65 protein-coding genes, 1 tRNA gene and 4 pseudogenes are annotated in these 55,120 nt (G+C 41.8%); 28 read left to right on the top strand and 42 right to left on the bottom strand.

Going from position 1 to position 55,120, the window contains the following annotated elements; all coding sequences use genetic code 11:
- Positions 1–12 precede the first annotated feature (12 nt).
- Positions 13–998, bottom strand: a pseudogene (locus JCM11217_RS11880) (family 1 glycosylhydrolase).
- A 427-nt stretch (positions 999–1,425) separates the two neighbouring features.
- On the opposite strand from JCM11217_RS11880, the gene JCM11217_RS11875 reads away from it, so the two are divergent.
- The 5 genes from JCM11217_RS11875 to JCM11217_RS17070 all read left to right on the top strand — a co-directional run bounded on the left by JCM11217_RS11875 (position 1,426) and on the right by JCM11217_RS17070 (position 4,033).
- Entirely contained in the window at positions 1,426–2,202 is a 777-nt protein-coding gene (locus JCM11217_RS11875) for a glycosyltransferase family A protein (RefSeq protein ID WP_054843032.1), read from the top strand.
- Between the two features lie 65 nt (positions 2,203–2,267).
- Complete coding sequence (locus tag JCM11217_RS11870) at positions 2,268–2,789, top strand: hypothetical protein (RefSeq protein WP_054843031.1); 522 nt, start codon at positions 2,268–2,270, stop codon at positions 2,787–2,789.
- 532 nt (positions 2,790–3,321) lie between these two features.
- The gene (locus tag JCM11217_RS11865; protein ID WP_243679391.1) at positions 3,322–3,645 is read left to right on the top strand and encodes a 4Fe-4S binding protein; all 324 of its coding nucleotides are present in this window, start codon (positions 3,322–3,324) and stop codon (positions 3,643–3,645) included.
- Entirely contained in the window at positions 3,620–3,760 is a 141-nt protein-coding gene (locus tag JCM11217_RS17075; protein WP_243679390.1) for a hypothetical protein, read from the top strand. The genes JCM11217_RS11865 and JCM11217_RS17075 overlap by 26 nt, the downstream gene beginning before the upstream one ends.
- Before the next feature lie 27 nt (positions 3,761–3,787).
- A complete protein-coding gene (locus JCM11217_RS17070) occupies positions 3,788–4,033 on the top strand; it encodes a hypothetical protein (protein WP_243679389.1) in 246 nt (81 codons plus the stop codon).
- Positions 4,034–4,271: 238 nt separating this feature from the next.
- Here JCM11217_RS17070 and JCM11217_RS17065 read toward each other — a convergent pair whose 3' ends face one another.
- The 9 genes and pseudogenes from JCM11217_RS17065 to JCM11217_RS11825 all read right to left on the bottom strand — a co-directional run bounded on the left by JCM11217_RS17065 (position 4,272) and on the right by JCM11217_RS11825 (position 12,914).
- Positions 4,272–4,640, bottom strand: coding sequence for a hypothetical protein (locus JCM11217_RS17065; RefSeq protein WP_243679393.1), 369 nt, complete (start codon positions 4,638–4,640; stop codon positions 4,272–4,274).
- Positions 4,641–5,848, bottom strand: a pseudogene (locus JCM11217_RS11855) (AMP-binding protein); the annotation flags it as partial.
- A 6-nt stretch (positions 5,849–5,854) separates the two neighbouring features.
- Positions 5,855–6,957, bottom strand: a pseudogene (locus JCM11217_RS11850) (acyl-CoA dehydrogenase family protein).
- 188 nt (positions 6,958–7,145) lie between these two features.
- Positions 7,146–7,511, bottom strand: coding sequence for a hypothetical protein (locus tag JCM11217_RS17060; protein ID WP_243679388.1), 366 nt, complete (start codon positions 7,509–7,511; stop codon positions 7,146–7,148).
- 76 nt (positions 7,512–7,587) lie between these two features.
- Positions 7,588–8,184 (bottom strand): TetR/AcrR family transcriptional regulator, encoded by a 597-nt coding sequence (locus JCM11217_RS11845; RefSeq protein ID WP_054843030.1) that lies wholly within the window; start codon positions 8,182–8,184, stop codon positions 7,588–7,590.
- 45 nt (positions 8,185–8,229) lie between these two features.
- Positions 8,230–9,219 carry a 3-oxoacyl-ACP synthase gene (locus JCM11217_RS11840; RefSeq protein WP_054843029.1) on the bottom strand — a complete coding sequence of 330 codons (990 nt, stop codon included), beginning with the start codon at positions 9,217–9,219 and terminating at the stop codon, positions 8,230–8,232.
- Positions 9,220–9,383: 164 nt separating this feature from the next.
- Entirely contained in the window at positions 9,384–10,670 is a 1,287-nt protein-coding gene (locus tag JCM11217_RS11835) for a class I adenylate-forming enzyme family protein (protein WP_054843028.1), read from the bottom strand.
- A gap of 105 nt (positions 10,671–10,775) precedes the next feature.
- Entirely contained in the window at positions 10,776–11,414 is a 639-nt protein-coding gene (locus JCM11217_RS11830) for an alpha/beta hydrolase (RefSeq protein WP_054843027.1), read from the bottom strand.
- A 120-nt stretch (positions 11,415–11,534) separates the two neighbouring features.
- Positions 11,535–12,914 carry an MFS transporter gene (locus JCM11217_RS11825; RefSeq protein WP_243679387.1) on the bottom strand — a complete coding sequence of 460 codons (1,380 nt, stop codon included), beginning with the start codon at positions 12,912–12,914 and terminating at the stop codon, positions 11,535–11,537.
- A gap of 253 nt (positions 12,915–13,167) precedes the next feature.
- On the opposite strand from JCM11217_RS11825, the gene JCM11217_RS11820 reads away from it, so the two are divergent.
- The 3 genes from JCM11217_RS11820 to JCM11217_RS11810 all read left to right on the top strand — a co-directional run bounded on the left by JCM11217_RS11820 (position 13,168) and on the right by JCM11217_RS11810 (position 16,158).
- Positions 13,168–13,350: a hypothetical protein gene (locus tag JCM11217_RS11820; protein WP_054843025.1), complete on the top strand. Its 183-nt coding sequence runs from the start codon at positions 13,168–13,170 to the stop codon at positions 13,348–13,350.
- A gap of 82 nt (positions 13,351–13,432) precedes the next feature.
- Positions 13,433–15,778, top strand: a complete 2,346-nt coding sequence (locus JCM11217_RS11815) for a penicillin acylase family protein (protein ID WP_054843024.1) — start codon at positions 13,433–13,435, stop codon at positions 15,776–15,778.
- Between the two features lie 5 nt (positions 15,779–15,783).
- Positions 15,784–16,158, top strand: a complete 375-nt coding sequence (locus JCM11217_RS11810) for a hypothetical protein (protein ID WP_243679386.1) — start codon at positions 15,784–15,786, stop codon at positions 16,156–16,158.
- Positions 16,159–16,200: 42 nt separating this feature from the next.
- On the opposite strand, the gene JCM11217_RS11805 is transcribed toward JCM11217_RS11810, so the two are convergent.
- From JCM11217_RS11805 to JCM11217_RS17045, 6 genes are all read right to left on the bottom strand, one after another.
- The gene (locus JCM11217_RS11805; protein ID WP_054843022.1) at positions 16,201–16,599 is read right to left on the bottom strand and encodes a PIN domain-containing protein; all 399 of its coding nucleotides are present in this window, start codon (positions 16,597–16,599) and stop codon (positions 16,201–16,203) included.
- Positions 16,577–16,813 carry an AbrB/MazE/SpoVT family DNA-binding domain-containing protein gene (locus JCM11217_RS11800; protein WP_054843021.1) on the bottom strand — a complete coding sequence of 79 codons (237 nt, stop codon included), beginning with the start codon at positions 16,811–16,813 and terminating at the stop codon, positions 16,577–16,579. Before JCM11217_RS11800 ends, JCM11217_RS11805 begins: the two co-directional genes overlap by 23 nt.
- 50 nt (positions 16,814–16,863) lie before the next feature.
- Positions 16,864–17,007, bottom strand: a complete 144-nt coding sequence (locus tag JCM11217_RS17055) for a hypothetical protein (RefSeq protein WP_243679385.1) — start codon at positions 17,005–17,007, stop codon at positions 16,864–16,866.
- Between the two features lie 16 nt (positions 17,008–17,023).
- Positions 17,024–17,647, bottom strand: coding sequence for an enoyl-CoA hydratase-related protein (locus JCM11217_RS11795; protein WP_243679384.1), 624 nt, complete (start codon positions 17,645–17,647; stop codon positions 17,024–17,026).
- Positions 17,648–17,652: 5 nt separating this feature from the next.
- On the bottom strand, positions 17,653–18,120 hold the full coding sequence (locus JCM11217_RS17050) for an FAD-linked oxidase C-terminal domain-containing protein (protein WP_243679383.1): 468 nt from the start codon (positions 18,118–18,120) through the stop codon (positions 17,653–17,655).
- An 86-nt stretch (positions 18,121–18,206) separates the two neighbouring features.
- Positions 18,207–19,037, bottom strand: a complete 831-nt coding sequence (locus JCM11217_RS17045; protein WP_243679382.1) for an FAD-binding oxidoreductase — start codon at positions 19,035–19,037, stop codon at positions 18,207–18,209.
- A 100-nt stretch (positions 19,038–19,137) separates the two neighbouring features.
- Here JCM11217_RS17045 and JCM11217_RS11785 point away from each other — a divergent pair, with 100 nt between their 5' ends.
- Together JCM11217_RS11785 and JCM11217_RS11780 are read left to right on the top strand one after the other, a co-directional pair.
- Positions 19,138–20,229 (top strand): alpha/beta hydrolase, encoded by a 1,092-nt coding sequence (locus JCM11217_RS11785; RefSeq protein WP_054843020.1) that lies wholly within the window; start codon positions 19,138–19,140, stop codon positions 20,227–20,229.
- Entirely contained in the window at positions 20,230–20,646 is a 417-nt protein-coding gene (locus tag JCM11217_RS11780) for an aspartyl protease family protein (protein WP_243679381.1), read from the top strand.
- A gap of 280 nt (positions 20,647–20,926) precedes the next feature.
- On the opposite strand, the gene JCM11217_RS17040 is transcribed toward JCM11217_RS11780, so the two are convergent.
- The 7 genes from JCM11217_RS17040 to JCM11217_RS17015 form a co-directional block, all read right to left on the bottom strand.
- On the bottom strand, positions 20,927–21,175 hold the full coding sequence (locus JCM11217_RS17040) for a hypothetical protein (protein WP_243679380.1): 249 nt from the start codon (positions 21,173–21,175) through the stop codon (positions 20,927–20,929).
- Positions 21,172–21,654 carry a hypothetical protein gene (locus tag JCM11217_RS17035; protein ID WP_243679379.1) on the bottom strand — a complete coding sequence of 161 codons (483 nt, stop codon included), beginning with the start codon at positions 21,652–21,654 and terminating at the stop codon, positions 21,172–21,174. Before JCM11217_RS17035 ends, JCM11217_RS17040 begins: the two co-directional genes overlap by 4 nt.
- Positions 21,651–23,174 carry a thermopsin gene (locus JCM11217_RS17030; protein WP_243679378.1) on the bottom strand — a complete coding sequence of 508 codons (1,524 nt, stop codon included), beginning with the start codon at positions 23,172–23,174 and terminating at the stop codon, positions 21,651–21,653. The genes JCM11217_RS17035 and JCM11217_RS17030 overlap by 4 nt, the downstream gene beginning before the upstream one ends.
- A 27-nt stretch (positions 23,175–23,201) precedes the next feature.
- Positions 23,202–24,335, bottom strand: a complete 1,134-nt coding sequence (locus JCM11217_RS11770; protein WP_054843019.1) for an MFS transporter — start codon at positions 24,333–24,335, stop codon at positions 23,202–23,204.
- A 45-nt stretch (positions 24,336–24,380) separates the two neighbouring features.
- Entirely contained in the window at positions 24,381–24,761 is a 381-nt protein-coding gene (locus JCM11217_RS17025; RefSeq protein WP_243679377.1) for a hypothetical protein, read from the bottom strand.
- Between the two features lie 25 nt (positions 24,762–24,786).
- Positions 24,787–25,185 (bottom strand): ATP-binding protein, encoded by a 399-nt coding sequence (locus JCM11217_RS17020; RefSeq protein ID WP_243679376.1) that lies wholly within the window; start codon positions 25,183–25,185, stop codon positions 24,787–24,789.
- Between the two features lie 71 nt (positions 25,186–25,256).
- Positions 25,257–25,481 (bottom strand): hypothetical protein, encoded by a 225-nt coding sequence (locus JCM11217_RS17015; protein WP_243679375.1) that lies wholly within the window; start codon positions 25,479–25,481, stop codon positions 25,257–25,259.
- Between the two features lie 101 nt (positions 25,482–25,582).
- On the opposite strand from JCM11217_RS17015, the gene JCM11217_RS11760 reads away from it, so the two are divergent.
- The 3 genes from JCM11217_RS11760 (at position 25,583) to JCM11217_RS11750 (ending at position 29,968) form a co-directional block, all read left to right on the top strand.
- On the top strand, positions 25,583–26,815 hold the full coding sequence (locus JCM11217_RS11760; RefSeq protein WP_243679374.1) for an amino acid permease: 1,233 nt from the start codon (positions 25,583–25,585) through the stop codon (positions 26,813–26,815).
- 255 nt (positions 26,816–27,070) lie between these two features.
- A complete protein-coding gene (locus tag JCM11217_RS11755; RefSeq protein ID WP_054843018.1) occupies positions 27,071–28,975 on the top strand; it encodes a hypothetical protein in 1,905 nt (634 codons plus the stop codon).
- Between the two features lie 6 nt (positions 28,976–28,981).
- On the top strand, positions 28,982–29,968 hold the full coding sequence (locus JCM11217_RS11750; protein WP_243679373.1) for an ABC transporter transmembrane domain-containing protein: 987 nt from the start codon (positions 28,982–28,984) through the stop codon (positions 29,966–29,968).
- 104 nt (positions 29,969–30,072) lie between these two features.
- Here JCM11217_RS11750 and JCM11217_RS11745 read toward each other — a convergent pair whose 3' ends face one another.
- From JCM11217_RS11745 to JCM11217_RS11715, 6 genes are all read right to left on the bottom strand, one after another.
- Positions 30,073–30,777, bottom strand: a complete 705-nt coding sequence (locus JCM11217_RS11745) for a hypothetical protein (RefSeq protein WP_054843017.1) — start codon at positions 30,775–30,777, stop codon at positions 30,073–30,075.
- A 208-nt stretch (positions 30,778–30,985) separates the two neighbouring features.
- Positions 30,986–31,273, bottom strand: a complete 288-nt coding sequence (locus tag JCM11217_RS17010; RefSeq protein ID WP_243679372.1) for a hypothetical protein — start codon at positions 31,271–31,273, stop codon at positions 30,986–30,988.
- The gene (locus JCM11217_RS11735) at positions 31,210–31,965 is read right to left on the bottom strand and encodes a dipeptide/oligopeptide/nickel ABC transporter ATP-binding protein (protein ID WP_243679371.1); all 756 of its coding nucleotides are present in this window, start codon (positions 31,963–31,965) and stop codon (positions 31,210–31,212) included. The genes JCM11217_RS17010 and JCM11217_RS11735 overlap by 64 nt, the downstream gene beginning before the upstream one ends.
- On the bottom strand, positions 31,962–33,614 hold the full coding sequence (locus JCM11217_RS17005; RefSeq protein WP_243679370.1) for a dipeptide/oligopeptide/nickel ABC transporter permease/ATP-binding protein: 1,653 nt from the start codon (positions 33,612–33,614) through the stop codon (positions 31,962–31,964). Before JCM11217_RS17005 ends, JCM11217_RS11735 begins: the two co-directional genes overlap by 4 nt.
- Entirely contained in the window at positions 33,515–33,829 is a 315-nt protein-coding gene (locus tag JCM11217_RS11720) for a hypothetical protein (protein WP_054843014.1), read from the bottom strand. Before JCM11217_RS11720 ends, JCM11217_RS17005 begins: the two co-directional genes overlap by 100 nt.
- Before the next feature lie 6 nt (positions 33,830–33,835).
- Complete coding sequence (locus JCM11217_RS11715) at positions 33,836–34,849, bottom strand: ABC transporter permease (protein ID WP_054843013.1); 1,014 nt, start codon at positions 34,847–34,849, stop codon at positions 33,836–33,838.
- Positions 34,850–34,987: 138 nt separating this feature from the next.
- Here JCM11217_RS11715 and JCM11217_RS11710 point away from each other — a divergent pair, with 138 nt between their 5' ends.
- Entirely contained in the window at positions 34,988–36,883 is a 1,896-nt protein-coding gene (locus JCM11217_RS11710; protein WP_054843012.1) for an ABC transporter substrate-binding protein, read from the top strand.
- A 48-nt stretch (positions 36,884–36,931) separates the two neighbouring features.
- Here JCM11217_RS11710 and JCM11217_RS17000 read toward each other — a convergent pair whose 3' ends face one another.
- From JCM11217_RS17000 to JCM11217_RS16985, 4 genes are read right to left on the bottom strand one after another with little or no spacing between them, the layout of a single operon-like run.
- Positions 36,932–37,114, bottom strand: coding sequence for a hypothetical protein (locus JCM11217_RS17000; protein ID WP_243679369.1), 183 nt, complete (start codon positions 37,112–37,114; stop codon positions 36,932–36,934).
- Entirely contained in the window at positions 37,090–37,626 is a 537-nt protein-coding gene (locus tag JCM11217_RS16995) for a cytosine permease (RefSeq protein ID WP_243679368.1), read from the bottom strand. The genes JCM11217_RS17000 and JCM11217_RS16995 overlap by 25 nt, the downstream gene beginning before the upstream one ends.
- Entirely contained in the window at positions 37,566–37,916 is a 351-nt protein-coding gene (locus JCM11217_RS16990; protein ID WP_243679367.1) for a hypothetical protein, read from the bottom strand. Before JCM11217_RS16990 ends, JCM11217_RS16995 begins: the two co-directional genes overlap by 61 nt.
- A gap of 53 nt (positions 37,917–37,969) precedes the next feature.
- Positions 37,970–38,173 carry a cytosine permease gene (locus tag JCM11217_RS16985; RefSeq protein WP_243679366.1) on the bottom strand — a complete coding sequence of 68 codons (204 nt, stop codon included), beginning with the start codon at positions 38,171–38,173 and terminating at the stop codon, positions 37,970–37,972.
- 15 nt (positions 38,174–38,188) lie between these two features.
- On the opposite strand from JCM11217_RS16985, the gene JCM11217_RS16980 reads away from it, so the two are divergent.
- From JCM11217_RS16980 to JCM11217_RS11680, 7 genes and pseudogenes are all read left to right on the top strand, one after another.
- Entirely contained in the window at positions 38,189–38,335 is a 147-nt protein-coding gene (locus tag JCM11217_RS16980; RefSeq protein ID WP_243679365.1) for a hypothetical protein, read from the top strand.
- A 44-nt stretch (positions 38,336–38,379) separates the two neighbouring features.
- Positions 38,380–39,003 (top strand): FkbM family methyltransferase, encoded by a 624-nt coding sequence (locus JCM11217_RS11700; RefSeq protein WP_054843011.1) that lies wholly within the window; start codon positions 38,380–38,382, stop codon positions 39,001–39,003.
- Between the two features lie 28 nt (positions 39,004–39,031).
- Entirely contained in the window at positions 39,032–40,054 is a 1,023-nt protein-coding gene (locus JCM11217_RS11695) for an MBL fold metallo-hydrolase (protein ID WP_054843010.1), read from the top strand.
- 25 nt (positions 40,055–40,079) lie between these two features.
- A complete protein-coding gene (locus JCM11217_RS11690) occupies positions 40,080–41,120 on the top strand; it encodes a serine hydrolase (protein WP_243679364.1) in 1,041 nt (346 codons plus the stop codon).
- Positions 41,121–41,229: 109 nt separating this feature from the next.
- Positions 41,230–41,388 (top strand): hypothetical protein, encoded by a 159-nt coding sequence (locus JCM11217_RS16975; protein WP_243679392.1) that lies wholly within the window; start codon positions 41,230–41,232, stop codon positions 41,386–41,388.
- 300 nt (positions 41,389–41,688) lie between these two features.
- Positions 41,689–42,039, top strand: a complete 351-nt coding sequence (locus JCM11217_RS11685; protein WP_243679363.1) for a cupin domain-containing protein — start codon at positions 41,689–41,691, stop codon at positions 42,037–42,039.
- Positions 42,040–42,163: 124 nt separating this feature from the next.
- A pseudogene (locus JCM11217_RS11680) lies at positions 42,164–43,379 on the top strand (pyridoxal phosphate-dependent aminotransferase).
- 7 nt (positions 43,380–43,386) lie between these two features.
- Here JCM11217_RS11680 and JCM11217_RS11675 read toward each other — a convergent pair.
- Positions 43,387–43,872 (bottom strand): hypothetical protein, encoded by a 486-nt coding sequence (locus tag JCM11217_RS11675; RefSeq protein WP_054843009.1) that lies wholly within the window; start codon positions 43,870–43,872, stop codon positions 43,387–43,389.
- Between the two features lie 439 nt (positions 43,873–44,311).
- Here JCM11217_RS11675 and JCM11217_RS11670 point away from each other — a divergent pair, with 439 nt between their 5' ends.
- On the top strand, positions 44,312–45,040 hold the full coding sequence (locus JCM11217_RS11670; RefSeq protein ID WP_243679362.1) for a hypothetical protein: 729 nt from the start codon (positions 44,312–44,314) through the stop codon (positions 45,038–45,040).
- A gap of 337 nt (positions 45,041–45,377) precedes the next feature.
- Here JCM11217_RS11670 and JCM11217_RS11660 read toward each other — a convergent pair whose 3' ends face one another.
- The 4 genes from JCM11217_RS11660 to JCM11217_RS16965 all read right to left on the bottom strand — a co-directional run bounded on the left by JCM11217_RS11660 (position 45,378) and on the right by JCM11217_RS16965 (position 48,071).
- Positions 45,378–46,178 (bottom strand): hypothetical protein, encoded by an 801-nt coding sequence (locus JCM11217_RS11660; RefSeq protein ID WP_243679361.1) that lies wholly within the window; start codon positions 46,176–46,178, stop codon positions 45,378–45,380.
- Positions 46,179–46,237: 59 nt separating this feature from the next.
- The gene (locus tag JCM11217_RS11655; protein ID WP_054843007.1) at positions 46,238–46,921 is read right to left on the bottom strand and encodes a hypothetical protein; all 684 of its coding nucleotides are present in this window, start codon (positions 46,919–46,921) and stop codon (positions 46,238–46,240) included.
- 74 nt (positions 46,922–46,995) lie between these two features.
- A complete protein-coding gene (locus JCM11217_RS16970) occupies positions 46,996–47,607 on the bottom strand; it encodes a phospholipase D-like domain-containing protein (RefSeq protein ID WP_243679360.1) in 612 nt (203 codons plus the stop codon).
- Complete coding sequence (locus tag JCM11217_RS16965) at positions 47,604–48,071, bottom strand: phospholipase D-like domain-containing protein (protein WP_243679359.1); 468 nt, start codon at positions 48,069–48,071, stop codon at positions 47,604–47,606. Before JCM11217_RS16965 ends, JCM11217_RS16970 begins: the two co-directional genes overlap by 4 nt.
- A 111-nt stretch (positions 48,072–48,182) precedes the next feature.
- On the opposite strand from JCM11217_RS16965, the gene JCM11217_RS11645 reads away from it, so the two are divergent.
- The 3 genes from JCM11217_RS11645 to JCM11217_RS11635 all read left to right on the top strand — a co-directional run bounded on the left by JCM11217_RS11645 (position 48,183) and on the right by JCM11217_RS11635 (position 50,973).
- Positions 48,183–48,256, top strand: a tRNA-Lys gene (locus tag JCM11217_RS11645).
- Positions 48,257–48,621: 365 nt separating this feature from the next.
- Positions 48,622–49,074, top strand: coding sequence for a lysine transporter LysE (locus tag JCM11217_RS11640; RefSeq protein ID WP_243679358.1), 453 nt, complete (start codon positions 48,622–48,624; stop codon positions 49,072–49,074).
- A 36-nt stretch (positions 49,075–49,110) separates the two neighbouring features.
- Entirely contained in the window at positions 49,111–50,973 is a 1,863-nt protein-coding gene (locus JCM11217_RS11635) for a type II secretion system F family protein (protein WP_054843006.1), read from the top strand.
- 2 nt (positions 50,974–50,975) lie between these two features.
- Here the strand turns inward: JCM11217_RS11635 and JCM11217_RS11630 are convergent, their stop codons facing one another.
- From JCM11217_RS11630 to JCM11217_RS11615, 4 genes are all read right to left on the bottom strand, one after another.
- A complete protein-coding gene (locus tag JCM11217_RS11630; protein ID WP_054843005.1) occupies positions 50,976–51,782 on the bottom strand; it encodes an AAA family ATPase in 807 nt (268 codons plus the stop codon).
- Between the two features lie 97 nt (positions 51,783–51,879).
- The gene (locus JCM11217_RS11625) at positions 51,880–52,113 is read right to left on the bottom strand and encodes a hypothetical protein (protein ID WP_243679357.1); all 234 of its coding nucleotides are present in this window, start codon (positions 52,111–52,113) and stop codon (positions 51,880–51,882) included.
- Between the two features lie 64 nt (positions 52,114–52,177).
- Positions 52,178–52,777 (bottom strand): ribonuclease HII, encoded by a 600-nt coding sequence (rnhB, locus tag JCM11217_RS11620; RefSeq protein ID WP_054843003.1) that lies wholly within the window; start codon positions 52,775–52,777, stop codon positions 52,178–52,180.
- A 33-nt stretch (positions 52,778–52,810) separates the two neighbouring features.
- Positions 52,811–53,728 (bottom strand): hypothetical protein, encoded by a 918-nt coding sequence (locus tag JCM11217_RS11615; RefSeq protein WP_243679356.1) that lies wholly within the window; start codon positions 53,726–53,728, stop codon positions 52,811–52,813.
- A gap of 19 nt (positions 53,729–53,747) precedes the next feature.
- Between JCM11217_RS11615 and JCM11217_RS11610 the strand changes: the two genes are divergently transcribed.
- From JCM11217_RS11610 to JCM11217_RS11600, 3 genes are read left to right on the top strand one after another with little or no spacing between them, the layout of a single operon-like run.
- Entirely contained in the window at positions 53,748–53,945 is a 198-nt protein-coding gene (locus tag JCM11217_RS11610; RefSeq protein ID WP_054843001.1) for a hypothetical protein, read from the top strand.
- Positions 53,946–53,998: 53 nt separating this feature from the next.
- Positions 53,999–54,331 carry a hypothetical protein gene (locus JCM11217_RS11605; RefSeq protein ID WP_054843000.1) on the top strand — a complete coding sequence of 111 codons (333 nt, stop codon included), beginning with the start codon at positions 53,999–54,001 and terminating at the stop codon, positions 54,329–54,331.
- Between the two features lie 44 nt (positions 54,332–54,375).
- Complete coding sequence (locus tag JCM11217_RS11600; protein ID WP_054842999.1) at positions 54,376–54,996, top strand: transglutaminase-like domain-containing protein; 621 nt, start codon at positions 54,376–54,378, stop codon at positions 54,994–54,996.
- Positions 54,997–55,120 lie beyond the last annotated feature (124 nt).

Here is a 55,120-nt window from a genome sequence, read left to right as displayed (position 1 = left end):
CCCCCCCTAACATCAACCCCCCCCATCACTCAAGGCCCTATGCACCTGGTATATATGGCTAACTAGGTAATACGGCCTTAGATAATCAGCCGAGTCGGCAATTCCGTTCTCAGTAACGTATATGGGCAGGTGATACCTCCTCCAGTACTTTACTAATACATCGTATAAGCCCTCCGGGTAAAACTCCCAACCAAAGTCGCTGCATGGCCTATTATCAGGGCTTACGGAGTTCCTCTTGCAAGCATGCCCATAACCTGGTACGACCGCGTATGAGTTATCACCAACTAGCCTAACCACGAGCCTTGAGTAGTAATTCACCCCCCAATCCAATCAAGCCTATTCCTAAGGTCTTCCCTAACCTCACCATGCAAGTTCCCATGGATTATCGCGTCGAAGAAAGACCACCTTGCATCTTGTTCAGCTAACTCCACCGCCTTAACGTCTCTCTCCGTCAATGGCGTGTAGGCATTATTCGCATAGATAATCCCCCCCACAGGCTTCTTACTAACCATCTTAATTGCATCATAGGCCTTCGCATGGGCCTGAATTAAATTAATCAGCGCCTTTCTCGCTAAGTCAGGGTTTAAATAACTTGGCGGGAAGCCAGACTTAACATTGACGTAACCATTCCAAGCAACCACATTTGGCTCATTCATTGTCGAGTACATATCAACTAAGTCATCAAACTTCCAAGCCACGTACGCCGCGAATCTGGCGAAGTTAATTACCGTCTTAATATCGAGCCAACCAATGGGTCCAGAAAGATCACCCCTCCTAACCCTTATTGGGTCATGAACCCACAGCGGTAACGGCCAGTGATAGAGGTTCAGTATGAAGAATATGTTCCTATTCTTCAAATCATTAAAGATCGCTCTATAATGCTCAACGGCAGCCTTATTAGCCGCCTCATCAAGTCTCCTTAGGTCGCGCTCATCAACATCAACCTTAATTACCCTATCGCTAACAACCTCAACATTACCACTGGGCGGCTCCGGCATTGGTTTTGGGAATACCCTGGACCACTCAACATTAATCCTGGCAATATCGAGCCCCCCCATCCTAACGGCATTATCATGAAAAACCCTGTATAGACTCCAATAACCAGGTCCATTCTCTGGCAGGTCACCACTAACGAGGCCGGACGCTATGTTATCCCTATCATGAACCCAAACCCACCAATCGCTGTTTTGATCCTCATCACCTGGGACACCCATTTCATGTTGAAAACCGGCTTGAGACCAGCCAAACCTGAAGTTCTTAGGGAATGATAACGTCACGTATTTAACTTAATTTTAGATTATTTTTAGGAGTTGCTATATTGCTATACAGTAATGTCTTGATAATTTTCAGGTTTTAACCATGAGTGGGTTGGCCTACGGGAAAAACGCAGTAATTATTAAAATGATTAACAGGTAAGTTCTTCGTGTGGAGATAACGGCCTTAATTATCAGTACCACTAGGTCTAGGGTTCAATTACTTAAGCACGCTATTTCTTCAGTGATAAACCAAACAAGGAAACCTGATGAATTAATAGTTATTATGTCATACGATGACAGGGAGATTAAGGACTTAGTTAGTCCACACGGTTTTGTAATCCACAACGTAAGCACCAGAATAGGCCCAATGTGGGCTAGGGGCATTGAGGAGTCGAGCGGTGACGTTATTGCGTTCCTTGACGATGATGATGAGTGGTTCCAGAATAAGCTTAGTCATGTAGATGAGACGTTCAGTAAAATTGCTGGGCTTGGTCTTTACCATAACCTATTTCAATTCATTGATACTAACGGGAACGAGCTAGATTACCACGAATTACCTGCCTATTATCGCTCAATGATCCTTAAAAGAAGCGTCATTATTAGGGACAATGCCGACTTATACATGCGTTCCAGTGTTAATGATTGGCTAAATGCTAATTACTGGCCATTATTTTACAACACATCAAGCTTGTCAGCGATTAAGGACGCATTAGCCCGTAGGCTTGAACTCATTGAAAGCACTAACCTATACTCAGATGCCCTATTCTTCATATTGGTACTAACTCAATGCTATGCCGTGCTTCATGAACCAATTATCCTAACCAGGTACAGAATTCATGGAGAGCAAACATCAAGGAAAGTCCTAAATGGCGAACTTATGGACATGGCCGCTAAAGACCACGAACTATTTAATAGAGTAATCAAGGAATACAATACCTGTAGGTAATCTACGGATGCCGACTTAGCACATAACGTAATGCTTATATACATTAGTACCATCGTGTCATAATCGTGATCAACAGGAATGAATTCGCTAAATACGTAATTATAACAATACTAATGGCGATAATCATAGTATCGATAACGTCACTAGCATCACAAGACACAGTACAGGTAAATGTGACAATCCAGGGCATAGGTCCTTTACGCAATGCCTCAATTACGTACATGGAGTTTGTCCAGTCATATACGACCCAGATGCTCCATGCCTACGGCACAACTACCACAAATAATGAGGGTATTGCCGTAATCCCACAACCACCACCTCCATTACCAGGTAAGGAAGATATAATTACCATAACAATTAACGCAACAATAAATGGAGAAGCCATCTTCAAAACATACAATTTTTACTTAACAAACGAGAACTTCACAAACCAAATAAACATAACAATACCAATGCCTAAAACAAATAACTCGACAGGCAATACCAATTATGGCAATCAAAGCACACTCTTGATAACCGTAATTATAGTAATAATTGTTGTGTTGGTGGCAATAATAATTATATTAATGAGAAGATCAAGGCGATAAATGACATATAACTATAAGATTCAAATTAAAATTATCGATTTTCTTCATTTAAATCTCTCTGTCCAGGCACTACTTATGAAGATACCACCTCACTCCTCCTTGTCATAGACCTTGGCACTATTGGGTATGGCAGTACTCAATCCCAGGCCTGTGGGTATAACGTCATTAATTCATAAAACCTCAGGTGACACATCAGTCAATACCTTAAGCCCACATCCCTTAGATACTTCACGGCTCAGTCTTTTCCTGCCCGTGCATTATCGTTGTTACCCTAGATCCATACTTACGCTCAATTAATGCTAGAGTCTCGATTTCACGTGTTATAACGGCCTTATTGATACCATGGCAATATCATCACTATGAAGAGGAGCGTCTAAAGGAGATAACTAGGTATGTCGGTGTATGCATCGAGTATCGCCATAAAAATGCTATTGATGATTATTAAAAATGTTACTAGGCATTCCATGGCAATATTGATATAATATTTTAATTTAATTCTAATAATTCTAATTAGTAATCTACGGGATACCAAATGGGTAAGTATTCATTGATGATGGGTAGTAAGGCCTTGGTCCGTGGTGCCATTTATGCAGGCGTTAGATTTTATGCGGGCACGAGGCGTAAACCTGTTGTGAGAATTGACGTGGATAAGTACCTATGCAAGGGCTGTTACATCTGTGTTGATAAATGCCCAACAAAGGTCTTTGAGGTATCCAATGTCGTTGGTGATTACGGGGCATTCCTACCCGTGGCTAAGTACGTGGAGAGGTGCATTGACTGCGGAATCTGCGAGCTCTACTGCCCTGACTATGCAATAACGATTATCAGAGGTGATGAGAGCGAGGCTCGAGGTTAGGTTTGCCGGCTTTGGTGGTCAGGGCGTGATTACGGCCGGCAGGTTATTAGCGTTAACCGTGATAGAGGCCGACCCAGACTTATACGTGGTCTACAGCCCATCATACGGCTTATAAACCCGTGGTGGCGATGCGTTGTCAGACGTGATAATAAGTGATGAGGAGATCGACTACCCAAAGGCTAGGAGGTTAGACCTAGCGTTCCTACTCACACAACCAGCATATGATAAGTACTGTGGTTATGTTAAGGATGATGGGCTCATAGTCATTGACAATCACGTTAATAAGGGCGACAAAACACAATGTAGTGGTAAGAGACGCCGTGAATTAGGCATAATAACAACCGCGAGACAAATTAGCGGTAACGTCTCTGCATTAACGAAATCCTAGGCGCATCAATAAAATACTTAAGCAACACCGAGCTACTAAAGGACAAATTATCATTAGAACATGCAAAGCAGGTAATTACTAAGTACTTCAGAGAAGCACTAATAGGTAGAAGGGCCGGAGCGAGGATATAATTAACAAAAATATTAAGGCAATCAAAAATATTAAGGCAATAGAGTTTGGGTATAAAATTATATAATAGTTAATGATACATTAAAAATAAATGATTTAAGATTTATACTTAGCCAAGTATATTTCTTTTTAGTTCCTTCTTATCAATTTTGCCTGTACTCGTTAGCGGAATTTCCTTAACGAAAATCACGTCATCAGGTATCCACCACTTGGGTATCCTGCCAGCATTAACCTCTTTATTTAATGCATCATATATTTGCTCCTTCGTTAAGCTATAGCCCTCCTTGGGCTTTACAACGGCTATAGGTCTCTCACCCCCCCACTTCTCATGTGGCCTTCCAATCACAGCCACTAAGTCAACGCCAGGTATGTTTGAAATAATAGCTTCAAGAATACTCGTTGGTATCCACTCTCCTCCACTTTTAATTACGTCCTTAAGTCTGTCGAGTATTCTTAATCCGCCATCATTGAGTATCATTCCAACATCGCCAGTTCTGAACCAATTACCTACGTAACTTTCCCTTGTCTTTTCAGGGTCTTTATAGTATTCATACGGTAGCCATGGAGCCCTTATCCAAACCTCACCAACTTGGCCTGGGCTACGTCCTTATTTGTAGCTGGGTCAACAATCCTTACCTCAACAAAGGGTACGGGGTGTGTTGTTAACCTTATGTAGTCAAGGAATTCATCTATTGAATTATAGTTCTTGGGAGCTATTGAGATTGATGTAGCGAGCATGTCAGTTCCTCCGTATATGGATGAGAAGTTAATACCGAGTTCATGCATTTTCTTAGCGAGACCGCTAGTTATTGGCATACCACCAACCAATGCCTTTAATCCGCGTAATACATTAACCTTATTCATCTTTTCAGCCGTGTCAATAAGCATGTACATCATAGTCGGTACGGCATTTACCCAAGTAACTCCTTCAGTCTCAATAAGTGTTAATGCCTTATCAGGTATGAACCTGCCCATTAATACGTACTTATCGCATAGGTATGGCGCATGAATGAAGCTGCCCCCCCATGAGTGAATATGATAAAATGGTATAAATGGCATTATCACATCACCCTGATGTAGGCTAGCCGGCGTATTGTACATGCTAAGTTGGTATGCTATAGCCAATGCGCCATGTACGAACTTCTCATGAGTATACCTAACAGCCTTTGGAAGACCTGTCGTGCCCGATGTAAATAGTATTGAGTAGAAGTCCCTTCCGGTGATCTCAATCTCAGGTTCTTTGGTGGCTTTAGTATTAACTAAATCGTTATAGCAATACTTTGCATCACACTCAGAGCTTAGCCCTACGGTCTTATCTTTACTCACCAATGTGCTCAATGCCTTAAAATCATTAGAATAGAATAGCCACTCTACACCGGCCACCTTGATCGTATACGCTATTTGGTCAGGTGGCAACCTTACATTCACCGGATAAATGATGGCGCCGATCATGGCTGCTGCGTAATGAAGCTCAAACATCGGTAATGTATTCCAATCAGCAATACCAATAACCGTGCCTTTGCCTATACCTAGCGATAATAATGAAGTAGCTAACGAAATAATGCGCCTATACACTTCACCATAACTAACCCTATTACTTTCCCAAACTATTTCGGTCTCAGGGCATAGTGTCGCGGCCCTCCTTATGACATTATGTACCGTAAAACCAATGCCAGGCTCGCTCATTCATCATCACCCCTCCTCAATATTTACTATCTTTCTACCTAAATCATGTGAGCCAACCTTATAACCACCTTGCAAATACTTCTCAAGATATAACTCAGCCACTAGTGCATACCTATCTATCCCCAACTTCTCCGCAATATGCGTTAATGTTATCACTGCGATCGCGTGTCCTAACGACGATAGTATATCCTTAGCTCTAAACTCGACCTCTAATGGGCTTAGTGACGAAGCCATCTGCAATGTATTCCTTATAGCATTCATTGCTGATTCAGCAATATTATGGTATGTCTTGATTTCAGCCACGGTGTTTTCAAGGTCATTAAGCATTGTGACATGCGCATTCTTCTTAGTCATTGCCTCAAGCATGTCTAGCGCCTGTATATTGCTCGTACCCTCCCAAATGGGCGTTATTAAGGCCTCTCTATGCCACCTCTCAATTGGATATTCGCTCAGGAACCCAATGCCGCCGTGCAGCTCCATGGCAAGTCTAGTTACGTATGCTGCAGCGTCCGCTGTGACATTTTTAGCAATATGAGTTAGTAATCTGGCATAATGATAGTGTTCGGTGTACGGTGCTTATCATGCCATGTTTTATCAAACTCATTTATAGCCTTAAAGACGAGCGCTGTCGCGCCTTCTATCGTGATTTCCATATCCATTAAATCCCTAATAACTAATGGATGTTCAATGAGTAACTTACCAAATGCCCTTCTTTTATTTGCATATTCATAGGCCTCAAGGTAGGCCTTTCTGGCAATACCAACGGCGCCAATGGCATTAGCGAGTCTTGATACCATTAAATCCTCCATTATGTAGTAAATGCCATTATTTAAATCGCCAACCAGGTAAGCCTCACTTCCGTGAAACTCGACTTCACCAGTGGGTACTGAATTTGTACCACTCTTATCCTTTAACCTCCTAACTATGAAATTAAGGTCTCCCTTTGAATTTAAACGAGGAACGGCAAATAACGCCAATCCCTTAGCCCCGGCTTTACCACCCTCCGGTCTCGCTGACGTCAATGCGATGTCGGCCAACCCAACCCCCCCACTGGCGAAGTACTTATCGCCATAAAGTCTCCACCTATCCCCCCCATCCCTCTTCGCCATTGTAGTATTAGCACCGAGGTCACTACCACCCTGCACCTCTGTGAACCACGTGGCACCAAAATTAATTGGTCTCTCATCACCGATGAGCCTTGGTACATAACCCCTCAACTCATCATTACCATACTTATAAAGTGCGTATGCTGTTTGAATGGTTATTGTGATTATACAGTAAAGACCTGGATCTGATACTAAGTAGCCCATCGCATAGTGCTCATGCCATTTACCACCATGGTACGGAGGCTTATTAATCCCAAAATCGAGCACCAATCTCTCGATAGCCCATCTCTCGGCAGGTTTAACCAAACCCTATCAACCCTATTACCATTCACATCCCACATAATATGCCTAGGCCTTGAAACCTTATCCACGTAATCTGTAATCTCGAGCAACTCACGACCCGCAAAAGCCCCCCCTAACTCACTAAATGATGGAATCTTACCAATGAAATACTGAAGAATTCTCTGTAACGGCTTATCAACGTCGTAAACATTCATACCATAGACATTCGATAGAAAACCATACACATCAACATTACTTTCGATATCCTTTGACATATATTATTGCTTATTTCAATACTTTATAAATATTCAGACAATATATTTTATATAGATGATAGATAAGTTAAAGCAACTAGCAGTTGCATTTAGGACTTAGTATTCTTTCAAGTATCCTATTTACTTCATTAATTACATACTTAGGTATTCTATCATTTACCCATAAAATATATCGTTTAGCTATAAAATCAGCAATACCCATCAGAACAAAAGAGAGTACCTCTGGATCGTATCTTACTATCTCGCCCTTATTCATGGCATCTAATAATCTCATAGAATATCTTTCAGAAAGTTTCATGTAATGCCACTTATAAATTTCAATATTATTCGATTCAGCCTCTATTAATATTTTATAAAGATACTGATTATTATACATCCAATCAAAAAACGCTTCAAACCCTCTCTTCTCTATTGATACCCTATCAGAAAGTCCTGAGGTACTTAACGTTAAGTAATGTCTCATATCCTTATTTATTCGTTTAATGAGCTCTACCAATAACTCATCCTTATTATTAAAGTAGAAGTAGAAAAGCCCATGTGATACGCCAGCCCTCGATGTTATTTCATCAATTGACGCATCGTTAAATCCTTTCTCAGCTATTACAGCTATGGCAGCATTTAATATTTTATTTAATGACTCCTCACCTCTCTTTGTTTTCGGAGAATACTTCATGTTTTATTTATTAATAAAATAATGCAATTTAAATTTTATAAGAAATTATTTAATGCGTTGAAGTACCGTGGCGCCCCATGTCCAACCAGTTCCCGCTGCAACCAAAACTATGATGCTACCCTTCCTGACTTTACCGCTTTGTTCTGCTAACCATAATGATAAGAATGGATCCACAGCTTGCATATGCCCGTAATTCTCAAGGTAAATCGATTTATCAGAAGACACGCCTAACTCTCTTAGTATTCTATCATGAAATGATCTCTTCATATGAAGTATTGCAAAATAATCAACATCATTTATAGTAAGGCCACTTCTTTCCAGGGCATTTTTTATAACATATAAGAAATTCCTTAATGAAATCTCCTCAAAGCTCTTGTTAAATTCCTCACTCCTATTAACCTGAAGTAAATATCCCTGATTATAATCATTAATGAATCTCTCACCAAGCCTTTGATACACAACATTAGAGAATCTTCCATCAGTTATTATTGAACTTTCAAGAATTTCGTATTTTCCATCAACATTACTTAACAAAACCGCAGCAGCCCCCCCATCTGAGAAATCATACATGAATGTTGAAGCTTTATCCTTATAATTAACTATCATGCTCTGCTTTGTTGCACTAACTAGTAATATGTAAGAGTCTTCATCCTTTATGGCTAATCTTGGTTTCAATAAGTCAAGTGCGACAATACTGCTAACGCATTGCATTGATACGTCAACGCCATAGGCATTACTTAAACCTAAATGACCTATTACATCAGGCGCCACATCCCATACGTACTTATCCTTAAAGTCAGAACCTGCATATACAACCAAATCAATCTTTAAGTTACCATATTTGCTCATTAATTTTTTAGCAACGAGTTTTGCCATATCGGAAACAGACAATGTTCTCTCAATGGGCTTCCTATTAATACCCAGTTTATCTCTCACAACCCAATCAGGCAAACCTGTCTCCAATGCCAATTGTTTATAATCAACGTATGTACTTGGTATATATAATTCATAATCTACAATATAAGCCTTCCTCATAGATAATCACGAAGTATCAAGTATATCTCTAAAGCCATCCCTTAAGTATCTCTCACGTAACTCCCTTTTTGAAATCTTACCAATCTGTGTCTTTGGGATCTCTCTAACAAATATTATACGCTTTGGTACTTTGTATGATGCCAGGACTTTCTTAAGATCTTTCTTTACATCATCCTCAGTAACTTTAAAACCAGGCTTTTTAACCGCAATTGCAACAACAGCCTCACCCCCCAATGTTCATCTGGAACTCCAAACACGGCCGCATCATCTATATACGGTAGTTGCTTTAGCGCCACCTCAACCTCTGTTGAATATACATTCTCACCTCCGGTCTTAATCATGTCTTTCTTTCTATCGAGGAATGAGAAGTCGCCTTCATTATCGACGGTGAATAAGTCGCCAGTCATTAGATAACCATCGCTCGTGAATGGATTTTCACCGGGTCTATTCCAATAACCCTTGAATACGTGGGGGGGTCCCTTTATTAATAGTTCTCCATCACTTGACAGTTTCATCTCAATAAAGAGAAGGGGGGGTTTTCCCACTGACATTAATTTATCCTTATAGCGTTCCGGCGATATGTAAAAGTTATTGGGACCCGCCTCCGTCAACCCATAGCCCTGAAATAGCCTATAGCCCTTATCAATAAAGCGTTTAGCTACATTTGGCAGTAATGGTCCACCACCACTTATAAATAGCACATGAGAAAGGTCAACCCTATCAAAGAGAGGCGACTTACTTATGGAATCAAGCATTGTTGGCACACCCATGTATACTGTGCACTTTTCCCTGGCTAAGGTCTCTATTGTCCAATCGGCATCGAATTTATCGGTCTCAGGTAAAACGACACGTCCACCAACTAATAGTAGGGGCATCATTAATACATTCCACCCACCGGTATGATAAAGAGGTAGTGAAACGAGAGTACAATCATTTTTTGTTAATCCCCCCCATGACAGTACTGTTATTATGGCGTTCCATAATATGGATCCTTCATGGATCATCGCGCCCTTAGGAGGTCCCGTGGTTCCACCCGTGTATAATATCATAGCGATTTCATCAAGGTTCATTCTATACTCATACCCATACTCATCGTACGCCTCCTTAAGCACTTCATCCATTCTTACGCCCTCATTGAAGTAATCATCTATTACGAGCGATGGATTAACATCATTAATTACAAATTTTAGGAAGTCTCGCCCAAGCCTTGGATTTACGGGCACTAATACCGCGCCTATTTTCCTTAACGCAAAAAATAATGCCACATGGTATAATGGCGATTTTACGAGAGTGACCACCCTATCACTAGGTTTAACACCTAGCCTATGCAGCGCAAAGGCAACCTTATTCGATAAGGACTCAAGCTGGGAGTATGTGTAGGATTTATCTCCTACCTTAATGGCTATCGAATCCTCAATTCTAGCCCTATGCTTAAGTAGGCTCTCAAGCATTTTAGATCACCATGGGCTCCTTTGATGGTTTAAATGTGCCGTTAATAACCTCATTTATGAAGTTAAGAACTAACCTATTATAGTCGTCGGCACGCTCGATGATCGCTAAATGTCCTGCCCCCCCCTTAGTATAACGAGTTTGCTATTAGGTATTAATTGATTCATTATGCGGGAATTCTCGGGATTAACCACGTAATCCTCATCTCCAGTCACTATCAATGTTGGAACAGTTATTGCCGATAACTTATCCTTAAAGTCAAATGTTAATACTGCAGCTAATTGATTATTATATGCCTTCGGATCCTCCTCAAACCTCATTCTCATATCCACAATATGTTCAATCTCATCCCTATGCCTCTCAAAGAAGCTTCTAGAAAATGCCACCTTCATCCTCTCAATAAGCATCTGCCTTCTATCAAGGTTAGGATTAGGAGGTTGCAATAATACTTCAAGGGCCTCCTTACTTGGCGGTAATGATTTAACGCCAAAATTTGTCTCACCAAGAATTAGACCTCTAACTCTACCTGGGTTTTTATATGTGAAGTACATAGCTATCATACCACCCATTGAGACACCCCATATAAACGCCTTGTCTATTGATAAATAATTCATGAGATCCTCAAGATCATTTGAAAAATCATCCATGGTATATGGTTTATCAGGTCTTGAGGATAATCCAACTCCTCTATTATCATATATTATTAACTTCACATAGTTAGCAAGTGTTCTTTGTTTAACCCACATCCAATTAGCGTAGCCTAAACCCTCGATTAATATTAATGGTTCCCCCCCTCTCCATCAACTTCGTAGTATATTGACGTTCCATCTCTTGTAATTACATAACCACTCCTCATATTACTCTCCTCAGTCAGAAACTTGCTCAAGCCTTAATTTAGTTGTTCTCGGACCGGTGAGTACTATCGATGTTGCGATGATCTCAAATATACCAAGTAATACGAAGGTCCACACACCAGTGCTAAGCGGTTTTAATGGATTAAAGACGAGGTAAATTATGAAGGGAACAACGGCACCACCAAGGTGACCGACCCCCCCATCGGCTAAGGCAAATCCGCTTGCTCTAGCCCTTGTTGGGAATAATTCAGCGGTATATGTATAGGCAGGTACGGCAAATGCTGTTGCGAAGGCGCCTAGGAATGCGCCTATTGTTAGTACTATTGGTGAACGTATAGCAACCGCAACAGCATATAGGAACACCGCAAGCGTGGCTATACTAAAGGCTGATGCAACAAGGTATTTCCTCTCCCACTTATCGGCTATAGGCGCCATGGATAAGGCACCAACTATATAACCAATGCTGCCTAGCGCTATGTACCAAGTAGCTGTCGTGAACGTAAAACCTGCAGCCACAAAGATGTATGGTGCGAATCCAATTACTCCGTACGCAAGCATATAATCAAAGAACCAGAATAGAATAGCCATTATGAGCCTAGGCCCATACTTTCTATTGAATAATTCGGCAGTTGGAAACTTCGTTAATACCTTTTCAGGAAGTGGCGGTGGAACTGGCGGTAATGGCTTAATCCTTCTCTCAACAAAATCTTCGAGCATCTTAACGACTCTCTCTGCCTCATCGATCTTACCCTTTATTGTAAGCCACCTGGGGCTTTCCGGCATTAAGTATCTTAATGGGACTATTGCCGCGGCAACAAGTGCGCCAAGCCCAAATAGCCACCTCCAGCCTATTGGTGATATTGGTATTAATGCAAATGCTATAAATGGTGTTACTGCGAAGCCCAGGGCACCTGCTAGGTATGTGAATTGAACCATCTTGCCTCTAATGTGAGCAGGCGTTATCTCTGATATGTATGTATTTATTATGGCTATTTCGGCTCCAATGCCCATACCCGTTATCAACCTACTTGCGATCAAAACTATGGCATTAGTTGATAAGGCACTACCAAGTGAACCAACAGCAATTAATATGGCATTGGTTATTAATCCCCCCCACCTACGCCCCCAATAATCGCTTATTGTTGCCACGAAATAAGCACCAATTATATAACCAAATAGAGAAACAGAGACTGCTTCGCTTATTTCTAGTCTAGTCATTTTTAATTGTTGAACCATAGGCGAAACTATAGCGAATGATAATGTGAGTATATCATAGAACGCAAAGAAATAACCAAGCCCAATAATAACCATCCAAGAAACTGGGTAAGGCCTTATGGGGAGTCTATCTATTCTAGCTCGAAGCTCGCCAAGCTTAAGTTCTTTATCTGACACTTGACCCACCTGTCAGGTTTATTATAGCAAATAATTTAAATTATTTTTTAATAAATTATAAATAAAATATTCGAAGAAAATGAATATTAACTTATCTTTTTATTCAATTACTATTGAATATTTTGAATATATTTTATTGTTTCGATTGTAAATAAATATTTATTTTTAAATATTTTCTTTTTACCCTATAACTAGATTTACATATTTTATAAGGTTTCTATTTTTATAAGTTTGCCTTGTTTATTAGGGTTGTATGGCTGTTTCGATTTATATAAAGTTTGGTTTGGCTTTGGTTGGTTTGGTTTTGCTTATCGTGCTTTTGAGTGTTCCTATTAGTATTATGGCGCCGCTTGGGCAAGTTCTTAATCCGGGCACTGGTGTTTGGAGTAGTGTTCCTCCCCCCCATCTAGTGTTGGTTGTCATAGCGGTGTTATAACGCTTAACGGTAGTTCCGCGGCTGTTGTTGTATGCATTACTCCCGATGGCTTCATTAGGATTGCTCCAATGAGACTTGGGCTGTGTTTTATGAGGAGGGTTACCTAACGGCTGAGTATAGGCTTGCTCAAATGTACTTCATGGCTATGATGAGTATGGGTAATCTATCATCAATAATAGGTCCCTCGGCATTACCTAGTGACGAGTTCTTCAGAACCCTATTAACGCCGCAGGTTACTGAGGAAATAGTGAATTCGTTAAATAGGTCAAGCTTTATCTACGAAGCGCTATATTACTATACACTTGGTGTGAATGCCTACGTTGATTCACTGACTCCACGTAGAATGCCAATAATATTTAAGGTGCTTGGTTTTAGGCCGCCACCATGGACCATGGAGGACACCTTTGCCATACAACAATTGCTTACATGGTCATTAAGTGGTACGGCAGATCCACTAGCCTTCACAGTGGCACTCCTCAAGATGCCGCCGCAGGTTATTTACGCGTTCTATCCCGCGTACCCGTCGTCAATTCAGTACCCCGTATACCCCGAGGAATGGAACCCAGGTATTTATAATACCACGGGTAACATGAAATACCTAAATCTATACTCATTAAATCCACTGCCTCCCGGTGTTACGAAGCAGGAGTTCCTTAATGCAATTGATGAGGCGATAAGGTTTTACCTAGAGGGTGATACTGCGTTCAGGGACTCATTAGTCAGTAAGCTCCTACCTGGCATAAACCCATTTGAGCATTTGGTGGTAGGCTTAACAGATGAAGGTAGTAATAATTGGGTGGCTGTATCGCCAAATGGGCAGGCATTTCTGGCGAATGACCCGCACTTAACAACCACGGTACCATCAATATGGATCGGGTTCCAACTAGTTGGGCCTGGCATGAATGTCGTTGGTGTCGACTTTCCTGGAGTGCCCGGTGTAATACTCGGCCATAACCCATACATCGCCTGGGGGGGTGCCACGGATGCGGAGCCTCAGGTGGTTTATTACTACGTGGAGGTCACAAGCCCAAGCCACCCAGGTGAGTATTACTATGATGGTTCCTGGTTACCCTTTGAGGTTATTCATGAGGAGATTTATGTTAAGGGTGTTGGTTATGTGCCATATAATGTCTACCTTGCGCGCAATGGTGTGGTAATCGCAAATTACAGTAATGTAATTATAGTTATGAATTGGACCGGTATGTACCCAACAGATGAGGTTGCAACATTCCTATACTTCGACATTGCGAGGAACCTATCGGACTTCCTCAATGCCCTATCTTACTTCAAGGTCGGTATCCAGAACTTTGCGTATGCCGATAGGTACGGCAATATCGGAATATTTGCTTGGGGGTTATACCCAATAGTCATGGGTGGTGACCCAAGGGCTGTCATGCTCGGTAATGGGTCATACGACTGGGTCGGTTTCATACCAACCCAATACCAGCCCTACGTATTAAACCCGCCTTCGCACTTCGCATTATCGGCGAATGAAATACTCGTATCACCCAATTACCCGTACTACGTGGGTTGGGTATTCGAAAGCGGCTTTAGGGCTGACGAGATTTACACATTACTATCGCAGTTCGAGGACGAGGGCAACATAACCTACGCATCCATGGAGGCGATACAACTCAATGTACATGATTACTCCACCAACCTATTCCTACCACCACTACTCAATGCGTTATCCACGCACCTAAGCCAACTAACGCCAATCGAGGTTGAGGCATACGAGCTATTGAGGAATTGGAATGGCGACTTCACAACCAACTCTGCCGCAGCAACGATATACTACTTCTGGCTTTGGAATTACCTAAACGACACATTCATGCCCTGGTTCCAGTACTACAACATAACGCCAGCCGACGGCTTAGGCCAGTTCTCACTATTCCTAGGCCCAGACGCGGCATTCCACGGGCCATTAGTGCTGGACCTAGCCAACTGGACCAATAATTACCCAAACATTCAATGGTTTGATGACCCATTAACGGGCCAAGAGAGGAACGCCACAACCGTCATGTTACTGGCATTTAACCAAACAATAACGGAGTTAATGCATGAACTTGGTCCAAACCCATCAACCTGGTACTGGGGAAGGGTGCATTACAGGGAGTTAACAAGCTTCTTCGGCATAAATGCGTTGTCTGTCGGCCCATTCCCTGCACCTGGCGATTGCAACACAATAAACGCGGCCTATGGCTTAGTGTCTAATGAAGGACCGAGTTGGCGTCAAATAGTCGACATGGCAAATCCACTCACCGGAATTGGTGTTTATCCAGGCGGTATTTCTGAGAATCCACTGAGTCCGTTTTATAATGACACGACTGAGTACTGGCTAGTTGGTCAATACTACACGTTAATACCGCCCGGCTTACCGCAATACTTCTACTATCTATACATGCCAAATGCGTCATTACCTGGGTGATGGACATGACCGTGAGCTATACGACTCGTTTCTGGACCCTATTCATCATTAACCTAGTTATTTCAATCGCATTGGCGTATACGGGTTACTGGTTATTAATGGCTGTGTTAGGGTTAATAATTGGTTACGTACTAAACGCCAATAAGGCATCATCAGCGTTAGTCTGCACAGGCGTGTCCGGGTTAATAGGCGTCTTAGTCGTTATTTTCATGAATCCATACGCGATATATGATGGCGAGGTAACCGCAGCAATAATCGGATTACCATACAGCATCATCGGCTCAATAACACTCCTAATAATAACATTATTAGTAGCACTCGCACTGTCAAGTCTCGGTGGATTGATTGGTCATTATTTACGCATGTTAATAAGGCATTAATTTAGAGATGAAACTAGTTATGTAGTTATGTTTATTCAAAGTCTATGGTATTACTGCTACCCCATGCCTATTAGCTATCTTCCTTAGTTTTTGATCGTAAGTAGCTAAATAAGCACCCCTCCTCAGTACCACCGATAGTATTATGTAGTCATTTAACATAGTATATGGAGCCTTATCCTGTTCCATTAAGACTAAGCCATCATGTATTATATCTAGATCCTCATGAAATATTACGAAGTCCCTCAATTCATTCAATTTCAATTTAACAATACCCAAATCCCCAGTCAGCTTTAACAACACCCATATGTATTCATAGAGGACAACATAAGGTATTATGACATCACTCCTTTGCAGTATATCGTATGACTCGGCATAGTACTCGCTATCCTTAAATGTTGCATAAACTAAAACATTAGTATCAATAATTATTTGTGATCTCATTGTTCATCTCCTCAATTAGTTCCTCAATATCCTCAGGCGTTAATTTCCTCCCCAACTCATAAGTTGTCCATTTCCTACGGTAAGGCCTTATAATAATGACTTTCTCCTTCTCGTCATAGGTAATATCCACATAATCACCAACCCTAATACCAAGCCTCTCCCTTATTTCAACGGGTATTGTTATCTGAAAATTCCTAGTAACTTTTATCTTCATATTACTAAGTTAATCAGTAACTAATTAATAAATCCTACTATTTTTCTCATCTAGTATAAATTACCATGCCTTCCTGCTCCTTCTTTGAAACGTTTCACACCCTCGTATATTTCACCCATCCTTATCGACCTTAATCCATACTCCATCTCAATGATTAAGCCCTCGCTCAACGGCTTGTCCAAGCCATCGTACACGGCGAGCCTATCATTCCTAAGGGTTTCCTGGGGGATACTTACTTATCAATTCTGCAATCTCAATGGCCTTATCAAGGGCCTTACCCTCATCAACCAAGTAATTAACCAAGCCCCCCCATTGGTAAGCCTCCTCAGCGCTTATCAATCGTCCAGTCAGTATTAAGTCAAGGGCTCTGCCAAGCCCAACAATTTTTGCAAGTCTTTGTGTGCCACCGTCCACAAGAGGAACGCCGAACCTCCTCTCCAGGAAGCCGAACTTAGCGGTTTTATCGGCAACCCTGATATCGGCCCACAGGGCGATTTCCAAGCCACCAGCCACGCAGTAACCACTAATTGCAGCTATGACAGGCTTAGAAAGTCTAAGCCTAGTGAAGCCAAGAGGCCCCCCCTCAGGATTGGTCACCCTACTTATTAGTCTATCAATGTCGTAGAGGTCAGCCCCCCCAGAGCTAAAGTTACCGTCGGCTCCGGTTATCACACCGACGTAAAGGTCAGGGTTATTATCGAAATACGTCCAAGCCCTATGAAGCTCCTCAGCCGTGTTAGCGTCAATGGCGTTCCTACGTTCAGGCCTATTAATGGTGACTATGAAGATATGACCCCCCCTCTCCTCAACAACGATATTCCTATAACTCATCATTTAGCTCACCAAACCAACTTACCCCCCCTATTCATTATATTATTCTCATCGAGCAATCCCTTAATGCTCCTCAGTAATTTCCATTGATTGCCCATCTCTATCCTCACGAAATCCCTCTTTAATAGGCCCGTGCCGTGGTGATGACTTATAGTTGCGCCGATGTCATTAGCCACATTAAAGGCCTCCCTCCAAACCCTCCAGTATAAATCCTCATCCTGCCTAAACACGACAACACTGTAGAGGGATGCACCATTTAGATATAGGTGGGTTATCCTTGAGAATACGTGTTTAACGCCATCAATGGAACCAAGCCTACTCACCAACTCATTATGAAGCTTAACTAATCTGCTCCATGTTGTCGCCATATCAATGGTGTCAACCCAAAGACCTGACTGGGCAAGCATGATTAATTGTGATTCATAACCCCCCCTAGCAAAGACATCCCTCCACATCCTAACTAATTCAGGCTCCACACTGGCTGCACCGTGCTTAATTGCTAAGTCATTAATTACATTACTTACAGCATTGACTAAGTCCTCATTAAACCACCTAACCCTTATCAGGCTATGACCCCCCCATCCTCACCAACCATTAACTTACTACTCTCTTTGTCATGAATAACAACCCTGTGAGGCCCTGGCACATTAATCACGATGTCGCGGGCAAAATGAATAGCGTTCTCAAGGTCCTTAAACACGTAGGCCAAGTCAACGTAGTAGTTAGCCAATGGTTTAATCCTAAGCATTGCTCTAACAATTATACCAAATGCGCCGTCAGAACCTATGAATAGGCCTCTAAGGTCAGGCCAGGATGTCCTAACGAATTTACCAGGTCCCACCGTTATCAACTCACCATTTGGTAATACTACGTCAAGCGACAATACTAGCTCATCAATATTACTCATACTATGTGAACCTGTACCCCCATGAGCTATTGCACCACCTATTGTGAGCAATTGAAATGATTGCGGGTGGTAATCCAGGGTATAACCTCTCTCATTAAGCCATCTCTCTATATTAACCACCTTAGCACCGGCCTCGACAGTTAATGTTAAGTCCTCCTCATCAAATTTCAGGATCCTATTTAATCTACTCATATCAATTACGACACAACCGTTGTGATAAGCACCACCAACAACGCTAGACCCACCGCCATATGGTGTGAGGCACACGCCGTACTTATTGGCGAGCCTAACGATATTAATTACTTCGTCAATACTTCCAGGCCTAATAACGGCTGGTGGTGCATCAATATCATGACCAAGTAACTCCCTGAGCATGAGTATTGACCACCAATCCCTCCTAAACGTTGATAATCCGTGGCCCTCACTAATGACGTTATCTTTCCCAAGCAGTTCCTCAACGTCTTTAAGGAATTTTACTAACTCCACAATCGGTGTGTGATAAAAATAGATTAATGCTATAGCACTATATAAAATATATTTTCCATATAAGCACAAACAATAAATCAAAATCAAGGCATTATTAAGTATGCCAGGTTGGAAATTAACCTGGGAGGGAAGCATTAAGGAATTCCCTGATCTCACCGAGAGAGTTTGGGTTACGGAGCGCCCACCTGGTGGTTGCTTCAATTACATAGCTCTAAGGGAGGTTAAGGGCAGGGATGTGACTTACCCATACCCAGTGCTGATACTGCCTGGTATGACATCACATGGAGAGCAGTTGATTCATGTTTCATGGCATGGAATACAACCGATAGAACCAGCAATACCGGACTCCATGATACCCATATACCTGGCAAGGCGAGGTTACCTGGTCTATACAATTGATTATAGGACGCACTTCGTACTTCCTGACGTTAAGGACCTCTCATTCATGCTTGATTGGGGGGGCTGGGAGGCGTGGCTAGGCGATATTAAGGAGGCCGTTAATAAGGTTATGGAGGTTAGCGGTAGGGATAAGGTCGTATTGATTGGGGGGGAGAGCTTTGGTGGGATTGCGTCAATGAATTACGTTACTGTTCACCCGGAGGATGCTAAAGCGGTAGTACTACTAGATGGTGCGCCAATAAGGACCTCCGTTATTCAGACATTGCCTGCGCGTAGTGTTGATGAACTCAGGGCGAGTAAGCTATATGCGGTACCATCAATCCTAACTGGGGGGGGTAGGTATCCAGGGAATATGGTGAACACGGTATGGCTTAAGGCACTATACAATCCAGCGCTGCCAAGCCCAGAGCCTGGCTTTAAGACCTTAAGCGATTATTTAATGAGTATAGTCTATAACCAGGGACTTGCAAACCCATACTCATACCCAAACTCACATCCCCCCCAAGCTATATTTGCCGTATTGGCGACGCTGGACCCATACTGGCCTGCTAGGCTATTCATAGAGCCAATGGATCAATTCAGGACTAAATACATGGAGGTTAGGGTACCAATACTCGCCATTATAAGCGGGTTATTTGGCATGAAGGTGGCTGATATGGACTTAGTAAGGAGGTTAACGAGTGATGTGGTATTACTTGATAGTTATGGGCACTTAGATGTTTATGCGAACCCAAATAATGTCAGGGATGTTAATGAACCCGTTCATAAGTGGCTTATTAGGATTAAGGACTGATTGAGAATTGATAAAAAGCCATTTAAGTTCATAATATTATTTTTATTTCTAGAGGGATTAATGGGCATTACGAAGGTTAAGATAATAATAAAAAACCCGGAGACTGGTGCGAGTCGAGATGTGGAACTGATAGTGGATACCGGCAGTGTCTTTACCTGGATTAATAAGGATACCTTGGCGTCAATCGGCATTAAACCAAGGAGGGTCAGGCAGTTCAGGACTATAGATGGTAGGATGGTTATGAGGAGTGTTGGTTTGGTCACAATTAAGTATGAGGATTACGAGGGTGATGTAGAGGTGGTATTTGGCGAATCTAGCGATGCTGAGGTCCTTGGTGTCACGGCACTTGAAACGCTGGGTTTAGAGGTTGACCCGGTAAGTGGTAAATTGAAATACGTGGGTCACCTGGCATTGTAAATAGAAGTCCTAGCGAACTCCCAACTTGAGCGATGCATTCTTTAATTCACTACGTTACTTAGTCCTTGCCCTTAGCTCCTTTATTCTCATGGTGGGTTTGGATAATGATTTCTCGAGGAATTTCGCAAAATCCTAAATACTTAATGCTTACCGTGTCTCCTCCTATTTATGAGCATCGTTAATGCATAAATTACCGCTATTATCACTGCATACATTATTACTGTGGGCGTATAATTAACGTGCCATGCCACGGTTATACTCATCGGCCTATTAACGGTGATTACGAGCCAGGCTCGCTTAGGAATACTCCATCGCTAAATACCGTGCCAGGCTTAATCATGAGCACCTCACCACTATAAAGCCACTTAGTCGTGTTGGTCGTGTAAGTACCATTAATACTCACTGGGTATTCGCTATGTACAGTAACGAGGTACTGATGCTTAAAGGCACTTAGGGTTATATTTAATGGCGAATCTACAATAATCGTCTCATTACTACCCAGGTAGACTAGGCGAGTTCCATTACTCAATACATAGTACCTGGCACGAGAATTATTAATACAGAGCTCTCGTTAGCCCACGTAACTATTGAATAGCCACTAATGTTTTGTAGCCCCCCCGATAAGGAGATTATCACAGGCACGGGACTATTCACATTAACCCTGTACTGCTTCGTCCAATTGACAATGACCGTGTATGGCCCATTAACCAGTAAATTGGTGACGTTACTCATCACCGTATGGTAGAGACTGGTTCCTGTGAGGTATATGTAGTAGGCATTGAATACTAGCCGTGTTCCATTATTGAGGTAGTATATTTCTGGCTCATTGAGAGTCACGATGGAGCCATAATTATGCCACCCGCTTTCTCCGTTTAGTAATCCACTCAGGTCGTTAATCGTGAGCATGTATTGCAATGTGTAATTAACGTAAATGCTCGTTGGTCCCTGAAGTGTTAAGTTCAATGTATTCGTAGTGACTATGTATGAGTTGTTTATTACGTAATTCATGATACGTACCTGGTCTCGTTAGGTACTACGGTGATTATTGATGGTTCGATTAACGTAGTCGTTGAGTTTACGGTATATACATCCAACGTCTTCGTCTCGTTCACGGGATTATTAATTATTAATGGTATGAAGTACGTGTTGAGGAAGTACAATTCCTCAGGGCCTTGAATAACGTAGACGGACCCATAACTAAGCGGTAACACGTGGGCATCATATATTATTTCAGCGGTGTCCGTGCCGAAATCCCACATTGAGGGTACTGGTGATAAGTAATAATCGCTTGGGTAGGGCCACGTGAAGTATAGGGACAATGTAGTATTTAGTGACCTAGCCACTGTGCACTCGCTATTCCACGGGCCTACAATTACCAGCTCTGCGTCATTCATTAATCCACCACTATTACCTGTTGGTGATACTTCCATGTACGTTATTGATGACTTTACCCTTATTGTAACGTTGTCAAACCAGGTAATTGACTTGCCATTGTATGAGTAGCCGAAGGCGATCCATGGGTAGTCATTACTCGTTAACCCAGTCCTCGTTATTAAATATATCGTGAATGGCAGGCTAACCTGCCGTGTTAGTTCTATGTCGTATGCGTAGGCCGTTACATTACCTACCGTGGTATTTACGGGACTAACCAATCCATTGCCACTAACTAGGTTACCACTTAGTGAGGCGTTGATTGATGTAATATTCCACACATTATCACCCACCTGGGCTGTGTGATTCAAGGAATCAAAGAGCAATATATTCTGGAGCCAGTAGTATTGAGTGTAGCCACTAAGTGTATTCACCACAAGAACAGTATTCAGTTGAATGCTGAACCAATTGTTGCCCGGTTCGACATAACCCGTTGGGCATGAACCTGGTTCCTGGGTAAATACATTGTAAATACTCGCCTTACCAATGAATTCATTAGTTTCGTACTCATAGGCGAAGTATGTGCCGTTAATAATGGCAATGCCATAATCAGCAATACCCATAGGGAATCCCCATTGACCAAGCATTGGCTCTCTCGTTAGTGATATTGCGTAAACGACAAGCGCGGATTTTGCTCCATTATTGAGTATTATAACGTAATAAGTCCCTGTTCTATTGACGTAGTAATAACCAGTTATGTTATTGCCAGTCACTGAGTATAGATGTTCAATGCTGCTTCCATTAATATACTTCATGAGTTGTTGTTTAGTGAGTATGTATAGCGTTATTGGTGATGTACTCCAAACACTATAGTCTATGTATGATCCAGCCGTTGCACTGAAATTATAGTAATAATACTCGATTGGTGGTAGGTACGCTATACCGCCTGTCATGTTAACGTACGTGTACGAAAATGATGTGCTACTTGATAAACTAGTGACATTAAATATGCTCATTGGCGGTATCTTAATTACGTAATTGGTTTCAGCAGCGCCTAATGTGGCGATTAATAAGAAGGTCGTAAATACTATAATTAAGGTCAGCCTCAATACATCATTAATACTTAAACGTCTTTCCATAGTGATTAATTGCATCATAGGTAATATTGTTATTTAATGCCTTAATTACTTAACCCTTAGTGCTAATTGATAAATTAGCGCAGATATCATTATCACAATGCCCATAATAACCCACAGTGATTGATAGTTAAGCCTAATCAATATAAATGATGCCACCGCTGGCGCAACAGCACCACTCAACTGCCAGAAGAGGTTTGCAATGCCAGTCACGCTACCGGCTAGTTCACCACCAATTTTTGATACGGCGGTTGAGTTTGCCGGCGTTATTATGAACCTGATAAAGCCCATGGAGGCCGCCAATATCATTAGCGGTAACTCCCTCGTGATCACGGCAAGGAGTATCGTTGATATACCATATAATGCCTCAAACAATGATAACGTGTTCCTGACACCCAAGCTCCTAATTATGTAACCTGCAATTAATGTTGATGGAATACCCAATAGAGCTAGGAGTGAGTAGGTGAAGCCTGCGACGTAGTCGTTAAGCCCTATCGATAGGAAGTATTTATAGGCGTATAGCGTTATTGTCCAGTATGACATGAAGAATAGAAAACCAGAGAGACTAACGACTATAACGTCGCTATTCCTCAATAACTTAAGGTTTAATGAGCCACGTGCATTACCGCCATAGTCCCTAATATTTATTGGCACGTATAGTGATGCTATGATTATTGAAGTGAGGGCAATAATGTAGTAACTCCACCTCCAACCAAGGGCTATGCAGATCCCAGGTAGGGTAGCACCGGCGAGCACTATGGATAACGGCCAAGCAATGCTGTAATAGCCCATGGCCACCGGCAGTTCAGGGCCGCTGAAGTTAATGGTCAGTAACTTCACTGTGGCTGGGTAAATCCACCCAGCGCTCAATCCCATGAAGAGGCTGGCCACGTACTCAACCCACATGGTATTGGCTATACCAGACACGAAGGATGATGCGGCCAAACCGATTAGTGATGCTATGATCACGTACTTTGGACCAACTCTATCCGAAATAATTCCGGCGGGTACCTGGACAACCACGTAACCTATGAAGAACAACGAGAAGACAATACTATCTTCGACAATGGTGGGTCTCAACGATGAGTATGTTGATACAATACTCCAGGCAAGCCTGGAGAAGTAGCTCATGAAGAAGGAAGCCGACGCAGCCCCCACCACGTATATGTCCCTAACCCTCATGCTCCAGCATATGTATTGAATCCTAACCTATTTATGTCATTTCCCTTAAAGTGTTCGTGCGGCAGCGGCGTAGATTGGATCTATCATTGTGTACTCATCATCCCTCTTCTCAACAATGCTCATATTAACAAGCGTACTCAATAAGTTACTCAACGCAGTATCACTCACGTACCTACCCTCAATAATCTCCAACCTACTCTTAATAAAACTCCACCTGGCGGGTCCTTCACCAAGGATTTTAAGGATTATTCTATACCTCGTACTCCTCATTACGCCTAACAGGTTTATTAGCTCGTCACGAGCCATGCTCACCGCCATGCTCCTTATAGCATCGAAATCCGCAACGCCCCTAATTGCGTAGTTATAACCGAAGTACGTCAACCAACCAATAATCCCATCAAACTCATTAATAGCCCTTACCAACACGTCCTCGCTTGGTTTGATACCAACCTCATTGAACCCCCTTATTCAGGAATTCATAGGATTCATCGGGACTTAACCTCCTAGTCTTAACCTCGACATAAGCCCTACCGAAGAGTGGTGCCTTGGGATTACGAAGCCCAAGCAGGTCATATAAAAGACCGACCTGCGATCCAGTAAGTACAAAGTTTATGTTTCTGAGGTTATCATAGGCGTAAGCAATCAACCTATCGAATCTAAGCCAATTAACCCTCCTCAACTCCTGAGCCTCATCTATTGCAATGACCACCTTACCTCCAATCTCTCCTGCTAGGTCATTGAGCTTAATTAGTAATTGAGCAATATCTAACTTACCTGGACCTCTGAACCTAGCCTCAACCTTAATGGGGGGGTTAATCCCTATGGCAAGCCCAGCGACATCCTTAAGCACGCTTAGTATCTTCTCCCTAAGCCCGGACTCGCGCCTTATGAAATCCTCAATAGCCCTAGCCCATATGACGGCTAAGTCGCATAGTTCGGGTATGCGCTAAGCCTAACGTCAAGGTATATGTAGGGTAGGCCTGATTTCCTAATTGCCACATTCATTAATGAAGTTTTGCCGCTCCTCCTAATGCCCGTGATTACTGTAAGCCTTGACATCCTAACTGCATTAATCAATTGGTTAAGTTCAATTCTAAAGTCAAATAAATCCTCCTCACTAACTTTAGGCTCTGGAGAAAAGAGCATTTAGTAACTAAGTGCAACTTAGTTAATTTAGTTTTTGCATTGATTCGCGTTATTAAACGTTTAACTAAGTATAAAAAGGTGCGGTGTTGTCGTAATTAACGATGTCGAAACAGAGAAGTAGTGAGTTAATGAGGAATGCCACGGGATTCCTCGGTTCATTGTATAACTCACTGGCAGGTCAAGCACCAGCCTATAGCATTGCAGGTGGTGCAGCTCTAATAATGGGTAGTGCATACGCCGCTGCGCCATTGGCAATGTTGCTCACATTACTGGGTGTCCTAGCTATTGTCTACTCAATATTCGTACTGGCCCGCAAATACCCACATGCGGCGAGCTTCTACGCCTACGTGACAAACACGATAAATGCCAGAACAGGCTTCATAAACGGAATAATCTACGCGGTGTTTTATAGCATCGTTGGCGTCGGTTCGGTGGCAATAGCCTTCGCATACCTGGGCACGGAGGGCATATACGCAGTAACGGGGGGGCACGTGATAAACCCATTAATCCTACTGCCAATACCCATAGTCCTGGCCCTAATACCCGCGGTCCTTGGGATAAGGCCTAGCGTTAGGACTGAAATGACGTTAACGAGCATTGAAATAGCAATCCTATTAATATTCGTGGTACTATCGTTCATAGCAAACATCAATAGGCTCTCGGTATTCCCATTCACGGCGCAGGGAACCTTCGCAGCAACACCCACTGGAATATTAACGGCACTGTCTGGAGGCCTAATCTTCGCAATAACTTACTTCATGGGCTTCGAGGTTAGTACGCAAATATCCGAGGAGGTTAGGGACCCGAGGAGGAGTGTGCCGACAAGCACGCTGTGGGCTACGGTATTCATGGGAATACTATACATACTAGTCACATACGCAATACTACTCAACATAGGCTACACACAAAGCGCCATTAACAACTTCGTTAACATGGCCGAGGGCATGGGCCCGAACCCAGTATACACGTTGATAGGGCATTACCTGGGTACGGTGGGGGGGCTAATACTGTTCGCAATAAGTGTTATGCTTAGCGTATTCGGGTGCTACCTGGCCACATTAAATGCGACCGCGAGGATGCTCTATGGGATGGCCAGGGACAGGTTGTTACCTGCATGGCTCGCCGAAACGCACCCAAGGTATAAGAGCCCGCATAAGGCCCTTTATCTAAGCACTGCCGTGGCAGTACTAACGATAATACTCGCCTACGTAGCGGCTTACCTGAGTGGTTACGTAAAGCCCTTGGAGTTAACCTATAACGCCATGGAGGACGCCTACGCCATCGACTCCCTATACTACGTATTAAGCCTAATACTCGTGGCGGCGGGAGCCTGAGACTAACCACCTGGGTGGCAGGATAGCCATAGCCATTGGGATAGCCATACTAGCAATAACCTTCTACTACTCAATAGTAAGTACTTGGTACCTGATTATATTAATAGCGTCAATAATACTAACAGTAATAGTATCATACGCTCTAAACCCCCAGGATAAGGAGGATAAAGGTGACAGTATGTCCATATTGTTAACGTTCAATTTAAGGTAATAAAGTAATAAAGCTTAATAATGTGTTAATTAAACTTATTCAAAATGCCGAAGACTTCGAAGTGCGGTAAGTTTATTTGCTTAAATAATAACGATATTAAATTCTTGCTTGGCGTTAATTATTTTCCAAGAAGGTCAAATATAAAGATGTGGAGTAAGTGGAATGTAGATGATATCCGTAATGAATTAGATATGATGAGGAGCCTTGGCATTCGTGCAGTAAGGTTCTTTATTATTGCTGAGGATTTCGTAGACAATTATGGAAACATCAATGAAGACTCGGTGAGAAAGCTTAAGGAGTTCATGGATTTACTTAAGGAATATGGTATAATTGGATTTCCAACATTATTCGTGGGCCACATGAGTGGTAGAAATTGGAAGGTGCCTTTCCTCGTGAATGGAGATCCTTACGATGAAGAATCAATTACTAGGTTCATACAGTTTGTGATAAATGTAGTGAGTGTGTTAAAAGATCATGAGGCATTGGGTGGCTGGATATTAACGAATGAAATAAGCCTATTCAAAAGGCCAGAAACCAGAGATAGAGCCTTAGCATTTTTATCTGCCGTAACAGGCGTAATAAAGAGAATTGATCCCAATCATGTAGTATCGTCTGGTGACGTATTCTATGGTCCCATGCAGGAGGAACCAAATGTTAGAGGTATTGTTGATTACATAGGTCCTCACCTATACTTTTATCATGATGACCCAGTAATGCATGGTTACTTATATGGCGCTCACCTAGACCTAGCGTCTAACGGTGGTTCATCACCTGTGCTCCTTGAGGAATTTGGCTTTAGCACGTTACAGTATCCCGAGGAATGGCAGGCTTATTTTATAAACGAAGTCCTATATACGGCTATTGCACATGAATCTTCAGGCGCCTTCATATGGTGCTTCACAGATTTTATAAATGATAAGGATCCACCATATGAATGGAGACCTTTAGAACTTGGCTTCGGGATAATTGATAAGTTCGGTAAACCTAAACCCGCCGCAAGCGTTATATCGGAGTTTTCAAAAACTATTATTAATCTTGAAGAATTAGGATTACATAATAGGTTTAGACGAATGCCAAAGGTGACGGTAATAATTCCATTTTATGCGTATAGAGATTATGAATTTGTAAACTATAAGGACTATAGCAGTGTACTTATATCAGACATTTTATTAACAATGGTTGGTACACAGGTAAGGGTTATTTATGAATTAGATCAGGAGAGGATTGGTGATGGTCTTATCATAATGCCTTCAATTCCTCTTGCATTAACAAGTACATGGGATTACCTCTTAAGTAATGTTAAGTCAGGTAACAATTTATATGTATCGTTACTTAGACAGTCATTTCACGAATCACCAACTCACTTATGGGATGAATTATTTGGCGTTAAGCCATCATCGTGGGCTGGAAGTAAAGGCAGAGTAATAAGTGGTAACGTTAAAATAAGCATTATGCAGGACTTTGGGTCACTAAGGGCTGGTGACTCTATATCAATAACTATAGGTAATCCCATTTACCTATATGAGGTTAGGCCTACGGACGCTACTGTAATAGCCACGCTTAATGATGGTTTACCTGTGGTATTCATGACCAGGAGAGGTAACGGCGTTGTCATTTTATCGGTAATACCCTTTGAATACATAATCACCGTCACAGGAAAATACATGGAGATTCTACCATTTTATAAAGCACTTGTTGATTTGATGAGGGCTCGGCAAATAGCTTATTCCTCATTGCCTGAGTTGGAGGTTCAGACATTTTACGGAGATAATGAATATTTACTATTCATAATTAATCATTCCATAAATAACGTAATGGATAACATTAAGCTAAATGATAATGTGAGTAGAATTGAAAGAGTTGGAGGCCTTGGAGATGCGAAACTGAACGATAACCTTATTAATGTGAACGTTGAACGTAAATCAGGGTTAGTATTAAGGGTTAAGTGATTAAGTATGGTTAACAAATCAAGGTCAGGACTAATAAATGCACTACTAAGTACGGCCCGCTTTTATATTCTGTACGTACATAGGCCTGAAATCGACATGGGTTTTGCCTTAGCCCTAATATCTTATATATTAAGAGCGATCGCCTCTGGATACTTAATACCGATTGCATTGGCTAGACTTACTAACTCAATGGTTAAGGAAAATTCCTCATTCTTCCTCACCAATTCCGTTATTTATTTTATAATTACCATGACGATTGTATCCTTATTATACGCATCATCTGAATGGTTATTTAGGCCTTTTTGGAATAGTATAGCTAAGGCTATTGTTAATATTAAAGAATTGATAATAAATAGGGTTAGTAATAATGATGTTGGAAGGTTAAATAATGTTGATATTAATGATATAATTGGTAGGATTGTAAATGATATCGACTTTGTGATGTGGAACATTGGTAATATGTATAATACTTTTATGCCGAATATACTTACCGCGTTGACATCGATAATAACAATAATGCAGTTAGACCCATTGATTGGAGGTATTGCATTAGTTATTGTACCTCTGTCGGTGTTGATTATCGAGCCTTATGTCAGGGGGGGTGTGGAGAACGCCAGACAAATTGAGAGAAGTGCGTATAGCGAGTCCATACATAGGGTTGAGGAATTTCTCAGGGGGGGAGACACTAACAACGTTAATTTGGTCCGAGGTTCATTACGTAAATGGATTAACGGAATATCTAATCAAATAAAGTGGGATAGGGTGTATTGGTCGTCAGCATTGGCGTATGCATATGTTACACCTTTACTACTATCCAGCTTAGGCATTTATAGGGTACGAACCGATGAAATGTCACTGGGTAGTTTAATAGGCATTATATATGCTTCATTAAATGCCTATCCATCATTAATAAATGCATTATGGGGGGGCATATGTTTATTAGCCCAAAACGTAGTGCCAATCAGGAGAATCGAGGAATTAATTGAAGCTTAGAGGACAAAAATTCGTGAATCATCATTTAACTATGCTGATATTGTATATCCTCCAATAAATCTCGCCACTATTAATGTACATATTACCAAACTCACTGCCTAACTCTATATCCATGAGCCATAGATTGGAAACATTATCTGGCTTTGCCATATTGATGGGCATTTCTGCGGTAATAATGTCACCATGTAGTTAAGGAACGGAGCCAACCACACACCAATATTACCACTTTTATACCCATTATTGACTGGGACAAAGGCTATGTAGGTCCAACCAGCTCCATGATTGCAGTTTATCAGTACCATGAAGGTTTCATTAATTAGGGTTCCATTCACGTAAATCGGTATATTAACGTTAATACCCGTATAAGCCCATTGAGTATTATAACCACTATAGTAGAGCCAAATCATCATCTCAGCATCGCCTGGCCCAACACCAGTTATGTTTGGGTTCTTAAGAAACCAAATATCGTATGCCCAATCCATAGGTGTTGATGGGCTATGCATTAATGTATAGTTTACATAAATACCTAGGTTAGGGTATGAACTTAATAAATCATTTATCCTCTGCGGTAAATTAATTATCTCATTTATCGGAGACTTAAGCCACGGACTTCTACCAATGAGGAATATCTCTGGGTAACCCCCCCAGACCTGGCTCTCTGGGTTTTTCAATAAAACATTACTTAATAATGCATAAAAGCAAAGTACACCCTTATTAGGATTATATGTCATCTTTGCATAGCCCTTATTAAAGTTTGCTAGGTTCCACATGTTTATGTATATCTCATATTTGTTATTACCCCATGCCATTATATACGTAGACGGCCCAGGTAATTCCAGCGAAGAGTTCAGAGTTAAGCATGTATAGCCCCCCTCTACAAATACACCTATAATTAACTGTTCTCGAATTCATTAATGCCAATTCGCCGGTGAGGAAAAATATAAGTATTACAGTAAGGACAATAATGATTGTGAATATTGAAGAAATAATTATGTACTTACGATTTATGGGTGTCATTTAATCGCCGTTAACCCTGGGGCTTTCTCCATATAAGTGGCAACGCACTAAATGATTCGGCTTTACATTGACTATCTTCGGCTTTACGTTAATGCATACGTCACGTGCATATGGGCATCTAGGCTGAAATACACAACCAACGAGGTTTACCTCCTCTATCTTTTCTAATTCAATTTCCAATTTCCTATCAAACTTCCTATCAACCTGGGGGGGTATTGAGGACATTAATAATTGAGTATATGGATGCAATGAATTCTCGATAATCTCCTCAGAATCACCATACTCCATGATTTCCCCCCTCTATAAAGCACAAGTATCTTATTACTTATGTAGGATGCAAGCGATAGGTCATGAGTAATAAACAGAATTGTTATTCCCTTCTTAACATTTATATCATGAAGTAAATTCAGAATCTCAATCCTAAGCGACGCATCTATCATGGAGACGGGCTCATCCGCTATTAAAACCTCAGGATCAACTAAAAGCGCCCTCGCAATCATTATTCTTTGTAATTGACCACCAGAGAATTGATGTGGATACTTACCAAGAGTCTCGCTTGCCCTTAATCCAACAAATTCAAGGGTTTCTTTAATACGGTTATAGATATCACGTTCACTAAGATGATCAAAGTAGTTCTTAAGTGGTGCCTTAAGTACGTGGTCCACCTTATGAACAGGATTAAATGATGCGTATGGATCCTGAAATACGGCCTGTACTTCTCTCCAATACCTTCTATTATCTATTTCACTTAAATCAACCCCCCCCTTATAAAGTATCTTACCACTTGTCGGCTTCTCTAGCTTAAGTAATATTTTAGCTAATGTTGACTTTCCAGAACCGCTCTCGCCAACGATCGATAATACATCGCCCTTACTAACATTAAATGTAACGTCATTAAGAGCCACGATCTTACTAGTACGGAAGAAACCAGTCTCAAACACCTTTGTTAAATTCTTAACTTCATATATGAGTTCAGTCATTGATCACCACCCTTAGCGAATAACCAGCATGCAACCATGGTAGAACCCACCTTAACAAATGGTGGTTCCTTCTCCCTGCAAATATCCATCCTGTAAGGGCATCTATCGTAGAAGCGGCAACCCTTAGGCGGGTTCACCAAGCTTGGCGGTTCGCCCTTAAGTCCTTTCAATCTAATCTTATTTATGTTAGTGCCGTATTTGGGTATTGACATGATCAGTGCCTTGGTATATGGATGTAGCGGCTCCTTAAGTATGTCGTTGGCATTACCAACTTCAATAAGCTTACCGGCATACATTACTCCAATTCTATTAGCTAGTTGTGCGATTACACCAATATCATGTGTTATGAAGAGCATTGACTTGACTCTACGTGATTCAACTAATTCATTTAGGAATTGAATAACTAATCTTTGCGTGACTACATCAAGCGATGAAGTTGGTTCGTCAGCAATTAAGAGATCCGGGTCAAGTATCGTGCTTATCATGATACTGACCCTCTGTCTCATACCACCTGATAACTCGAAGGGGTATCTATCAAGGACCCACTTTGGAAGGCCTATCATTGATAATCGCTCAGGAACTCTGGAATTCATTATTTCCTCAATCTTTTCATCACTATCAATATGGGATTTAAGGGCATCCCTAAGTAACCGCTTAATCGTTATGGTTGGATTAAGGGCATCCATTGCAAACTGAGGAATTAATGATATGTGCTTCATGCGTATTCTTCTCAGTTCCTCATTATCCAGTTTAAGTATGTCCGTGCCCTTAAACAATACCTTACCATTCACAATCCTGAGGGGGGGTGGTTTAGTTAATGCTGAAATGGCTATGGCGAGTGTGCTCTTTCCTGAACCACTTTCGCCAACAATTCCTAAAACATCATTCTCATTAACGGTAAATGAGACATCATCGACGGCTTTGACGGAAAGACCGTTTTCAAGAAAGTAATAAGCTTTTAACCCATCAACACTTAATATGTTCTCAGACATTAAATCACCCCCCCTTAATCTTGGATTAAATATTTTGTTTAACCCTCTAACCATTAATATTAATGCTAATGTTGTCCAAGCAGTTAAGAAACCAGGCGGTACATACCACCACCAAATACCGTAAGCGAATGCTGTCGCAATGACGGACCAATAAAGCATGGTGCCCCCCCATGTCGCTATTGAGAGGGATCCAATACCAAATAAGTTAAGCGTTACTATGGTCATTATTGCGGCATTAAATTGGATTATATATACGATGACGACATACGGTAGTATAACAGGTAAAATCTCGCCAAAGGCTATCTCGAATGAATCACTACCATTAAGCCTAGCCACATTTATGAAGTCACGAGCTTTTATACTCCTCGTCATAGGATCAACAGCCCTGACAGTCCAGCTCCAACTAAATAATCCTGTGAGTATAGCTACTAATAAATTCGATATTTTAGGTCCAATGACGAGCGAAAGTATCATAACGAATAAAGTAACGGGTATTGCAATGAATAAGTTCGTGAAGAAATTAATGATGTCATTAATCGTTCTGCCGAAATAACCAGCTATAACCCCCCCAGGACTACGCCTATTGCGGTCGCTATCGCACCAGCCATAGCAGCGATAATCAACGTCGCCGGCGTAGCGAATAATAACTGACTCCATACATCCTGCCCGTAGAGTGTCGTGCCAAGGAGATAATGCGAACTTGGTGGAACACCAGGCGGACCAACAACGGCATCTGGGTGTTTGTATGGCGCGATTATTGGGCCTATTATCGCTAGTATAATCACTGGAAGGAACATTATAAAGCCTGTTAAAAACGACCTATCACTAAATATTGATCTAAATAATGACTTAATCTCACTGGCCTCAGGCATATGTACCTACCTCACCCTTGGATCAATAATAACATAGACAATCTCAATTAGAAAGTTTGCAATTACTACCATGGTTATCACGTAGAACAAGGCACCCTCCATTAAGAAGTAATCAAGGTTTGTTATGGCATTCCAAATGATCCAACCCATCCCTGGATACATAAATATGAACTCCACAGCGCCGGCGCTGACGAAAATTAAGCCCAGGTTAATAGCTAGGCCTGAATATTGAGGTAATGACGCATTTCTATAGGCATAATTCCTAATAATATCGTACCTAATGCCCAAGGACTCAGCATAGGTTATATAATTACTACCAAGCTCACTAACTATGTTGGCCCTCATGCCAATGGCCCACTGTCCAATGGATACCAGAAATACCGATAAGAATGGTAATATCCACTCCTTAAGGAATGTTGATATAAAGCTCCATGTAAGTGTCGGCATTACGAATGTGTATTCTGACGTGAATGTTGATGGAAGTAATTTTAGATAGAATGTAAAGACCGTTATCAACAGCATTGCGAACCAATAGTATGGCGAATATGCAATGAAGTATAGGATGGGCATTAATATTCTATCAACATGCCTATTGAAGGCGGCTATGGCGCCAAGCTTATTACCAGCCCAAAATCCAAGGAATATTGCTGGAATAAGCAGCGCAAGGTCGTAAAATACGATACCACTTATTATTTTAATAACTGGTTCAGGAAACAGCCATGCAGAAATACCGAAATTGCCCTGAAAAATACCCTTCCAATAATCAATGAATTGAATATATAAGGATTGGTTCAACCCAAAATATTGATAAACAAAATTATATAGCTTCTGAAGAGCCTGGGGGGGCGAGTAGGTTCCCGCTGAACCAATGGCAGCGCTTTCTAACCTACCAACTATTATATTAGCAACATTTATTGGCAATAACCTAGGTAGTAAAAACACGAGACTATTAGCCACGAACCAAATTAATACGTAGACAAAAAATCTCCTAACTAAATATCGAACATAAGTAGCAACCATAATCAATAATTAGTTCATTAAACGCTTTTAAGCTTTAGTTAGTAAAATTAGTAATTAAGGGTATTAGAGGTACTATGGGTATACCCATAGTACCCCCCCTAATATTTAAATGCCTTTACTATATGTACAAATTCTCCGATGCTAAGCAAAGTGTCTCGTAAATACGTACTAATAGCAACAATCACCTTAGTTATAGCGCTCGTATTAGTACTTATCTCAATACCAAGGAGCTATGCCCAACAAACATTGACCTTTCCAAGAAATGAGACATTATACATAGGTGGTGCGATGTGGTCGCCACCAAGTAATGGCTTTAATCCAATAGTTTACCCGCCAACAAGTGAGGAGTTATATCTCGTCTATTTAACGCTGTTTACTTACGATCCATTCAACGATTCATTGATTCCCTTGCTCGCTCAATCAATGAGTGTGTACAATTCAACGGCAGTTATAATTAACCTTAGGCCGCAAGCCACGTGGTCAAATGGACAACCAGTTACGGCTCAAGACGTAGTATTTACACTTGAATTAGGTAAGAATTATACATGCACAAGGTGGAGTTGGGTATGGGGTACCTGGACTGGTGCATTGAAAAATGCCGTTGCCCTTAATCAGACATCAGTCATGTTGGTGTTCGTTGGCAAAATTAATTGGTATGCCCTTTACCAGGAGATATTAACGGATATGCAGGTGGTACCAGCCAGTGTCTGGTCGAGTGTTTCTAATCCATGTACGTGGACAAACCCACCAGCAACCTCGCCACCATACACAATAAGCGATGGGCCATACGAAGGCTATTACTATAGCGATACTGAGCAGGTCTACATAAAGAATCCGAATTGGTGGGGTTGGAGTGTCTTTGGTATAAACCCGGATTACCCACCTGAGTACGTAGTCAGTATGGTTGCGACAAGCAACGTTCAAGCGCCTTCATTAATTGCCCAGGGAATGCTTGATTGGAATGGCTTCTTTATAATGAATGTTTGGCAGTATTATAATGAGAGCTTCTATACATTCTATACGCACCCGCCGTATCAAGTACCAATAAATGTGGTTGCCCTATGGATTAATTACCAGCAGTATCCATGGGACATACCAGCAGTTAGAAGGGCAGTCGCATTTGCAATAAACACGACAGAATTAGCCGTTATTGCTGAGAATAACCAAGAGGCTCCTGATGGCGCATGGCCAGGCCCAACCACGGAGTTATTCAACGCCTTCGGTCCATACTTCCAGGAGGTCATTAATACAACAATACTTAAGGAATATGGTTGGTACTATGACCCAAATGAATCTATAGCGATATTTGAGAGCTTAGGATTCCATAAGAATGCGCAAGGTTATTGGGTGACGCCAAATGGTACGGTACTTTCATTAACAATAATGGCACCGGCAGGTTGGACTGATTGGGATGAACAGGCAGAGTTAATAGCCGAGATGCTACAGGCCGTTGGTATTGACGCAACCGTTGTTACGCCTAGTTGGTCAACATTCTGGTCAGATCTTCAGACCGGTCAATTCCAAGCAGCTCTATGGAACCCATCAGGTCTTTTACCAGTGACATACTTTAATAACTGGGGATACTACTGGGGCTGCGTTTCGCCAACCATTGCTTGGTGTGACTTCGAGAGATTTAATAACTTAACATACAACCTGTTGGTTCAGCAATTAATGTATACCAACCCAAGTAACTTAAGCGCCGTATTACCACTTTACTCAAGGCTTGAGGAGATATTCCTACAAACTGTTCCCGTTATACCATTGGTATATGGTTCGGCATGGTACGGATACTCAACTAAGTACTGGGTCGGTTGGCCTAATCAGAACAACCCAGGAGTTGCGTGGCCGTCACCCTGGTCTGGCTCTGGTGAGGTGTGGGTTGTGCTTGGGCTGAAGCCTGTATCTGCCGTTAAGCCAAAGCCTGCTGTTTCCATTAGTTCATCATTACTTATGACGATAATAATTATTGTGGTTGTTATAGTCATAATAATAGCGATTGTAGCATGGCTAGCCGTAAGAAGGAGAAGAAGGTAAGTCATTTAGCTTAAAATAGTTAAATTAAAATTAAATATATTTTTATTTTTATGTAATAATTAAATATATCATTGATGCTACTATAAATGATATGAAGTAGCTTATGTCGGCGCCGCCGAGGGCGTTGGCTACTGGGCCTATGAAGGGTATTAAACCTCCTGTGGCTGCGTCTAGGTTCATGAATGGTACCGAGATTAATAGGCCGATTATGTAGCGAGCAGTGCCTTCCAAATTACCTTCGGCCCACTCTCCACGAGTTTCCAATCCCTGGTCCTATTCACGTAGAACATCACCAGCAGTATTCCAATCCAAGGCGTTATCCAATAATCTAGGAATAGTAGGAATCCCTCGTAGTAACCCACGAAGTTTAACCCACCGAGTACAGCCATCAATGTACCAACCACCGCGCCAGCCACTAAAGCCTGCCACCTCTTCGCCCTGTTGTATACCGCCAGGGCGGATAGTGAGTTGGTGTATATGTTGAGGACGTTGGCGGCCAACGCACCCAGGAATAGGGCTATCACGGCTATTATTGCGTAAGCCATCCCGTAACTACCCATGAACTGCACAAGCACGGTTGGTAAGCCACTTGTGTTTCCAGTCGCCGCGCTGACGGCAAAGCCCACGACCTCACTCCATAGGCTGGCCAGTAGGCCGCCGAGGGCTGCGTAGGTTATTATCTTTAGCCTGCTCGTGTTCTCTGGTAGATAGCGTGAGTAGTCGCTGGCGTATGGGCCCCCCACGACATTATGTAGCTAAACACCGTCGCCAACGCTATTGCGAAGTTGAATGGGTTGAAGGAGGCAGTCCTTACATAAGTGCTTAGTAGGTGTGGCTTTGTTAGTGCTAGGGCTAGGGATACTGCGAACATTATGCCCAGTATTATTGATAGTACGTACTCAGACCTATGTATTATGTCATACCCAAAGAGTGCGATTATGAATTGGGTTAGCACGGTTATGAGAATCGCCGCATAAAGTGGTATTGCTGGGTCTATGTAATTTATTATGTAACCACCGATTATTGCATTCACGGAGAACCAACCAAGCGTGCTAATCCAATTCGCTATTGCGAAGGGTAGGTTGCCTACCTGCCATAGGCAGCCCTTGAAATCATTATCTGTGGATAACCATAGGTTGGCCCCCCCATAGCCGCCAATAACCCAACCAATAAACCACCGAATACGTTACCAAGTACGAGGGCGAGTACCAGCCAGGGTATTGGTAGGCCAAGCATGTATAGTATTGGGCCGAGGCATAATCGGCTACTGTCAAGTTGCTTGCGAACCACAGCGTGAATTGGTACATGGTCCTACCATGCCTCATTGAGTCTGGTATGTGCTCTATGCCGAGCCTTTCTATTATTGATGTCATTGGACAGAGAAGAGCAAATGAGGAAAGTAAGTGTTATACGGCAAAAATTGCGGTGCCTCAGTACGGCTTAACTAAGTGAGCTGGGCAGAAAATGCCAAATTATCTCTTCATTATAATGCTGTAATGAACTATTACGCAGATTACCTCTCGATTTACGATGATAGGTATGGAGTGATTAATTTTAGGAATAAGGACGTGATCGACGCTGGCGCATTCATTGGTGATACAACGATTTACTTCATAATGAGAGGTGCGAACAGGGTTGTGGCTATTGAACCGCACCCTAAGGCGTTCAGGGAGCTTGTTAGGAATATTAAGTTGAATGGATTAAACGATAGGGTGATACCCATCAATGCAGCACTCAGTAGTATCACTGGATCTACCTGCGTCTCCATGGACCTTGACCTGGGGAGTATAATGGCTACGTACTTCGGGCCCGTAACCGACGACACGACATGCACTAGTGATGTTAAGATCAGGTTAATTACGCTAGGCGAGGTTATTAATGAGACTAGGGTACGTACGGATGTTCTTAAGATGAATTGCGAGGGTTGTGAGTATGACGTGATACTTAATGATTACGAACACGTTAGGTTATTTAGGGAATTAGTATTTGAGTACCACAGGTGGGTTACAGGTATACCGGTTAAGGAACTTCTCAGAGTATTAAGCAGGGACTTTAAGTGCGACTTTATTGGGCGCGCATATGAGGATTATGGCTACGTTTATTGCCAACGAATAACTTAAAACCAATAAATTAATTTCCCATAAGGCGATGATAGAACTCACTGAGAGGGTTAATGGTCTCATCTATCAATTAAAGATATTCATGCCCATGGAACCTGGTTACGTATTCTCATACGTGGTGAGAAGAGACAATGAGTGCGTAATGATTGATGCCGGATACCCAAACACTGAGCTCCTTAATCCATTAATTAACGAATTGAGTAAAATACCGAATTGTAGATTGAGCTCCTTATTCATTACGCACATGCACATCGACCACACTGGTTTAGCTAATGAATTGCGTAATAGGCTTGGTCTAAGCGTGGTCATGCATAGGAGGGATTATGAGCAGGTCTTGAAGATGCTTGATAAGGACTTATTCATTAAGGAATTCCTAGAATTATCAGGGCATTACGGAGTCCCCAATACCGAAATGGAACTTTATAAAAACGTAGTTAGTGGCCTATCAAGCAGAAGAAGATTAAGTGCGTTAAACCCAGACGTCCTCATTGATAATGAGGAGAATCGTATTGGTGGGTTGCACGTGTTATTAACGCCTGGCCATTCACCCGGCCACATATCAATAGTACTTGATGAGTATGGGCTAGCGTTTACTGGCGACTTAATACTGCCAACAATAACAACTCACGTTGGCCTAACCCCCCCAATAAACCCAGGTAATCCACTTCGTGATTACTTAAACTCGCTGATTAAGATTAGGAATATGAGCCTTAATTGTTTATACCCAGGTCATGAGGGCGAGATATGTAATGTTAATGATAGGATAAACGAACTTATCAGGCATAGGGTCTCGAGGCTATGTGAGGTGTTAAATGCATTGAGTAATGGTGAATTAACAATATTTGAAATAACGAATAGGCTTAAGTGGATGGATAATAAGAGGTATGTGGATCTCAACCCAATGAATAGGTACATGGCATTAACAGAGACGGCAGCCCTCGTTAAGTACCTGGAATCAATGGGCATTGTTAAGGCAGGTAATGACCATAAGTATGGAATCACGAGGGAGATCTCCTGCAATGTCAGGGAATTAATACCGCAATTAGGTTAATTAATCCAGTGTTATTGATGTATCAATGGATTTCGGGGGGGAAATTGAGGAGTTTATTCTCAGTAAAATTAGGGAGTCAAGGCTGCCCGGCCTAAGCATTGGTGTTGTTAGGAATGGCGAGTTGGTTTATGCCAGGGGCTTTGGCTTTAGGGATATTGATAAGGGCTTACCTGCGACACCACGGACTATCTATGGTATCGGTTCAATAACGAAGTCCTTCACCGCATTGGCAATACTTAGGCTTGTTGAGGAGGGCAGGCTGAGCCTTGAGGATCCAGTCGATAAGTACGTACCGATTAAGTTAAACCCGATGGGTACGGTCACGATACACCACTTATTAACGCACAGTAGTGGATTACCCGCGCTTGGCTATGCGGAGGCTTACATAAATGGTGTGCTTGGTCTTGACAGTAATTGGTTGCCGCTGGCTACACCCGAGGATGTACTGGCATTCATGAGGAGTGCCGCGGATTGGGCTGTGGCTAAGCCTGGCGAGAGGTTCTTCTACCTTAATGAGGGTTATGTAATACTGGGCTTAATAATCAAGAGGGTTGGTGGTATGCCCTATGAGGACTTCGTTAGGGAGAAAATACTGAAGCCACTTGGCATGGCTAGGACCTACTTCATGGCTGAGGAGGTTCTCAAGGACCCTGAGGTTGCGACACCGTACATAATTGATAGGGAGGGTAAGCACATACCGAGTAAGTTTCCATTCGGCATAACCTCTGATGGTGGATTACTTAGCAATGTCGTCGACATGGCAAGGTACGTGTCAATGCTAATCAATAGGGGTGAGCTTAATGGCGTTAGGATAGTGGGTAGGGAGTTGATTGAGACTGCGAGAGGGGGTTACATAGACGTGCCCTGGAAGATCATCGGTGATGAGAAGTATGGCTATGGGTTAATAGTGAGCCAGAACTTCTACGGTAGGAGGTTAGTTGAGCACAGCGGCAATGTGGGTGTTTACACGGCGGATATGGCGTACATACCAAGCGATAGAATTGGTGTTATTATAATGGCGAATGCGATGGTTATCCACTATCAAAGATGGGAATTTACGTACTAAGCAAGTTGCTTGGTCAGGACCCAAATGAATTAGGGGCATTTATTGTTGAGGAGGTGAATAAAAGGCTCGAGGAACATACGAAGCGTATGGTGGTACTGTAAAGATCTCAATACAAAGGCAAGGAGACTACCTAGTAATGAAGAGTACAACGAAGTATACCGAGGAGACGACAATACTCGTGCCTGATGAGGTAAGAAGGGACTACGCCAGATTCTACACCCTAGTGAATGGGGGCCAAAATACCCGCCGAGTTCTTTATAGGGAGTGATAGGGTGGTTCTCATTTATGAGAGATTTAAATTCATAAAACGGGAATGAGTTGTTAAGGGTATTTTTCGTAGAAAGGTTTTTAAAGAGCTCCATTACACGATACTCGTATGATTAGAATAAAGTTTAATAAAGGTAGCTTAAGAAGGAGTAATTCGAACGAGAATTCCAATGGATATATGTATACAGACAATGTTCAAGAATATGGTAGGTATTATGCATTTATACGGCGTGTTCCAATGTAATAGTACTGTTTAATTACCCTATCGTTAAATAAATACTCGTGATTGTTGGCAATATAAATGATGTACCACTTGAGGACGTTTCAAAACTACTCAGGGGGAACGAAGGGCTTCTATGTTCAGTGGTTAATAACTAAAGAGCATGGCTCTAAGTACGCGGTCAGGAGATTCATCGTTAAGCCTGGCGGCATTATGCCATTGCATAATCATAAGTATACCGAGGCTGTCGTAATACTTAAGGGTAGGCTCAGAGTTAGAGCTGATGGCAAGGTCTATGAACTTGGACCAGGCGACTTCTTCTTCACGGGTCCGTACGAGCCTCATGCAATTGAAAATATCGGTGATGGCGAGGCCGAGTTTATATGCGTGATTTCCTATGAGGATGACATGTCATTAAAGCCTTTGGAGTGATTGAACAATTTGAATTTTATTTTATTACCTGTGTTTAAATCCGCAAGTTATATAGTGATAATTAGTGTGATGTAGATTATTTGTTGAAAAATAGTTATTAAGAGGTTATTATAGCGCCCAATTAATGAATCCAATTACTGATTACCTAAAGGACGTAGTTAGGGAATTACAGGGTGAGAAGGCCTTCACATACCTAGCTAAGGCTCATGAGGTCGCCGAGAGGAAGGGTATTAAGGTTATATCATTTGGCATTGGTCAGCCTGACATACCGACATTCGAAAATATAGTTAATGCGGCAAAGAGGGCGCTTGATGATAGGTTCACAGGGTATACAGAGACTGAGGGTATAAGGGAGCTTAGGGAGGCCATTGCTGATTACCTCAATTATAGGTACCATGCAGGTGTTAGGCCTGATGAGGTCATTGTGACCACAGGCACTAAGACGGCAATTTTCCTAGCAATAGCATCCTATGTAAGGCCGGGTGATGAGGTGATAATACCAGATCCAACATACCCAGCCTATCCAGAGCTCACGAAGTTCTTCGGTGGTAAGCCTATCTACGTATCCATGAAGTTCGACCAGGAGAATGGATTTAGGCTAGACTTGGATGCCATAGAGAACTCGGTGACCCCCTAGGACGAAGGCCATTGTAGTAAATAACCCACACAATCCAACGGGCGCCATATTCAGGCCTGAGGAAGTTACTAAGCTCCTTGAGATTGCTAAGGATTATAAGTTACTCGTCATTGTCGATGAGATATATGACAACTTCGTTTATGAGCCAGGGATCTTCAGAAGCGTTTTAGAGCTTGAACCTGAGTGGAGGAATTACATACTCTATACCAATGGTTTCAGTAAGACCTTCTCAATGACTGGTTGGAGACTTGGCTACCTAGTGGCCAGTAGGGAGGTTATTGAACCAATAAAGAAATTGGCGGCGAACACCTATAGTTGCCCACCGAGCATTGCGCAGAAGGCCGGTGTTGAAGCCCTCAGGAATGAGACATCTTGGAGGAGCTCCAGGGCTATGATCGAGTTATTCAGGAGGAGGAGGGACGTGATGTATGAGGAATTAAGTAGGATACCGGGCATTGAGGTTTGGAGGAGCGCGGGCGCCTTCTACATGTATCCAAGGGTTAAGAAAATACTCGATAAATTGGGCATGGATGTCGAGAAATTCGCCGATTGGCTGCTTGAGAATTACGGAGTCGTCGTACTGCCCGGAACAGCATTCTCGGAAACCAATATGGGCAGGGAATACGTGAGACTTAGCTTTGCACTCGATGAGAAGCTGATTAGGGAGGGCATAGAAAGGATTAGGAAGGCTATTGAGGGTTAGGGTTTAATCAGCAGGATGTTAATAAATTGAGGACTTGCTCCGTAGATGCTACTTTGAGGTCGTCCATCATGTTAGTTATTATTCTTAGCGTTAAATCATCACTGGGATTACCAGCCCTACCTCTCATCTCAATGGCATACCTGCATGGGTTATCTATGAAATCCTCATTACCATAACCCATCAATAACTCCCTCCTAACCCCCCCTCCGCATATTACCCGCATGAGGACATTATTACCCTTCACACCACGAATAACGTTACCATATATGGGTGAGTACTTCGTATAAACCTCAAACCTAACCTGGACATAATTACCCGGGCTTCGGAAAATCGGCCCCTCAACTATTAACGAGTCAAGCAACCCATCATCATTAACTATGAACTCAACGGTCAGCTCAAGCTCATGAAACCAAAAATGAACAATCAAACAATCAAACACGCCCAAATACCTTGAGCACTTAATTCCACCTGAGATACAATCCCTAACACCCACGTTAAAACGGTAATCCTTAACTCACTATTTAAGCATTAATTACCCACACGATACTTTACAAATAGCAAATAAACTCACGTCAATAAAACAAGGTTATTCCAAAGAAAACACTGGAGAAATCTTTAAATAAAAGCAAAATTAGGAAGAAATCAGAGGAATATAAGGTAGGCCCACTATCGTGGGCTAAAACCAAACATCTATCTTTCTTTTTCCTCCTAAATAACTGATGAACCATGCCATTTTCTTAAAATAGTAATATTATTTTACTTTCTATAAGGAAATAATTGCAATATAATATAGAGATCTATAAAATCTTTATCTAGAACATACAAAAAAGATTTAAATGCACTCTCGGTAACTAATCATCGTATGGATTTTGTTGAGGTTGGTCTTGGGGACATCGTAGGGATTATTAGGGGAGTTAAGGCTACTTAGGGATTTGATTAGGAATAGAATCACTATTAAAGTTCCTAGGGACTACGTCGTTGGTGATGTTGATGTTTTAGCTAGGCCAATGTTTACTGACGGCTTTATTGTTTCCTTTAGGGTTGGTCAGCGTGAGTACAGGGTTTGGTGGTCAAGCATTGAGGGGGGGTCATTAAGTGGTAAGGGTGGTGATGGTGATTATAGGATCATACCTGGTAAGGAGTCTTACATTGAATTTTTAAATCCCGATGGTGGTGTTGCAGCTAGGGTTAGGGTTAATGAGGAATTAATAAGTAGGTTAGACAGCATGTTAAACGCGGCATTTCTACTTAGTATTGTGGATTGGTTCATTGAGGATGATGTCAGGAGTATCGCTAATATAGCCAACGTATTCATACCGGAGGATTACTCAGAACTGAGGTATATCAGCGACTTTGTGGAGACCGTGCACTCGAAATTAAGTGAGTTAAATATTATCAAGGAGCTTGAGGATGGCGTCAGGAAGATAGAGCTTGAGTGCCACATGAATAACCACAGCAATAGGGAGGTAGTCGACGTAATACCACTTGGTAAGTACTACCTATGCCCAGACTGTCTAAGAAGAGCTGAAAAATACGTAGATGAAGTACTCAATAAGTGGAAGAACGTAAAAATAAGAGTCCCGCCCGAAACATGGCAAGGAATACAAAAAAGCATAGAACAAACAAAGGAAATAATACAAACAATAACAAAGACAACATAGTGTTGAAATAAGGCCCCCCCAAGCACTACAATTCAATCTCAAATTCATATCAAAGTCACCAACAATAAACTCCCTTTAAGAACAGTAACCAAGAAGAAGGTAGGTAAAATACTACATTACAACCAACAAACGATTGAATTATTAATAAAACTGGTGCGGGGGCCGGGATTTGAACCCGGGACCTCCCGGTTATGAGCCTTACGCGGGGGCTGTCGCCCCCCCAGGGCGCTCTGTGCCGGGCTAAGCTACCCCCCCCGCGCCATAACCTTCTCATCCAAGGGATTTTAAATTTTCCGCTGTTTCCGGTGTTACTATTTAAGTCTCATTAAATATGTACTTATGATTGTCCTTCTATGAGTTTTCTTAGATGCTTGATTATTACTCTTTTCCTTTTATTGTCATTAATTCTTTCATATTTCCTACGTAATGCTTGAATTACTTGTACTTTTATGTCATCATGTTCCTTAATTAATTTCATCGGTATCTTTATGATGATGTACTTATTGCTTTTATGAACCTTTACCTGCTTAACAAAATCCTCGCCATAAATAATTTTTATTTTTTCAAGAATTTTCTCAACTTTTGTCCAGTCTTTAATAGTTCGCATTAATTTTATTTTATTATTATCAATAACAACAGAGAATTTTTCACCAGCAACATCGATCTGAGATTCACCCTTCCTAAACTTTAATTCCATATTGGCTATTTGCTTTAGGTTTGACCATTTCTCAATGTTAAGGACGTCTAATATGTCTCTCAATATTGGCGGTATGATATTAATGATTGCTCTAGCTAAGTCAATAGCTTTAGAGCCGTGAAATCTTACGTGTATTATACCGTCTAATTGAGGCTGTAGGCTCCATTTAAAGCCTAATTTATCAAGTATTAATTTCCATCTTTCAAGCTCATGGACTGACATAGTAATTTGTATTTTAGCTTCGTTATACTTATTGCTTGAACTTATGAAGACAGCGCCGTCGCCAAGTATTGCCGTAAAAATGAAGGCTAATACTGCTTTATTATGAAGTTTATCAGTATCATTAAGTATCTTACCCTTGATTGATGTATAATCGTTAGCTCTTAAAAACCACGATATTGATACATCATCTTCATTTATATTTATACCACGTATATACACGTGAATCTCACCAGGATAAAGTAACGACCAGAGTATCACTTGCCAAATATGTGTAGTGCTCATTCTAGCTTGCCCTTATCTACACCTTCATCCGTTTCTGCAAAGCCACCTCTTAATGCTTTAAGTAATTCTTTAACGAATCCCTCGTATTCTTTTTTGCTCATTAATCTTTTGAATATATCGGGTATAACCATCGTTTTGCCATTAAATCCATTAAGTGTTAATTCAACGATTAAGCCTCTTCTTTTAAGTTTAATGATTGTTAATGTTATATGGTTACTGCGCACACTAACTATTAAGGAATTACTCGTCTTTCTAACAATGACTTTAGACTTTCCATTAATTAAACTATCTACAAGATTTTTAATTTCATAGCTAATGTCCTTTTCAATCCAATATCTCTGAAATTTATCGATATAATTTATGATCTCATCTATTAACTTTATTAACTTATCAATTGATTTACCATATTTCTTTCTGAACATTTTTACATTTTCTCTGATTCTTAACAATTCCTGCTTATGTTTATCTATCCACCATGTTTCCCAAACATTCCACCTCTGTATTCGTTTAAGGGACTCCATTAATAAATTAATAGACTCATTAATAGTCTCTAAATCATAAATTTCATCACCACATTGATATTTAAAGCCACTTCTCTTGCCATGACAGAAGTAATTTTTCTTTATTAGCTCCGCACTTATATTAGCGTCAGCTATCCACGTACTTTTAACAAGACGCATATCACTATAAAATTCCTCAGAATAATTAATAAATCACTGAGTATAACCGATATATTAGACTTATGCTAATTGACTTATAGCCTTGGTGTTCTTCTTCGTCTTCTTGGTCTTGTTGCGTATCTTAGCATGTATATTACTAATATAATTAGTATTAGTAGGAGTAGGGTTTGTGTCGGTGCTGTGTAGTTTGTTTGTGGCGTTGATTGTTGTTTTTGCGTATTGGTTTCGCCATACCATTGCTGTATTATTGTGGTTATTTCCTGGGCTACCTGTGGGTTCTCGATTATTATTCCGAGTTCCCTATTGCTATTTATTGAGTTGTAATCAAGGTTCACACTGCCCACATACACGTAATTGCCAATGACTATTGCCTTAGCCGTTAGGTCACTAACCATCACCGCGCCTAACTCATTGACTGCCTCCTCATTCTCTGCGTGTTGTCCAACGAGTATAAGTCTATCATTGTGTGCCAGGATTAGGCTGTACATACCTGAGGATGGGTAGAGCTCCTCCATAGCCATGTAAAGCGCTCCCGGCTGGCTAAGTAAGTCCTTTAGGTACTCCCCCCCTGAGTTTATTGGTGATACCACAATGCCTGGGTAATTAATTTGCGTAATTGATTCATTATGGTAATCAGTGAGTATTATCCTGGCGAAGACCTGGGCAATGCTTGAGTTATCAATCACAAGGTCAATGCCAGGTCCCTCTCAAAGCCGTAGTAGGTTGGGTTTATTGAGCCTATTATCACTGTCTCATTATCAATAACGAAGACCTTACTATGTACATAGTCATAGCCATAATTAAACGAAACATGGACGCCAGAACTAATTAACTCATTAACGGCTGAGTACTCCTCCTCAGGTACCCCCCCGCCATATACATTGCCTGACAAAACCACGTAAACCTCAACACCCCCCCTCTGAGCCAAGCTCGCCAGCTCATTAATAAGAGGTTGATAGGTTAATTCATAAACCTCGGCATATACACAACACCTAGCCTCACCAATCACATTGAGGATGTAGGTTGAGTTCGTTGGTGAAACAACGACAGAGACCTGACTCGAATTTATAGCTACGTACCAATCCTGCGCATACGAGCTCATAGATAAGGCTGCGACGATAATCAATACGAGTATTAAGACAAGCCTCATCAAAGCCATAATCCCCCCCAGTTTAATCATTTAAGCAAAGCACTAAAAATACGCAATAACTACGAAGACCCTAGAAAAATGCTTTTAAATCAGAGAAAATCAGTCGAAACTGGGCCCGTAGCTCAGCCAGGTAGAGCGGCGGGCTCTTAACCCGTAGGTCGTGGGTTCGAATCCCACCGGGCCCGCTAATATTTCGTTTTCCTCCTTTATGTTCTTTGTACCGAATTTAATGGGAGTAGGGATTTTGATTAGTTAGAAAAGAAAGGATTCTTATAGGTGAATTAATTCATAATGCTATTAGGGTCAGTCGGTCAAGTATTCTTCATGGTCTGCCGGGTCTATCCTCATCATCTTAACTTAGAATTCATGCGCAATTTTTAATTTTAGGCGCTAATGGCTTTTGCAATGTTTCAGCAGTTTTATGATTTTGTGCTTGGGATGGTATTTGGATTTCTCCTTGCTGTTCCCCCCCTGGCCCTATGAATGCATTAATTGCTGCTGAGCTACGCGTTCGCCGATTCATGGCACAAGTGTTGGTCTTGGGGGGGCTATGTCTGCCGATGGCATTCTCATGGTTATTACGTACTTCTTCTCCAGGGTTTTGGGTCATTACGTGTATTACCTATACTTCATTGGCTTTGCTGTGATGATTTACCTAGCCGTGTCGATTCTCAAGTCCACATTCTCTCCTAGGAGTTCCGGTGGTAATAGGTCTGTGTTCCTTAATTACTTCATGGGTGTTTCCATGGGTTTGACGAATCCGTATCAAGTCTTTTGGTGGCTCACGGCGGGTCTATCATTCATGAGTATCTTCGGCATTTTCAGCATAGCTGGCTTGTTCACGGCGATACTTATTTGGGTCTTTGTTTTTCCATACGCTGTTTATGTTGGTAAGGTTTATGGTGGTTCCAGGGTTGATTTTGCGGTTAAGCTTGTCTCGGCGTTGGGCATAATGGCCTTCGCGGTTTACATAATTATTCACGCGTTGACGCATTTCATGTAGAGGTAAGTTTATAAAGTTGAAATTATAGAATAGAATGTGGACCTAGACGAACTTGCATTATCAGTGATGGGACCATTAATACTAAGGTTGAGGAACACGAAAGTTTACGAGAGGATTGAGAAAAGCCTTGCATCATCATTATCATTCACAAGCCCTGAACGTTACCTGGCGAGGGTTTTATTCATAACAACAATAATGCTTGCAATAACTGCTCCACTGGGCGTCCTTCTTATAATGCTTAACCTGAACAACGCACTGATACTACTTAAAATGAAACTCCTATTCTCAACACAATATGGTATTAGGGACCTTGTCTTGATAATAATGGGTGTCGTTCTCATATTCATGCCCTTAATCGTGTATGAAATGATGATTGGAATGCCGAGGATAACGGCGAGCGACCTTGCCTTTAAGGTTGACACCGAATTGCCGTTTTTTGTGGCTTACGTCTCCGCGATAACGAACTCAGGGCTTTCAGTGTTCAGGGCTGTGGAGAGGATTGCTGAGGCGAAGATACTTGAGGTTATGGGTAAGGTGGCCAGGTGGGCTTACATTAGGTTTAAGGTCTTTGGTGAGGATCCATTGACGGCTTTATCAAACGTATCGTCAGTGATAGAGAGTAGGACGCTTAGGGAGTTCATCAGTGGTTACATAACCACGGTTAGGACCGGTGGTGATGTTGTTCATTACATAAACACTAGGCTTCATGACATTGTTAGTAATGCCATTGAGCGCATGAATAGGGCCGCCGAGTTCCTTGGAATGCTTATGGAGAGCTACATAGGCTCGGCGGCAATACTCCTGATCGGCTTAGACGTGCTTTACCTGGCACAAGCCGTGACGCCCTTCGGTAATAGGTATGCAGCCTTCATGCAGGCGATAAACTCTAACTACATGTTCGGTCTATTCGTCGTGCCTGCAATATCCATAGCATTCATATACCTAGGTGAGGTATCGGCCTTTAGATCACCATACACTGATTACAGGCCTTATAAGTGGGCTGGCGCGTCAATGGCCGTAGCCGCTGTGCTAGGCGTCCTCGAATACGTAATGCTCTTCCATAGGGATTTAAGTAATAGAATTTACATTCATGGCTTGCCAATACCCCTGGACTTCACGGTAATTTTTGGAATAACCCTTGCCCTATCCTTTGTACCAACTGCCATTTACTCAATGAAGGTTGTTGGTGAGAGGTGGGAGATTGATAGGGAGTATGCCGAGTTCCTTAGGGATGTGACTGAATTAAGGAAGAGCGGTTTCACGCCTGAGAAGACCTTTGAGACCCTGAGGTATACCAGGAGGTATGGCGCCTTTGATAAGTACTTGGATACCATGGTTAGGCAGATTAGGTATGGTGTACCAATTAGGGAGGTTTTATCGTCAATAATGCCCAAACTACACAGTTACTACTCAAAGGTCTTCACATTCCTACTTACTGAGACTATAGACCTTGGTGGTGCATCACCGCAGGTCCTCGATATGCTCGCAAGCTTCGCATCATCAATAGTGAGTGTCCAGGAGAACATGAGAGCTAGGTTGAGGCCTCTGAGGTACGTCCCTTACATTGGCGCCGTCATTTTAATAGTTACATTGGTGGTTTTGATATTCTCCGTGGTTGCCATAGTCACCAGGGTAGGTCCAGGAGGCGTTGCTGCTGGCGGACCCGCGTCCAACCCATTAATCAATTTATTAGCTACCTCATTCTCCTTCACAATAACTATTGACTCATTCATAATGGGATTGATAGCTGGGAAACTCGGTGAGGGTGAGTTATCCCTTGGGTTTAGGCATGCTGTGGTGTTGACGTTGATGGTGGTTCTCGTCTATGCGATGTCGCCATTCCTAGCAAATGCGTTGTTTGGAGCAATGTCGACGCCATCAACGAGTGTGCCATACTAAGCCTAGCCTGGTGGTGCTGTCTCCATTAAATAATCTATGTACTTGAAAATTGAGTCTAGGGCTGGCGACTCATAGAATGATAACTTAAGGCTCTCTATCTCCAGTGCCTGCCTAACTATTGGGAATAGGTCGTCGTATGGAATCACGTGGGGGGGCTCAATACCAACTATATCCCTGAGGAGTTTCGTCCATGGATAACCACTCAGTGCATCCACTGGGTACTTGATATTCAGCATATTCAATATTGGCTTTAGTAACTTATTACTTGCCTTTAAATCACGCATTAAATTAACCACATTACCAACGGCCCTTAAACTACTGTGGTCAGGTATTGCAATTAGTATGGCGTTGGTGCTGACCTCAAGCAATGTTATTAATGTATCGTAGGAAAGCCCAAGGGCTGGTGTATCGATTATAACGTATAGTGGTGAAATAGCCTCCACAGCATTTAATAAGCCTCGGAGGAGGTACCTATCAATTCTGACCTGGCTTGGATATTGACTGAGGGATGCAGTGAATACTAGCTTGAATGTGTCGCTATCGATTTGCCAAGTCTTCACGTAGAATGTGGAGAGTGGGTCAGGTATCTTACCCATGAAGTAGTCGGCCAATGTATAGGGCATTCTTTCCTCAACGTTGCCGAGCATTAACAAGGTCGCTGTGCCACTATCTAGGCCGAGGTCAATGAGTACGACGGGGTATTGAGCCTTACTCCTTAATTCATAGGCTAGTATTACGGCCATGTTAACGGCTATCGTGGTCTTACCCGTGCCACCCTTCGTGCCGCTCGTTATTAGTATCGTTTTCACAGAATCACCAACTACATAAATGTCTATTAAGTTAGTAAATAAAAATTACCAAAAGTTGATGATCAAAAGACGTATGTAAAGCCTAACGTTAGGCCAATCACCTCCTTGGTTTTCTAAGAGGCCTTCTTTTAATGTCGTCTGGACTTGGCTTATTACTCTCCATCTCCAGCTTAACGAGTAGGTTCTCAATATCCCTATTTATCATTAGTATGCCCAGAATATTGAGTAGGAAGCCTATTATGAATAATGATGATGAGAGTAATACGTTATTGGCTATTGCGGATAAGGCGAACCCAATAATCATAAACACCAATCCAATTATCGCAACCATTAAGCTTGTCCTCATTGGTTAGTTAATAATCCCCCCCTGGGTATTTATACTTAATGAGTTACGGTCATGATAAGTACCTATCCAAGTCATTACTAAGTAACCTCCTTACCGTGGACCAACTCCTCCTAACGATAGGCGGTAAATCACCGTGATTTCTAACCCAATCCCTGAGAAATGCCGTGGTCCTCGGATCACTTGGATAACCACTGCCGAAGTCTCCATATTCCCTATGTAATTCCTTAATTATTGAGTCCCTAATTACCTTAGCCACTATACTCGCGGCAGATACCACAGGTATTAACTTGTCGGCATTATTCATAGCCACAACCTCGACATTGCCCGTAATGCCTCTCTTGACCATGTCCCTAAACCTCTCGGGTCTTGGGTCGGGTGAGTCAATATACACTATCTGAAGTGCTGCATTGCTCAATGCCCTGTTGATTAATTTAATGGCTATTTCAGCCTCAAGTATGTTTAGGGCGTTCATGTATACATAATCGTCGATAATCCTGGGTTCTATTATCTCATAGTCGATGTAGTTTAGCGTTGATTTAAGAATTGAAAATAGGCGAGCCCTACCTGCCGGACTCAGTTCCTTGGAATCCCTAACACCAATCGCCTTTAACTTATTCATGTCGTTTGTAACGGCTATTGCCATAACCATGGGCCAATGACGGGCCCCCCCCTACCAGCCTCATCAATCCCTCCCACGAGCACCTGCATTAAGAATTTCCCTAATCACCTTCTTAAATTCCTCACATTTAATGGGCCTATTTCCATAGATGGCAACTTCATAGTAATTAATCAGCCTATCAACGTAGTCATTATTAACCCTAAAGCTTCTCGTTAGGTAATTGCGAATATCCCTATGGGTTAATGATGGGTCCTCAACACCAAGCCTTCTTACGAGCTTCGTAAATAAATCATCGATGCACTCCCTATCATCAAATACCTGATACTTGAGTAATGGCGATATAATTAGCAATGTGATTAGGGCCGTCGTCGCGATCAATGAGGAATCAATCACAGCATAAGTAATTACGTAATTACCCTGCGTCTCCTTACTCGTATTACTTACTTTACCAGAATTAGATACTACACCGCCCAATTGCTTACCATGGGCCACCAACGCGCTACTATTTATCACAGTATTAATTGAATATTCCCTCTCTAATTGACCTATGTGGTATGTTCGTTGACCAATTACTTCGTAATCCGAGGGATATGTGGTAACGTTAATGCCTAATTGCGTAATGGCCTTATTATTGACGGTGCTTAGGTTTATTGACGCGTTTATCGGTATTGACTCGGCAATGGCTATCGTACCATTGGCATACATAACACCATTAATTAGTAGGTAATTACCGCCTATTAGGCCTACGCCCGTAAATACCGTGTAACCCCTACCTGGCGTTCCTGGCGCTATCACTATGACTATGCCATTGTTTGTGTATGTGCCGTTAATTAACGATATGCTTATTACGGGCCAATTAATGACCGTATAGAAGCCAACGTACGTATTTCCTAACGCATTGATTGATGAAAATAAGAAGATAGATAATAAGGTGAATGTAAGAACTATTATCCTGAGTGCTAATGATTTATTAATTAGCATTATTAGCAATATTAATGAGATGGGTTTGTTAATAATGCTTTTGCTGCTTGAGTTGTTACAGGGAAATTCCTCATCCATACCCATCAACGCATCAATAACGTATATTGGTAGTGCATTCTCAATCACGGTTTATCAAGTATCCTTTAGCAATGCCACGGGTTATTTAATGGCTCCACAGAATGCTTATGAGGGTGTTTTCGCGGGCTTGCTTAGGTAGGTAATCTGACGTATATTGGTACGTATCATGGTCTAATAAGTCACTCGTTATTCATGGGCTACTTCATACCAATTATTGCCTATGAATCCGTGTCAATACCCACGGTATTGATGCCAGGTAATTACACGGCCTTTGAGGCTGTTGCTCAGTCTGAAGTACCCATTTATCTAAGGTACTTAGTATTTAATGAGTATAACAATGGGACTCTGGTGAATACATTGACATTAGTAAGCATTAATAGTACAAAGCCACCTTTAACCATATGGTTTAGCGATGGTTATGACTGTACCCAGTATTCAGTTAATGTGACATTTTATGAGCCTATGAGTGTTGTGCCAATCCCCCCATCATTGTTAATACGCAGCCGCCAGTATCGTATTTCGTAAGTAACGTATCAATAATAAGCGTATACCCACAAACAGAATTAACATTGCTTGAGCCAGGAGATGTGGTTGTTGCTGAATCCCCAATCACTGAGGCAAATTACACCGTATATGTTTGCAGGAAGATTATGAGCGTTTATAATCCCAACCTTCTGTATGCAATTGAGTATTTGGGGGGGCCTGCAGGAATTACTTTACCGAATTCAATAATCGCAAAGATATTCGGCGTTGAGGAATCGAGTAATCCAATTACAGTAGTTAACAGGGTATTCTACGTATTAACAAGTGGTAGATACAGGGTTGTCGCGTATTCCGTGGGTCCCAACAACCTACCTAGTACTGGTAAGGGTTCGATTATTGACTTTACCGTGCTTGCGATGACAGTATTGAGAAGCTACGGTATACCGACCAGGGTAGTTCTTGGCTTTTATGGTGTTAGCTATGGCGGTAACATCTATGTCTTTAGTTCGGGAACGAATATTTTATGGGATGAATCATTTGTTAATGGATGGGTTATGTTCACGCCATACCCAATCCCTGGTAAGCCAGCAATTAACATGGGCTTGGCAAACATAGGGTCTTCGGTGATCATCGGATTAGTGCTTGTTTTACCCTGGATAATTGGTTACTTAATATACGTGTTAATAAGCCATGTGAGGGCGCGTTGAGTTTAAAATATGCGCGCATTTTCATTGATTTTAGGTAAATAATAATGAAGGCGATTGATACTAAGCAGATTGTGGATAAACTATTGAGGGAGGTCTCTAAGTCCGTGATTGGTTATGAGCATGA

It is taken from the genome of Vulcanisaeta distributa JCM 11217, from assembly GCF_001316005.1.
Taxonomy (GTDB): Archaea; Thermoproteota; Thermoprotei; order Thermoproteales; family Thermocladiaceae; genus Vulcanisaeta; species Vulcanisaeta distributa_B.
The sequence above is the reverse complement of the archived record's forward strand: the minus strand, read 5'-3'. Positions and strand labels throughout refer to the sequence as shown.

What these genes read in the sequence shown, in the direction of transcription:
- JCM11217_RS16980 (WP_243679365.1), top strand. Translation starts at nt 38,189, where the DNA reads ATGGTCCTACCATGCCTCATTGAGTCTGGTATGTGCTCTATGCCGAGC.
- JCM11217_RS11615 (WP_243679356.1), bottom strand. Translation starts at nt 53,728, where the DNA reads ATGCTAATTAATAAATCATTAGCACTCAGGATAATAGTTCTTACATTC.
- JCM11217_RS11770 (WP_054843019.1), bottom strand. Translation starts at nt 24,335, where the DNA reads ATGAGGGTTAGGGACATATACGTGGTGGGGGCTGCGTCGGCTTCCTTC.
- JCM11217_RS17065 (WP_243679393.1), bottom strand. Translation starts at nt 4,640, where the DNA reads ATGATACTCAATGATGGCGGATTAAGAATACTCGACAGACTTAAGGAC.
- JCM11217_RS17035 (WP_243679379.1), bottom strand. Translation starts at nt 21,654, where the DNA reads ATGAATTACGTAATAAACAACTCATACATAGTCACTACGAATACATTG.
- JCM11217_RS11625 (WP_243679357.1), bottom strand. Translation starts at nt 52,113, where the DNA reads ATGGTTGCGATAATTGGATTGGTGTTTATGATTATTGGGTTCGCCTTA.
- JCM11217_RS11750 (WP_243679373.1), top strand. Translation starts at nt 28,982, where the DNA reads ATGGTTAACAAATCAAGGTCAGGACTAATAAATGCACTACTAAGTACG.
- JCM11217_RS11735 (WP_243679371.1), bottom strand. Translation starts at nt 31,965, where the DNA reads ATGACTGAACTCATATATGAAGTTAAGAATTTAACAAAGGTGTTTGAG.
- JCM11217_RS16965 (WP_243679359.1), bottom strand. Translation starts at nt 48,071, where the DNA reads ATGAGGCTTGTCTTAATACTCGTATTGATTATCGTCGCAGCCTTATCT.
- JCM11217_RS11830 (WP_054843027.1), bottom strand. Translation starts at nt 11,414, where the DNA reads ATGTGGGTTAAACAAAGAACACTTGCTAACTATGTGAAGTTAATAATA.
- JCM11217_RS11695 (WP_054843010.1), top strand. Translation starts at nt 39,032, where the DNA reads ATGATAGAACTCACTGAGAGGGTTAATGGTCTCATCTATCAATTAAAG.
- JCM11217_RS17060 (WP_243679388.1), bottom strand. Translation starts at nt 7,511, where the DNA reads ATGTCAAAGGATATCGAAAGTAATGTTGATGTGTATGGTTTTCTATCG.
- JCM11217_RS11685 (WP_243679363.1), top strand. Translation starts at nt 41,689, where the DNA reads ATGATGTACCACTTGAGGACGTTTCAAAACTACTCAGGGGGAACGAAG.
- JCM11217_RS11690 (WP_243679364.1), top strand. Translation starts at nt 40,080, where the DNA reads ATGGATTTCGGGGGGGAAATTGAGGAGTTTATTCTCAGTAAAATTAGG.
- JCM11217_RS17030 (WP_243679378.1), bottom strand. Translation starts at nt 23,174, where the DNA reads ATGATGCAATTAATCACTATGGAAAGACGTTTAAGTATTAATGATGTA.
- JCM11217_RS17010 (WP_243679372.1), bottom strand. Translation starts at nt 31,273, where the DNA reads ATGGAGTATGGTGATTCTGAGGAGATTATCGAGAATTCATTGCATCCA.
- JCM11217_RS11845 (WP_054843030.1), bottom strand. Translation starts at nt 8,184, where the DNA reads ATGAAGTATTCTCCGAAAACAAAGAGAGGTGAGGAGTCATTAAATAAA.
- JCM11217_RS11865 (WP_243679391.1), top strand. Translation starts at nt 3,322, where the DNA reads ATGGGTAAGTATTCATTGATGATGGGTAGTAAGGCCTTGGTCCGTGGT.
- JCM11217_RS11760 (WP_243679374.1), top strand. Translation starts at nt 25,583, where the DNA reads ATGTCGAAACAGAGAAGTAGTGAGTTAATGAGGAATGCCACGGGATTC.
- JCM11217_RS17015 (WP_243679375.1), bottom strand. Translation starts at nt 25,481, where the DNA reads ATGCTCTTTTCTCCAGAGCCTAAAGTTAGTGAGGAGGATTTATTTGAC.
- JCM11217_RS11745 (WP_054843017.1), bottom strand. Translation starts at nt 30,777, where the DNA reads ATGGCATGGGGTAATAACAAATATGAGATATACATAAACATGTGGAAC.
- JCM11217_RS11720 (WP_054843014.1), bottom strand. Translation starts at nt 33,829, where the DNA reads ATGCCTGAGGCCAGTGAGATTAAGTCATTATTTAGATCAATATTTAGT.
- JCM11217_RS11605 (WP_054843000.1), top strand. Translation starts at nt 53,999, where the DNA reads ATGGGCTACTTCATACCAATTATTGCCTATGAATCCGTGTCAATACCC.
- JCM11217_RS11840 (WP_054843029.1), bottom strand. Translation starts at nt 9,219, where the DNA reads ATGAGGAAGGCTTATATTGTAGATTATGAATTATATATACCAAGTACA.
- JCM11217_RS11655 (WP_054843007.1), bottom strand. Translation starts at nt 46,921, where the DNA reads ATGCGTCTTGTTAAAAGTACGTGGATAGCTGACGCTAATATAAGTGCG.
- rnhB (WP_054843003.1), bottom strand. Translation starts at nt 52,777, where the DNA reads ATGGTTATGGCAATAGCCGTTACAAACGACATGAATAAGTTAAAGGCG.
- JCM11217_RS11610 (WP_054843001.1), top strand. Translation starts at nt 53,748, where the DNA reads ATGGGTTTGTTAATAATGCTTTTGCTGCTTGAGTTGTTACAGGGAAAT.
- JCM11217_RS11820 (WP_054843025.1), top strand. Translation starts at nt 13,168, where the DNA reads ATGGCTGTTTCGATTTATATAAAGTTTGGTTTGGCTTTGGTTGGTTTG.
- JCM11217_RS11800 (WP_054843021.1), bottom strand. Translation starts at nt 16,813, where the DNA reads ATGAAGATAAAAGTTACTAGGAATTTTCAGATAACAATACCCGTTGAA.
- JCM11217_RS11700 (WP_054843011.1), top strand. Translation starts at nt 38,380, where the DNA reads ATGAACTATTACGCAGATTACCTCTCGATTTACGATGATAGGTATGGA.
- JCM11217_RS11835 (WP_054843028.1), bottom strand. Translation starts at nt 10,670, where the DNA reads ATGCTTGAGAGCCTACTTAAGCATAGGGCTAGAATTGAGGATTCGATA.
- JCM11217_RS11710 (WP_054843012.1), top strand. Translation starts at nt 34,988, where the DNA reads ATGCTAAGCAAAGTGTCTCGTAAATACGTACTAATAGCAACAATCACC.
- JCM11217_RS17005 (WP_243679370.1), bottom strand. Translation starts at nt 33,614, where the DNA reads ATGGAGTCAGTTATTATTCGCTACGCCGGCGACGTTGATTATCGCTGC.
- JCM11217_RS11795 (WP_243679384.1), bottom strand. Translation starts at nt 17,647, where the DNA reads ATGATGAGTTATAGGAATATCGTTGTTGAGGAGAGGGGGGGTCATATC.
- JCM11217_RS11640 (WP_243679358.1), top strand. Translation starts at nt 48,622, where the DNA reads ATGTCTGCCGATGGCATTCTCATGGTTATTACGTACTTCTTCTCCAGG.
- JCM11217_RS11785 (WP_054843020.1), top strand. Translation starts at nt 19,138, where the DNA reads ATGCCAGGTTGGAAATTAACCTGGGAGGGAAGCATTAAGGAATTCCCT.
- JCM11217_RS11715 (WP_054843013.1), bottom strand. Translation starts at nt 34,849, where the DNA reads ATGGTTGCTACTTATGTTCGATATTTAGTTAGGAGATTTTTTGTCTAC.
- JCM11217_RS11810 (WP_243679386.1), top strand. Translation starts at nt 15,784, where the DNA reads ATGACCGTGAGCTATACGACTCGTTTCTGGACCCTATTCATCATTAAC.
- JCM11217_RS11755 (WP_054843018.1), top strand. Translation starts at nt 27,071, where the DNA reads ATGCCGAAGACTTCGAAGTGCGGTAAGTTTATTTGCTTAAATAATAAC.
- JCM11217_RS11805 (WP_054843022.1), bottom strand. Translation starts at nt 16,599, where the DNA reads ATGAGATCACAAATAATTATTGATACTAATGTTTTAGTTTATGCAACA.